The 54,667-nt window shown below is 70.2% G+C and carries 55 protein-coding genes, 2 tRNA genes and 1 riboswitch (1 of these 58 cut by a window edge); of the genes, 19 read left to right on the forward strand and 38 right to left on the reverse strand.

Going from position 1 to position 54,667, the window contains the following annotated elements:
• Positions 1-116 precede the first annotated feature (116 nt).
• The 9 genes from ACRWK7_RS06640 to ACRWK7_RS06680 form a co-directional block, all read right to left on the reverse strand.
• Positions 117-533 carry a DUF1489 family protein gene (locus ACRWK7_RS06640; protein ID WP_431855417.1) on the reverse strand — a complete coding sequence of 139 codons (417 nt, stop codon included), beginning with the start codon at positions 531-533 and terminating at the stop codon, positions 117-119.
• A gap of 65 nt (positions 534-598) precedes the next feature.
• Positions 599-937: an acyl carrier protein gene (locus tag ACRWK7_RS06645; protein WP_431855418.1), complete on the reverse strand. Its 339-nt coding sequence runs from the start codon at positions 935-937 to the stop codon at positions 599-601.
• 66 nt (positions 938-1,003) lie between these two features.
• Positions 1,004-1,909, reverse strand: coding sequence for a hydroxymethylglutaryl-CoA lyase (locus ACRWK7_RS06650; RefSeq protein ID WP_431855419.1), 906 nt, complete (start codon positions 1,907-1,909; stop codon positions 1,004-1,006).
• 219 nt (positions 1,910-2,128) lie between these two features.
• Positions 2,129-4,150: an acetyl-CoA carboxylase biotin carboxylase subunit gene (locus tag ACRWK7_RS06655; RefSeq protein ID WP_431855420.1), complete on the reverse strand. Its 2,022-nt coding sequence runs from the start codon at positions 4,148-4,150 to the stop codon at positions 2,129-2,131.
• Positions 4,151-4,232: 82 nt separating this feature from the next.
• Positions 4,233-5,123 carry a potassium channel family protein gene (locus tag ACRWK7_RS06660; RefSeq protein WP_431855421.1) on the reverse strand — a complete coding sequence of 297 codons (891 nt, stop codon included), beginning with the start codon at positions 5,121-5,123 and terminating at the stop codon, positions 4,233-4,235.
• A 158-nt stretch (positions 5,124-5,281) separates the two neighbouring features.
• Entirely contained in the window at positions 5,282-6,067 is a 786-nt protein-coding gene (locus ACRWK7_RS06665; protein ID WP_431855422.1) for an enoyl-CoA hydratase/isomerase family protein, read from the reverse strand.
• A gap of 16 nt (positions 6,068-6,083) precedes the next feature.
• Positions 6,084-7,691: a carboxyl transferase domain-containing protein gene (locus ACRWK7_RS06670; RefSeq protein WP_431855423.1), complete on the reverse strand. Its 1,608-nt coding sequence runs from the start codon at positions 7,689-7,691 to the stop codon at positions 6,084-6,086.
• 136 nt (positions 7,692-7,827) lie between these two features.
• Positions 7,828-8,430, reverse strand: coding sequence for a 2-hydroxychromene-2-carboxylate isomerase (locus ACRWK7_RS06675; RefSeq protein ID WP_431855424.1), 603 nt, complete (start codon positions 8,428-8,430; stop codon positions 7,828-7,830).
• A 118-nt stretch (positions 8,431-8,548) separates the two neighbouring features.
• Positions 8,549-9,262, reverse strand: coding sequence for a response regulator (locus tag ACRWK7_RS06680; RefSeq protein WP_431855425.1), 714 nt, complete (start codon positions 9,260-9,262; stop codon positions 8,549-8,551).
• A gap of 232 nt (positions 9,263-9,494) precedes the next feature.
• On the opposite strand from ACRWK7_RS06680, the gene ACRWK7_RS06685 reads away from it, so the two are divergent.
• Positions 9,495-9,680 carry a hypothetical protein gene (locus ACRWK7_RS06685; RefSeq protein WP_431855426.1) on the forward strand — a complete coding sequence of 62 codons (186 nt, stop codon included), beginning with the start codon at positions 9,495-9,497 and terminating at the stop codon, positions 9,678-9,680.
• A 271-nt stretch (positions 9,681-9,951) separates the two neighbouring features.
• Here ACRWK7_RS06685 and ACRWK7_RS06690 read toward each other — a convergent pair whose 3' ends face one another.
• From ACRWK7_RS06690 to ACRWK7_RS06700, 3 genes are all read right to left on the reverse strand, one after another.
• Positions 9,952-11,088 carry an acyl-CoA dehydrogenase gene (locus tag ACRWK7_RS06690; RefSeq protein ID WP_431855427.1) on the reverse strand — a complete coding sequence of 379 codons (1,137 nt, stop codon included), beginning with the start codon at positions 11,086-11,088 and terminating at the stop codon, positions 9,952-9,954.
• A gap of 21 nt (positions 11,089-11,109) precedes the next feature.
• Positions 11,110-11,493: a RidA family protein gene (locus ACRWK7_RS06695; protein WP_431855428.1), complete on the reverse strand. Its 384-nt coding sequence runs from the start codon at positions 11,491-11,493 to the stop codon at positions 11,110-11,112.
• A 66-nt stretch (positions 11,494-11,559) separates the two neighbouring features.
• The gene (locus tag ACRWK7_RS06700) at positions 11,560-12,747 is read right to left on the reverse strand and encodes an acetyl-CoA C-acetyltransferase (RefSeq protein ID WP_431855429.1); all 1,188 of its coding nucleotides are present in this window, start codon (positions 12,745-12,747) and stop codon (positions 11,560-11,562) included.
• Between the two features lie 148 nt (positions 12,748-12,895).
• Here ACRWK7_RS06700 and ACRWK7_RS06705 point away from each other — a divergent pair, with 148 nt between their 5' ends.
• Positions 12,896-14,893, forward strand: coding sequence for a DUF4139 domain-containing protein (locus ACRWK7_RS06705; RefSeq protein WP_431855430.1), 1,998 nt, complete (start codon positions 12,896-12,898; stop codon positions 14,891-14,893).
• A gap of 3 nt (positions 14,894-14,896) precedes the next feature.
• On the opposite strand, the gene ACRWK7_RS06710 is transcribed toward ACRWK7_RS06705, so the two are convergent.
• From ACRWK7_RS06710 to mgtE, 10 genes are all read right to left on the reverse strand, one after another.
• The gene (locus tag ACRWK7_RS06710) at positions 14,897-15,061 is read right to left on the reverse strand and encodes a hypothetical protein (protein WP_431855431.1); all 165 of its coding nucleotides are present in this window, start codon (positions 15,059-15,061) and stop codon (positions 14,897-14,899) included.
• 142 nt (positions 15,062-15,203) lie between these two features.
• The gene (locus ACRWK7_RS06715; protein ID WP_431855432.1) at positions 15,204-16,469 is read right to left on the reverse strand and encodes a glycosyltransferase family 4 protein; all 1,266 of its coding nucleotides are present in this window, start codon (positions 16,467-16,469) and stop codon (positions 15,204-15,206) included.
• 240 nt (positions 16,470-16,709) lie between these two features.
• Complete coding sequence (locus ACRWK7_RS06720; protein WP_431855433.1) at positions 16,710-17,390, reverse strand: NnrU family protein; 681 nt, start codon at positions 17,388-17,390, stop codon at positions 16,710-16,712.
• Between the two features lie 19 nt (positions 17,391-17,409).
• Complete coding sequence (locus tag ACRWK7_RS06725) at positions 17,410-18,582, reverse strand: isovaleryl-CoA dehydrogenase (RefSeq protein WP_431855434.1); 1,173 nt, start codon at positions 18,580-18,582, stop codon at positions 17,410-17,412.
• Positions 18,583-18,714: 132 nt separating this feature from the next.
• The gene (locus ACRWK7_RS06730; RefSeq protein WP_431855435.1) at positions 18,715-19,173 is read right to left on the reverse strand and encodes a hypothetical protein; all 459 of its coding nucleotides are present in this window, start codon (positions 19,171-19,173) and stop codon (positions 18,715-18,717) included.
• 17 nt (positions 19,174-19,190) lie between these two features.
• Complete coding sequence (locus ACRWK7_RS06735; protein ID WP_431855436.1) at positions 19,191-19,652, reverse strand: PaaI family thioesterase; 462 nt, start codon at positions 19,650-19,652, stop codon at positions 19,191-19,193.
• A gap of 49 nt (positions 19,653-19,701) precedes the next feature.
• Complete coding sequence (locus tag ACRWK7_RS06740; RefSeq protein ID WP_431855437.1) at positions 19,702-20,478, reverse strand: thiazole synthase; 777 nt, start codon at positions 20,476-20,478, stop codon at positions 19,702-19,704.
• 15 nt (positions 20,479-20,493) lie between these two features.
• Positions 20,494-20,700, reverse strand: coding sequence for a sulfur carrier protein ThiS (gene thiS, locus ACRWK7_RS06745; protein ID WP_431855438.1), 207 nt, complete (start codon positions 20,698-20,700; stop codon positions 20,494-20,496).
• Positions 20,697-21,860 (reverse strand): glycine oxidase ThiO, encoded by a 1,164-nt coding sequence (gene thiO, locus ACRWK7_RS06750; RefSeq protein WP_431855439.1) that lies wholly within the window; start codon positions 21,858-21,860, stop codon positions 20,697-20,699. Before thiO ends, thiS begins: the two co-directional genes overlap by 4 nt.
• Positions 21,851-21,949, reverse strand: a riboswitch (TPP riboswitch). It overlaps the preceding gene by 10 nt.
• A gap of 197 nt (positions 21,950-22,146) precedes the next feature.
• A complete protein-coding gene (gene mgtE / locus ACRWK7_RS06755) occupies positions 22,147-23,580 on the reverse strand; it encodes a magnesium transporter (RefSeq protein ID WP_431855440.1) in 1,434 nt (477 codons plus the stop codon).
• Between the two features lie 215 nt (positions 23,581-23,795).
• On the opposite strand from mgtE, the gene ACRWK7_RS06760 reads away from it, so the two are divergent.
• Positions 23,796-24,098 carry an STAS domain-containing protein gene (locus tag ACRWK7_RS06760; RefSeq protein WP_109118133.1) on the forward strand — a complete coding sequence of 101 codons (303 nt, stop codon included), beginning with the start codon at positions 23,796-23,798 and terminating at the stop codon, positions 24,096-24,098.
• Between the two features lie 90 nt (positions 24,099-24,188).
• On the opposite strand, the gene ACRWK7_RS06765 is transcribed toward ACRWK7_RS06760, so the two are convergent.
• Positions 24,189-24,275 (reverse strand) — tRNA-Leu (locus ACRWK7_RS06765).
• 98 nt (positions 24,276-24,373) lie between these two features.
• Between ACRWK7_RS06765 and lipB the strand changes: the two genes are divergently transcribed.
• A complete protein-coding gene (gene lipB, locus ACRWK7_RS06770) occupies positions 24,374-25,051 on the forward strand; it encodes a lipoyl(octanoyl) transferase LipB (protein WP_431855441.1) in 678 nt (225 codons plus the stop codon).
• Here the strand turns inward: lipB and ACRWK7_RS06775 are convergent.
• The 4 genes from ACRWK7_RS06775 to ACRWK7_RS06790 are packed head-to-tail and all read right to left on the reverse strand — an operon-like array spanning position 25,048 to position 27,808.
• The gene (locus ACRWK7_RS06775; protein WP_431855442.1) at positions 25,048-25,515 is read right to left on the reverse strand and encodes a hypothetical protein; all 468 of its coding nucleotides are present in this window, start codon (positions 25,513-25,515) and stop codon (positions 25,048-25,050) included. The genes lipB and ACRWK7_RS06775 overlap by 4 nt on opposite strands.
• 52 nt (positions 25,516-25,567) lie before the next feature.
• A complete protein-coding gene (locus ACRWK7_RS06780) occupies positions 25,568-25,852 on the reverse strand; it encodes an acylphosphatase (protein ID WP_431855443.1) in 285 nt (94 codons plus the stop codon).
• Positions 25,849-26,097: a 2TM domain-containing protein gene (locus tag ACRWK7_RS06785; RefSeq protein ID WP_431855561.1), complete on the reverse strand. Its 249-nt coding sequence runs from the start codon at positions 26,095-26,097 to the stop codon at positions 25,849-25,851. Before ACRWK7_RS06785 ends, ACRWK7_RS06780 begins: the two co-directional genes overlap by 4 nt.
• Positions 26,090-27,808, reverse strand: coding sequence for a long-chain-fatty-acid--CoA ligase (locus ACRWK7_RS06790; protein WP_431855444.1), 1,719 nt, complete (start codon positions 27,806-27,808; stop codon positions 26,090-26,092). Before ACRWK7_RS06790 ends, ACRWK7_RS06785 begins: the two co-directional genes overlap by 8 nt.
• A gap of 188 nt (positions 27,809-27,996) precedes the next feature.
• Between ACRWK7_RS06790 and ACRWK7_RS06795 the strand changes: the two genes are divergently transcribed.
• Positions 27,997-28,461 carry a cold-shock protein gene (locus ACRWK7_RS06795; RefSeq protein WP_431855445.1) on the forward strand — a complete coding sequence of 155 codons (465 nt, stop codon included), beginning with the start codon at positions 27,997-27,999 and terminating at the stop codon, positions 28,459-28,461.
• A gap of 118 nt (positions 28,462-28,579) precedes the next feature.
• Here the strand turns inward: ACRWK7_RS06795 and ACRWK7_RS06800 are convergent, their stop codons facing one another.
• Positions 28,580-29,644, reverse strand: coding sequence for a PLP-dependent cysteine synthase family protein (locus ACRWK7_RS06800; RefSeq protein WP_431855446.1), 1,065 nt, complete (start codon positions 29,642-29,644; stop codon positions 28,580-28,582).
• Between the two features lie 114 nt (positions 29,645-29,758).
• Between ACRWK7_RS06800 and ACRWK7_RS06805 the strand changes: the two genes are divergently transcribed.
• Entirely contained in the window at positions 29,759-30,400 is a 642-nt protein-coding gene (locus ACRWK7_RS06805) for a chemotaxis protein (protein WP_431855447.1), read from the forward strand.
• Position 30,401: 1 nt separating this feature from the next.
• Here ACRWK7_RS06805 and ACRWK7_RS06810 read toward each other — a convergent pair whose 3' ends face one another.
• The gene (locus ACRWK7_RS06810) at positions 30,402-30,830 is read right to left on the reverse strand and encodes a bacteriohemerythrin (RefSeq protein WP_431855448.1); all 429 of its coding nucleotides are present in this window, start codon (positions 30,828-30,830) and stop codon (positions 30,402-30,404) included.
• 121 nt (positions 30,831-30,951) lie between these two features.
• Entirely contained in the window at positions 30,952-33,642 is a 2,691-nt protein-coding gene (gene ppdK, locus ACRWK7_RS06815; protein WP_431855449.1) for a pyruvate, phosphate dikinase, read from the reverse strand.
• Positions 33,643-33,858: 216 nt separating this feature from the next.
• Between ppdK and ACRWK7_RS06820 the strand changes: the two genes are divergently transcribed.
• The 3 genes from ACRWK7_RS06820 to glyS all read left to right on the forward strand — a co-directional run bounded on the left by ACRWK7_RS06820 (position 33,859) and on the right by glyS (position 37,189).
• Positions 33,859-34,134, forward strand: coding sequence for a hypothetical protein (locus ACRWK7_RS06820; RefSeq protein WP_431855450.1), 276 nt, complete (start codon positions 33,859-33,861; stop codon positions 34,132-34,134).
• 85 nt (positions 34,135-34,219) lie between these two features.
• Positions 34,220-35,086: a glycine--tRNA ligase subunit alpha gene (locus ACRWK7_RS06825; protein WP_431855451.1), complete on the forward strand. Its 867-nt coding sequence runs from the start codon at positions 34,220-34,222 to the stop codon at positions 35,084-35,086.
• A gap of 15 nt (positions 35,087-35,101) precedes the next feature.
• Positions 35,102-37,189: a glycine--tRNA ligase subunit beta gene (glyS, locus tag ACRWK7_RS06830; RefSeq protein WP_431855562.1), complete on the forward strand. Its 2,088-nt coding sequence runs from the start codon at positions 35,102-35,104 to the stop codon at positions 37,187-37,189.
• A 162-nt stretch (positions 37,190-37,351) separates the two neighbouring features.
• On the opposite strand, the gene ACRWK7_RS06835 is transcribed toward glyS, so the two are convergent.
• Genes ACRWK7_RS06835 through ACRWK7_RS06845 form a run of 3 tightly spaced genes read right to left on the reverse strand, consistent with a single transcriptional unit; the run spans position 37,352 to position 39,416 of the window.
• Positions 37,352-37,783, reverse strand: a complete 432-nt coding sequence (locus ACRWK7_RS06835; protein ID WP_431855452.1) for a cyclic nucleotide-binding domain-containing protein — start codon at positions 37,781-37,783, stop codon at positions 37,352-37,354.
• 11 nt (positions 37,784-37,794) lie between these two features.
• The gene (locus ACRWK7_RS06840) at positions 37,795-38,682 is read right to left on the reverse strand and encodes a S49 family peptidase (RefSeq protein WP_431855453.1); all 888 of its coding nucleotides are present in this window, start codon (positions 38,680-38,682) and stop codon (positions 37,795-37,797) included.
• A complete protein-coding gene (locus ACRWK7_RS06845) occupies positions 38,682-39,416 on the reverse strand; it encodes a tRNA1(Val) (adenine(37)-N6)-methyltransferase (RefSeq protein ID WP_431855454.1) in 735 nt (244 codons plus the stop codon). The genes ACRWK7_RS06840 and ACRWK7_RS06845 overlap by 1 nt, the downstream gene beginning before the upstream one ends.
• 169 nt (positions 39,417-39,585) lie before the next feature.
• Between ACRWK7_RS06845 and ACRWK7_RS06850 the strand changes: the two genes are divergently transcribed.
• From ACRWK7_RS06850 to ACRWK7_RS06870, 5 genes are all read left to right on the forward strand, one after another.
• Positions 39,586-40,602 carry a polyprenyl synthetase family protein gene (locus tag ACRWK7_RS06850; RefSeq protein ID WP_431855455.1) on the forward strand — a complete coding sequence of 339 codons (1,017 nt, stop codon included), beginning with the start codon at positions 39,586-39,588 and terminating at the stop codon, positions 40,600-40,602.
• Between the two features lie 61 nt (positions 40,603-40,663).
• Positions 40,664-40,740: transfer RNA gene (locus tag ACRWK7_RS06855), tRNA-Pro, on the forward strand.
• An 81-nt stretch (positions 40,741-40,821) separates the two neighbouring features.
• Positions 40,822-42,660 carry a glycoside hydrolase family 15 protein gene (locus ACRWK7_RS06860; protein WP_431855456.1) on the forward strand — a complete coding sequence of 613 codons (1,839 nt, stop codon included), beginning with the start codon at positions 40,822-40,824 and terminating at the stop codon, positions 42,658-42,660.
• 69 nt (positions 42,661-42,729) lie between these two features.
• Positions 42,730-43,737, forward strand: coding sequence for an SDR family oxidoreductase (locus ACRWK7_RS06865; protein ID WP_431855457.1), 1,008 nt, complete (start codon positions 42,730-42,732; stop codon positions 43,735-43,737).
• A 16-nt stretch (positions 43,738-43,753) separates the two neighbouring features.
• Complete coding sequence (locus ACRWK7_RS06870; protein ID WP_431855458.1) at positions 43,754-44,116, forward strand: cereblon family protein; 363 nt, start codon at positions 43,754-43,756, stop codon at positions 44,114-44,116.
• Positions 44,117-44,179: 63 nt separating this feature from the next.
• On the opposite strand, the gene ACRWK7_RS06875 is transcribed toward ACRWK7_RS06870, so the two are convergent.
• Together ACRWK7_RS06875 and ACRWK7_RS06880 are read right to left on the reverse strand one after the other, a co-directional pair.
• Positions 44,180-44,404 (reverse strand): SMc00767 family acetate metabolism repressor, encoded by a 225-nt coding sequence (locus ACRWK7_RS06875; protein WP_109118111.1) that lies wholly within the window; start codon positions 44,402-44,404, stop codon positions 44,180-44,182.
• 143 nt (positions 44,405-44,547) lie between these two features.
• Positions 44,548-45,948 (reverse strand): FAD-linked oxidase C-terminal domain-containing protein, encoded by a 1,401-nt coding sequence (locus ACRWK7_RS06880; protein WP_431855459.1) that lies wholly within the window; start codon positions 45,946-45,948, stop codon positions 44,548-44,550.
• Between the two features lie 165 nt (positions 45,949-46,113).
• Between ACRWK7_RS06880 and ACRWK7_RS06885 the strand changes: the two genes are divergently transcribed.
• From ACRWK7_RS06885 to ACRWK7_RS06895, 3 genes are read left to right on the forward strand one after another with little or no spacing between them, the layout of a single operon-like run.
• Positions 46,114-46,944, forward strand: a complete 831-nt coding sequence (locus ACRWK7_RS06885) for an FkbM family methyltransferase (protein WP_431855460.1) — start codon at positions 46,114-46,116, stop codon at positions 46,942-46,944.
• 51 nt (positions 46,945-46,995) lie between these two features.
• Positions 46,996-47,919, forward strand: coding sequence for an AraC family ligand binding domain-containing protein (locus ACRWK7_RS06890; protein WP_431855461.1), 924 nt, complete (start codon positions 46,996-46,998; stop codon positions 47,917-47,919).
• A gap of 36 nt (positions 47,920-47,955) precedes the next feature.
• Positions 47,956-48,363: a DUF2000 family protein gene (locus tag ACRWK7_RS06895; protein ID WP_431855462.1), complete on the forward strand. Its 408-nt coding sequence runs from the start codon at positions 47,956-47,958 to the stop codon at positions 48,361-48,363.
• Positions 48,364-48,495: 132 nt separating this feature from the next.
• Here the strand turns inward: ACRWK7_RS06895 and ACRWK7_RS06900 are convergent, their stop codons facing one another.
• Complete coding sequence (locus ACRWK7_RS06900; RefSeq protein WP_431855463.1) at positions 48,496-52,110, reverse strand: hydantoinase B/oxoprolinase family protein; 3,615 nt, start codon at positions 52,108-52,110, stop codon at positions 48,496-48,498.
• Positions 52,111-52,328: 218 nt separating this feature from the next.
• On the opposite strand from ACRWK7_RS06900, the gene ACRWK7_RS06905 reads away from it, so the two are divergent.
• The gene (locus tag ACRWK7_RS06905; protein ID WP_431855464.1) at positions 52,329-52,709 is read left to right on the forward strand and encodes a response regulator; all 381 of its coding nucleotides are present in this window, start codon (positions 52,329-52,331) and stop codon (positions 52,707-52,709) included.
• A 6-nt stretch (positions 52,710-52,715) separates the two neighbouring features.
• Here the strand turns inward: ACRWK7_RS06905 and ACRWK7_RS06910 are convergent, their stop codons facing one another.
• Together ACRWK7_RS06910 and ACRWK7_RS06915 are read right to left on the reverse strand one after the other, a co-directional pair.
• Positions 52,716-53,147 carry a MarR family transcriptional regulator gene (locus ACRWK7_RS06910; RefSeq protein WP_431855465.1) on the reverse strand — a complete coding sequence of 144 codons (432 nt, stop codon included), beginning with the start codon at positions 53,145-53,147 and terminating at the stop codon, positions 52,716-52,718.
• Positions 53,148-53,275: 128 nt separating this feature from the next.
• Complete coding sequence (locus ACRWK7_RS06915) at positions 53,276-53,836, reverse strand: GNAT family N-acetyltransferase (protein ID WP_431855466.1); 561 nt, start codon at positions 53,834-53,836, stop codon at positions 53,276-53,278.
• A gap of 228 nt (positions 53,837-54,064) precedes the next feature.
• On the opposite strand from ACRWK7_RS06915, the gene ACRWK7_RS06920 reads away from it, so the two are divergent.
• Positions 54,065-54,667: the 5' portion of a TerB family tellurite resistance protein gene (locus tag ACRWK7_RS06920; protein ID WP_431855467.1), read on the forward strand. It continues 144 nt past the right edge of the window; the window shows 603 of its 747 coding nt (coding positions 1-603); the start codon lies at positions 54,065-54,067; the stop codon falls past the right edge of the window.

The following is a 54,667-nucleotide window of genomic DNA, read 5'->3' on the forward strand; positions in this document are numbered from 1 at the left end:
ACCCTCCGGGATGTCCCCGCCGGCACCGCCTCAGTGGCCGCCCCGTCGGTGGAGCGGTTTATAGGGGCGCCTCAGCCCCCCTGGCAAGCGCTTTTTTCGCTTTATGACGTTTTTTCTCAGAGCAGGCCAAGCGAGCGCAGTTCGGCGGCGAGGTGGGGCGGCAGCTCGTCGCCGGCCGCACCGGCCTCCGACAGGTCGGCGGGTGCGGCGGCCGGCTCCAGATAGCGCCAGCCCTGGAAGGGGCGCTGCGCGGTGGGGACGGTGGGAACGAGGTCGGCGGCGACGCTGATGATGCAGTAGCCCTTGCCCTCCTCGTCCACTCCGGTGTCGATGGCGACCACGCGCTGGCGCACGCAGGTCGAGCCGCGGATCACCCAGTAGAGCGAGCCGCTGCCGACGATCTCCTCGGCGCGCTTGGGAATCATGCGGGTGTAGACGGGGACGATGCCGTCGGCGGCGCGGCGCGCGTGCACCTCGCGGAGGTGGTCGATGTCGCGGATGCCGACGGCGAGCTTGATCAGGTTCAGGGGCATGGGAACTGTCGATGCTGCGGGACGCGCCGCCGAATCCGGCGCCGCCCCTGCCCTGCCCGCCCGGCTCAGGCCGGGATGGGGTTCAGCGAGCGGCAGCGCGCCTCGAACTCGTCGGTCACGAAGTCGGGCTTCTTGTAGAACCCCTTCATCCAGCTGACCAGCATGCAGAGGTCTTCCAGATGGATGGCCTCGTCCAGCGTGTCCTCGGGGAACTGCACCTCGAAGCCCTCGCGGATGAAGTCGAGTACCTGCTCCAGCTGCTCCGGCGCGAGGCCGATCTCCTCCAGCACCGCGGTGCGGGTCAGCCCCTTCTCGTCGATGCCGAAGTCGTCGCGGATCAGCTTCACGATCCAACGGAACATCTGCATCCAGTTGGTGACCCCGACAACAACTCCCTCGGACATCGGTGCGTTCTCCCCCTTAGAATGCCGGCGAGTGTCGCACGCGCGGGTTACCGAATTCTTGCGCCATCACGCCGCACGTGCAGCCAGCGCCCGCCCGGCCTTCGACGCCGTCGGCCGGCCGAGCACGCCGGAGATCCAAGCACCGGTCGCCGCCAGCGCGTCCAGGTCGATGCCCGTCTCGATGCCCAGGCCATGCAGCATATAGACGACGTCCTCGGTCGCCACGTTGCCGGACGCCCCCTTGGCGTAGGGGCAGCCGCCGAGCCCGGCCACCGCCGAATCCAGCACCGCGACGCCCAGGTCCAGGCAAGCCAGGATGTTGGCGAGCGCCTGCCCCCAGGTGTCGTGGAAATGCAGCGCCAGGCGTTCCACCGGCACGGCGCGCGCCACCGTCTCCAGCATGGCGCGGGCCTGCGCCGGGGTGCCGACGCCGATGGTGTCGCCGAGCGAGACTTCGTAGCAGCCGAGGTCGATCAGCCTGGCCGCAACCTCCGCCACCTTGGCCGGGGCGACCGCGCCCTCGTAGGGGCAGCCGAGCACGCAGCTGACGTAGCCGCGCACCTTCAGGCCCTTGGCCAGCGCCTCGGCGCAGACCGGGGCGAAGCGCTCCAGGCTCTCGGCGATGGAACAGTTGATGTTCTTCTGGGAGAAGGCTTCGGAGGCGGCGCCGAACACCGCGATCTCCTGCGCGCCCGCCGCGATGGCCGACTCCAGGCCCTTCAGGTTGGGCACCAGCACCGGGTAGGAGACGCCGGGCTTGCGGCGGATCCGCTGCAGCACCTCGGCCGAATCGGCCATCTGCGGGACCCACTTCGGGCTGACGAAGGCGCCGGCCTCGACCGCCGGCAGGCCGGCGTCGGCGAGACGCTCGATCAGCTCGACCTTGGCGTCCAGGGGGACGATGGCCGGCTCGTTCTGCAGGCCGTCGCGCGGGCCCATCTCGACGATCTTGACGCGGGCGGGATAGGGCATCGTCATCAGCTCCTGCAGGACCATGGGTCCGCGTGCGGGGAACAACATTCACACGGATTGCACGGATTTGGGCACGGATTGCACGGATTGCACGGATTTTGAGAGCCTTGCGACGCACCCGCCGACCCTCCAGCCGGTGCTGCGCATGAGAAAGAAAATCCGTGAAATCCGTGGCTCAATCCGTGAAATCCGTGTCGATCTTGCGAGCGACGCCGCGGCTCACCCCTCGGCCTCGAAGCTCACCAGCTCGTTGCCCTCCTCCACCTGGTCACCGACGGCGCAGCGGTAGGCGGTGAGGGTGCCGGCGCTCGGAGCCTTGAGGGTGTGCTCCATCTTCATGGCCTCCAGCACCAGCAGCGGCTGGCCCTTCTCGACCTTGGAGCCGGGCTCGGCCAGCAGCGCGATGATCTTGCCGGGCATGGGCGCCGCGACGCGGCCGCCGGGAACGTCCTGGTCCAGCGCGCCGGTCAGCGGCTCGACCAGAGTCAGGCGGTGGCTGCCACCGGGGTGGAAGACGGTGATGTCGCCGCCCTGGCGCACCCAGACGGCGGACAGGCGCACGCCATCGAGGTCGGCCTCCAGCGTGCCGCCGGGGTTGAACTCGCCGCCGGCCGTCACCGACTCGCCGCCCGGCAGTTCCAGCCGGTAGCCGTCGCGGCGGTAGACGACGCCGACCAGGCGGTCCTCGCCGTTCTCGCGGCCCCCACCTTCTCGAAAGATCAGGGTGTCGCGCGCCTCCTCGTTGAGCCGCCAGCCGTCGGTGCGGGCCCACGGGCTCCACGGGTCGGCGGACGCGGACGCGGTCTCGCGGGCGCTCCGCTCGCGGTCGAGCAGCACGCCGAGCGCCGCCAGCGCCAGCGCGCGCGGGCCGGCGGACGCCGGCTCGGGCAGCAGGTCGGCGCGGTGGCGCTCGATGAAGCGGGTGTCGAGGTCGGCGCCGAGGAAGGCGGGGTGGCTCGCCAGCCCCTCCAGGAAGCGCACGTTGGTGGCCAGACCGACCACCTGCGTGGCGCCGAGCGCGGCGCGCATGCGGCGCACCGCCGAGGCGCGGTCGACGTCCCAGACGATCAGCTTGGCGATCATCGGGTCGTAGTGCACCGAGATGGCGTCGCCGGCGCGCACGCCGGCATCGACGCGCACGTGCGGGCCGCAGGGCGGGAAGCCCAGGTGCTCCAGCGTGCCGGTCTGGGGCAGGAAGTCGCGGTCCGGGTCCTCGGCGTACAGGCGCGCCTCGATGGCGTGGCCCTGAATGGTCAAATCATCCTGGCCGACGGGGAGCGGCTCCCCCGACGCGACGCGGAGCTGCCATTCCACGAGGTCCTGGCCGGTGATCATCTCGGTCACCGGGTGCTCGACCTGCAGACGGGTGTTCATCTCCATGAAGTAGAAGCCGCCCTGCGCCGGGTCGTAGAGGAACTCCACCGTGCCGGCGCCGACGTAGCCGATCGCCTTGGCGGCGGCCACCGCCGCCTCGCCCATGCGGCGGCGCACCTCGGGGGGCAGGTTGGGGGCCGGCGCCTCCTCGATCACCTTCTGGTGGCGGCGCTGGATCGAGCAGTCGCGCTCGAACAGGTAGACGCAACGGCCCTGGCCGTCGGCGAAGACCTGGATCTCCACATGGCGCGGGCGCTCCAGGTACTTCTCGATCAGCACGCGGTCGTCGCCGAAGGCCGCCGCCGATTCGCGCTTGGCGCTGGCGAGCTGGGCGTCGAATTCGGCGGCGGCGGCCGCCACCTTCATGCCCTTGCCGCCGCCGCCGGCCGAGGCCTTGATCAGCACCGGCCAGCCGATGCGCTCGGCTTCCGCGCGGAGCAGCGCCGGGTCCTGGTCGGCGCCGTGGTAGCCGGGGACCAGCGGCACGCCGGCCGTCTCCATCAGTGCCTTGGCCTCGGACTTGCCGCCCATGGCGCGGATGGCGGAGGGAGGCGGACCGATGAAGACCACGCCCGCGGCGGCGCACGCCTCGGCGAAGCGCTCGTTCTCCGACAGGAAGCCGTAGCCGGGATGGATCGCCTCCGCGCCCGAGCGCCTGGCGACATCGAGGATCGCCTCGATCTTCAGGTAGCTGTCGCGCACCGGCGCCGGGCCGATGCGGTAAGCCTCGTCGGCCATCGCCACGTGCATCGCCTCGGCGTCGGCGTCGGAATAGACCGCCACCGTCTTCAGGCCCATGCGGCGCGCCGTGCGGATGACGCGGCAGGCGATCTCGCCTCGGTTGGCGATGAGAATCTTGGAAAACACGGCCCTGGTCCTCCCCGGTGCCTTCTTCTTCTGGGCGCAGCTTATCTATACGGTACCGTATTGTAAAGCGGGTGCGTGCCCGTCACAACGGATCCCGATGGTCCGCCCGGTCGTGCGGCCGGGCGTGGCCGATGATGGCGCTGAAGCCGAACAACAACAACAGCACGCCGGTGACGATCTCCACCGCGCAGACGATGCGCACCGCGCCGGTGATCGGGTAGATGTCGCCGTAGCCGACGGTGGCGAAGGTGATCAGCGAGAAGTACAGCCCTTCGGGGAAGGTCAGGTCGCGCCGCACGCCGTCGATGATGAAGTTCGGCTCGCCCATGAAGCGGTCCATGATCGTGTACAGCGACCCGAACAGGATGATGGTCAGCGAGTAGAAGGTCAGGAAGGCGAAGGCCGGCAGCACGAGGCGTGACGCCTGCTGGAAGAAGCCCTCGAACAGCAGCCCGGCGTCGAGCAGGAAGATGGCGATGTCGCGGCTGACGAACAGCACCACCAGCGCGATGGCGCCCATGGCGGCGACGAACAGCTCGGACAGAAGCTCCGGCGCCATGTCGTGGCCGGGGACCAGGAAGGTCAGCGCGCCGATGCCCCACACCGGCGCCATCCACAGGAACACCCGGTCGAGCTGCCCGCCCTCGCGCAGGCGGCGCGACTGGACGATGGAGCGGATGTCCCGCGCCCGCCACCACGCCCCGCCAAGGAAGGCCATCAGCGGCATGGCGAAGCCCACCCCCTGCGACAGCGGGCCGATGGAGTGGAAGTTGCTTTCCAGGAAGAAGACGAAGATGCAGGCGTACACGCCGATGAAGTTCGCCAGCGCCAGCGTGAAGAACTGGCTGCCCGGGAACACGTAGTGGAACACGCCCACCACGATGCCGACCGAGCCCAGCAGCACGAACGCCAGATCGCCGGAGACCGAGCGGATCGACAGCGCGATCAGGCCGAGCAGGAACGCCGTGAACATCGCCCCGCCCAGCCACGACCGGCGTGCGGCCGGGTGCGGCGCAGGGGTGGCCGAAGACGGGGAAGCCGCCTTGGCACGACGCTCGGGAACCGTCTGATCCATACGACACTATAAGCAAAAATCAGCCGGTTCTTATAGCGCCGCAAGGTCGCGGGGAGTCAGCGATTTTGCCAGCCCGGCCTGGTTTTCCCGAGGAACGCGCCGACCCCTTCCCTGCCCTCGGCGCTGGCGCGCTGGCGGGCGATGCGCTCCGCGGTGTCGCGGACCAGCGCGTCGTCGAGGGGGTGGTTGACCACGGTGCGGATCAGGTCCTTGGCGGCGCCCTGGGCGCCGGGCGCGCCCTCCATCAGCCGGACGACCATGGCCTCGGCCGCGGCGTCCAGTTCGCCCGCCGGCACCACCTCGTGCACGAGGCCGAGCCGGTGCGCCTCGGAGGCGGAGAAGCGCTCGGCGGTCAGGAAGTAGCGGCGGCAGGCGCGCTCGCCCATGGCGGCCACCACATAGGGCGAGATCACCGCCGGAATCAGGCCGAGCTTCACCTCGGTCAGCGCGAAGCTGGCGGTGTCGGCGCAGACCGCGATGTCGCAGGCGGCGACCAGCCCCACCCCGCCGCCGTAGGCCGGCCCCTGCACCACCGCCACCGTCGGCTTCGGGCAGGTGTCGAGCGTGCGCAGCATGACGGCGAGTCCCATGGCGTCGGCCACGTTCTCGTCGTGCCCGTAGCCGGCCATGCGCTGCATCCACGAGAGGTCGGCGCCGGCCGAGAAGCTCTTGCCGGTGCCGCGCAGCAGAACCAGCCGCACCGCCGGGTCGGCCCCCAGGCGCTGGAAGGCGTCGGCGAGGTCGGCGATGACCGTCTCGTTGAAGGCGTTGTGCACCTCGCCGCGGTTCATGGTGACCGTGGCGACGCCGTCGGCGCGGATGTCGGTGAGGATGTCGCTCATGGGGCTGCCCTTCCCGTCACATGCGGAACACGCCGAAATTGGTCGGCTCGACCGGCGCGTTGTAGGCGGCCGACAGGCCGAGGCCCAGCACCATGCGGGTGTCCGCCGGGTCGATGATGCCGTCGTCCCACAGCCGCGCCGAGGCGAAGTAGGGGTGGCCCTGCTCCTCGTACTGCGCGCGGATCGGCGCCTTGAAGGCGTCCTCCTCCGCCGGGTCCCAGCTCTTGCCCTGGGCCTCCAGGTTGTCGCGCTTGACCTGGGCGAGCACGCCGGCCGCCTGCTCGCCGCCCATCACCGAGATGCGGGCGTTCGGCCACATCCACAGGAAGCGGGGGGAGTAGGCGCGGCCGCACATGCCGTAGTTGCCGGCGCCGTAGCTGCCGCCGATGATCACCGTGAACTTCGGCACCTTCGTCGTGGCGACCGCGGTCACCATCTTGGCGCCGTCCTTGGCAATGCCGCCGGCCTCGTACTTGCGGCCCACCATGAAGCCGGTGATGTTCTGCAGGAAGACCAGGGGAATCCCGCGCTGGCTGCACAGCTCGACGAAGTGCGCGCCCTTCTGCGCCGATTCGGAGAACAGGATGCCGTTGTTGGCGACGATGCCCACCGGGTAGCCGAAGATCCGCGCGAAGCCGCACACCAGCGTGGTGCCGTACAGCGCCTTGAACTCGTCGAACTCCGAGCCGTCGACGACGCGGGCGATCACCTCGCGCACGTCGTAGGGCTTGCGCGGGTCGGAGGGGATGACGCCGTACAGGTCGGCGGCGGCGTAGCGCGGGTCCGCCGCCGCACGCAGCGCCGCCTGCGGCGTCTTGTTCCGGTTCAGGTTGCTGACGACCCGCCGGGCCAGCGCCAGCGCGTGCCGGTCGTTCATGGCGTAGTGGTCGGTGACGCCGGAGATTCGCGAGTGCACGTCGGCGCCGCCGAGGTCCTCGGCCGACACCACCTCGCCGGTCGCCGCCTTCACCAGCGGCGGGCCGCCCAGGAAGATGGTGCCCTGGTTGCGCACGATGATCGCTTCGTCCGACATCGCCGGCACGTAGGCGCCGCCCGCGGTGCAGGAACCCATGACGACGGCGATCTGCGCGATGCCCTGCGCCGACATGTTGGCCTGGTTGTAGAAGATGCGGCCGAAATGGTCGCGGTCGGGGAACACCTCGTCCTGGTTCGGCAGGTTGGCGCCGCCGGAATCGACGAGGTAGATGCAGGGGAGCCGGTTCTGCTGCGCGATCTCCTGCGCCCGCAGGTGCTTCTTCACCGTCATCGGGAAGTAGGTGCCGCCCTTCACCGTCGCGTCGTTGGCGACGATCACGCACTCCTGCCCGGACACCCGGCCGATGCCGGTGATGATGCCGGCCGACGCCACCTCGTCGTTGTAGAGGCCGTAGGCGGCGAGCTGCGAGAATTCCAGGAACGGCGAGCCCGGATCGAGCAGCGCCTGCACGCGGTCGCGCGGCAGCAGCTTGCCGCGCGCGGTGTGCTTGTCGCGCGCCCTGGCGCCGCCGCCCAGCTTCACGCTCGCGACCTTGTCGCGCAGATCGCCGACCAAAGCCTGCATGGCCTCGCGGTTTCGGGCGAACTCTTCCCCGCGCGTGTCGAGCGCGGACGTCAAAACGGCCATTCGTACTTCCTCCCCGCCGGCGGTGCTTCCGCGCACCCTTCTCTGCCAGGACCGGGGCAGATTGCACCATACGGTGCCGTATGGGCAAGCGGTTTCGCACGCGGAGCGACGAGAGGCGGGGGCGCCGCGGCGCCCCTCACCACCCCCCGGTCGCCAGCCAGCGGTCCACCATGTCCAGCCGGTCCCAGCCCCAGAAGGGCTCGTCGCCGACCAGCACGAAGGGGGAGCCGAAGACGCCGCGGCCGATGGCGCCGTCGGTCTCGGCGCGCAGGCGGTCCTTCACCGTCTGATCCTGCATGCCGGCCGACACGGCGGTGGGGTCGAGGCCGGTGGTGCCGGCGATCTCGGCCACCGTATCGGCGTTGCCGATGTCGCGGCCCTCGCCCCAGTGGGCGCGGTAGAGCGCGCGGGCGATCGCCTTCGCCGCCTCCGGATCCTCGGCGAAGCGCCACCAGTAGGCGCGCGACGCCGCCACCGGGTTCACCGGAGTCGACGCGGGGAAGGTGAAGGGGCAGCCCAGCAGGCGGGCTATTCGGGTGGCGTCGTGCTGCAGGTACTCGCCGCGCAGCGGCTGCTGCAGGTTGGGCTTCATGCCCGTGACCTTGAAGATCGCGCCCAGCAACACCGGGCGCCACGTCACCGTGCGGCCGTGCTTCGCCGCGAGGTCGTCGATCTGCAGGCTGGCGAAATAGCCGTAGGGCGACGCGAAGTCGAAGTAGAAATCGATGGGCGCGGCCATCCTGGGTCTCCTCCCGGAAGTGCTTTTCCGGAAAGGCTAAACCCGGCGCGGCGGTCGCGGCAACGCCCGAATGCTCATACGGACGACGCCTGACGGAAACCATCAGGCGCCTTTGATATCAGATCGCCCGCACCTTGGCGTCGAAGACGTAGCCGGCGCCGCGCTCGGTCTTGATGATGCGCGGCTCCTTGGGGTTCGCCTCGATCTTGCGGCGCAGGCGCAGGATCAGCACGTCGATGGAGCGGTCGAACACCTCCGCCCCGTCGGCGCGCGTCAGGTCGAGCAGCTGGTCGCGGCTCAGCACGCGCTGCGGGCGCTTGACGAAGGCGGCGAGCAGGCCGAACTCCGCCTTGGTCAGCTCGACCTCGCGGCCTTCCTGGTTGCGCAGGCGCTGCGCGGTGAGGTCCAGCTCCCAGTTGGCGAACTGCACGACCGCGCGCAGCTCGTCGGCGCCGCGCGCCGGGCGCGCCTCGGCCGAGACGCGGCGCAGCACCGCCTTGATGCGGGCCAGCAGCTCGCGCGGGTTGAACGGCTTGGTCAGGTAGTCGTCGGCGCCGAGTTCCAGCCCGACGATGCGGTCGACGTCCTGGTCCTTGGAGGACAGGATGATGACCGGGATCTGCGACTCGGTGCGGATCTGCCGCACCAGCCCCAGGCCGTCGCCGTCCGGCAGGCGCAGGTCGCACACCACGAGGTCGATCGGGTCGCCCTCCAGCACCTGCTTGGCGCTCGCCGTGTCGGGTGCGGTGGAGACGCGGTACCCCTCGGCCGTCAGGTAGGACGCCAGCAGCTCGCGAATCGGCTCGTCGTCATCGACCGCAAGAATGTGCATCGCGCTTTCCCCTATCGCCCCGTTTTCGGACGCCGCCGGGCCCCACAGGCTTCCCGGTTACAGGCTTGTAACACATTACCCCCCTACCGCGAAAGGGTGTGTGGGGTGAAACAGCGCCGACCCTCTGCGAAACAAAAAACGCAGAAACCTGAAATCGGCAAGACATATCGAGACGCTTTAATGCTGAACGTCGGGGGAAGGGACAGACCCGGCTGGACGAACGGGGGACGAGATGAACGGCTTCGAAGAATGCCTGCACCGCATGGCCCTGCTGGACCGCGCCGACCGCATCCTCAACGAAGTGCGCGTCTACAACCACCGGGTTCCGGTGCGCGAGGCGATCGCCCAGCACCGCGCCCTGCTCAGCGAGGCGCGCCGCCACATCGAATCGGCGCAGGCGCGCTGCCGCGCCGCCTGACGCAACGGAGATATCGGGACATGGTGCTGACCCTGCGAACCCTGGACCAGACGGAGCGCCGGTTCGAGCGCGCGCACCGCACCTCCGTGGGCGCGCGCCGGCCGGCCCATGCACGGAACGGCTCCTGCGCGGACGCGCGGATCCTCCACGCGCAGACCCATCGGGCGAAGCAGCCGGAGGGTGACCGGGCGCTTCCCCTTGCCTCCCCTCCCCCATCGCGGGGGAGGGGAATTTTTTGCGAACCGGCACCCGAATCACGGACCCCGCCGGCTCACTCCGCCGCGATCTGGCGCGAGATGATGAGCCGCTGGATGTCCGACGTGCCCTCGTAGATCGCGCACACCCGCACGTCGCGGTAGATCCGCTCCACCGGGAAATCGTTGAGATAGCCATAGCCGCCGTGCACCTGGATGGCGTCGGCGCACACGCGCTCCGCCGCCTCCGAGGCGAACAGCTTGGCCATCGCCGCCTCCTTCAGGCAGGGCAGCCCGGCGTCGCGCAGGCTGGCCGCGTGCAGGACCATCTGCCGCGCCGCCTCGACGCGGGTCGCCATGTCGGCCAGCCGGAAGGCGACCGCCTGGTGGTTGATGATGGCGGTGCCGAAGCTCTCGCGCTCCCGGGCGTACTGCAGGGCCGCCTCGTAGGCGGCGCGGGCCATGCCGACCGCCTGCGCGCCGATGCCGATTCGCCCGCCCTCCAGGTTGGCGAGCGCCACCTTGTAGCCCTCGCCCTCGCGCCCCAGCATCAGCGAGGCCGGGACGCGGCAGTCCTCGAACACGATCTGCGCCGTGTCCGAGCTGTGCTGGCCCATCTTCTCCTCGACACGGGCGACCGTGTAGCCCGGCGTGTCGGTGGGGACGATGAAGGCCGACAGGCCCTTCTTGCCGGCGCCCGGGTCGGTGACGGCGAAGACGATGGCGACCTGGGCGTTCTTGCCGGACGTGATGAACTGCTTGGAGCCGTTGAGCACGTACGAGTCGCCGTCGCGCACCGCGCGCGTCTTGATGGCGGCCGCGTCGGAGCCGGCCTGCGGCTCGGTCAGGCAGAAGCAGCCCAGCATCTCGCCGCGCGCCATCGGGCGCAGGAAGCGCTCCTTCTGCTCCGGCGTGCCGTACTTCAGGATCGGCACGCAGCCGACCGAGTTGTGCACGGCCATGATGGTGGAGATGGCGCCGTCGCCGGCCGCGATCTCCTCAATGGCCAGGGCGTAGGCGACGAAGTCGGTGCCGGCGCCGCCGTACTCCTCCGGCACCACCATGCCCATCAGGCCGAGCCCGCCCATCTCGGCCAGCTCCGCGGCGGGGAAGGCGTGGGTGCGGTCACGCTCCGCGGCGGCGGGCTTCAGGCGGTCTTGCGCGAATCGGCGCGCCATGTCGCGCACCATCTCCTGCTCTTCGGTCAGGCGCATGGTCGGTTTCCTCCAATGTTCTCAGGCGTCACGCTTGGCGGTGACTTCGATCTCGATCTTCATGCGGGGGTCGATCAGCTGGCAGACCACCGTGGTGTTGGCCGGCCGTACGTCGCCCAGATACTCGCCCAGCACCGGCGCCACGCGCGGGAAGTCCTGTGAGTCGCAGAGGTAGACGCGGACGCGCACGACGTTGGCGAAGCCCGCCCCGGCGCGCTCCAGCGCCGCCTTGATGTTGCGGAAGGTCTGGTGGGTCTGTTCCACCACGTCGTCGGAAATGGTGCCGGCGGCGTAGTCGAACCCGGTGGTGCCGGAGACGAACACCCACTTGCCGTCCACCACGGCGCGGGAATAGCCGGCGACCTTCTCGAACTCCGACCCGGAGGAGATCAGCGTGCGGGACATGGCGTTCCTCCCATTCTTGTCGTTGATCCCTCCCCCGCCTCCGGCGGGGGAGGGATTGCAAGAACCTTACACCCGCTCCACCGCCATCGCGGTGGCCTCGCCGCCGCCGATGCACAGCGAGGCGACGCCGCGCTTCAGGCCGTACTTCTCCAGCGCCGCCAGCAGCGTCACCAGGATGCGCGCACCCGATGCGCCGATCGGGTGGCCCAGCGCGGTGGCGCCGCCGTGCACGTTTACCTTGTCGTGCGGCAGGTCGAGGTCGCGCATCGCCGCCATGGCGACCACCGCGAACGCTTCGTTGACCTCGAACAGGTCGACGTCCTTGGCCGACCAGCCGGTCTTCTCCAGCACCTTCTGCATCGCGTAGACCGGGGCCGTGGTGAACAACGCCGGCGCCTGGGCGTGCGTGGCATGGCCGCGGATCGCGGCGAGGATCGGCAGGCCGCGCCGCTCGGCCTCGGAGCGCTTCAGCAGCACCAGCGCCGCCCCGCCGTCGGAGATCGACGAGGCGTTGGCCGCCGTCACCGTGCCGTCCGGGCGGAAGGCGGGCTTCAGCGTCGGGATCTTCTCCGGCGCCCCCTTCAGCGGCTGCTCGTCCTTGCCGATGACCGTATCACCCTTGCGGCCCTTCACCGTCACCGGGACGATTTCGGCCGAGAAGCTGCCGTCCTCGGTGGCGCGGCGGGCGCGGGCGAGGGATTCGATGGCGTAGGCGTCCTGCGCCTCGCGGGTGAACTGGTAGTGCTGGGCGCAGTCCTCGGCGAAGGTGCCCATCAGGCGGCCCTTGTCGTAGGCGTCCTCCAGCCCGTCCAGGAACATGTGGTCGAGGATCCGGCCATGCCCCATGCGGTAGCCGCCGCGCGCGCGGTCCAGCAGGTAGGGGGCGTTCGACATGCTCTCCATGCCGCCGGCGACGATGATATCCGCGGTGCCCGCCTTGATCAGGTCGTGCGCCAGCATCGCCGCCTTCATGCCCGAGCCGCACATCTTGTTGACGGTGGTGCAGCCGATGGCCTCCGGGATGCCGGCGCCGAGCGACGCCTGACGGGCGGGCGCCTGGCCCTGGCCGGCCGGCAGCACGCAGCCCATGATCACCTCGCCGACCTCCTCCGGGCGGACGCGGGCGCGCTCCACGGCGGCCTTGATCGCCGCGGCGCCCAACTGCGGCGCGGTCAGGCCCAGCAGGTCGCCCTGGAAACCGCCCATCGGCGTGCGCGCCGCGCCGGCGATGACGACGGGATCTTCGGTGGCCATGGTGTCCTTCCTCCTGGTATCTGATTGTTGGCCCGCTCCATCTAAGCGCAGGGCGGCGCACATTCCAACATACGCCACCGCATGGCCGCAATGTTTCCCGATTTGCCGGTATCATGGTGTGCCCTGCGACCATTGATTAGGTGCTTGCATGCTCCGCCCGACGCTCCTGGTGTTGACCGCCGTCCTGACCGCCGGCCCGGCCTGGGCCGAGGGCCTGACGCTGAAGCGCGTGCTGCTGTCCACCGGCGGCGTCGGCTATTTCGAGCACGAGGCGGAGGTGGCCGGCGACGCCGAGCTGACGCTGGAGGTGCGGCGCGACCAGGTGGACGACGTGCTGAAGAGCATCGTCGTGTACGACGACAAGGGCGGCGTCGGCACCATCGGCCTGCCCGGCGAGGAACCGCTGCGCGAACTGTTCCGCGAACTGCCCTTCGGGCCGGAGGCGCTGGAGTCGCCGACCGCCCTGCTCACCGCGCTCAAGGGGGCCGAGGTGCGCACCGCCGGATCGCGCGAGATCGCCGGCCGCCTGCTCTCGGTCACCGAGGAGACGGCGGCGCTGCCCAACGGCGGCGGCACCACGGTGCGACACCGCGTCACGCTGATGACCCCTGACGGACTGCAGCAGGTGCTGCTGGAGGACGCCGAATCGCTGCGCCTCGCCGACCCGGCCCTGCAGGCGCAGGTCGACTCGGCGCTGGCCGCGACGGCGAAGCACACCGCCCGCGACCGCCGCAGCCTGACCATCCGCAGCACCGGCGAGGGGCCGCGCACCGTCCGCGTCGGCTACGTGGTGGCAGCGCCGCTGTGGAAGGCGACCTACCGCCTGACCTTGCCGGCCGGCGAGGCCAAAGCGGGCGACCTGCAGGGCTGGGCGGTGCTGGAGAACATGAGCGGCGCCGACTGGACCGGCGTCGACCTGACCGTGGTGTCCGGCAACCCGGTGACCTTCCGGCAGGCGCTCTACACCGCCTATTACGTCAACCGGCCCGAGGTGCCGGTCGAGGTGCTGGGCCGCGTGCTGCCCCGCCCGGACGAGGGCGCGGTGACCATGCCGATGGCGGCGGCCCGCAGCGCCGAGATGGCGCCGCCGCCCCCGGCGCCCGGGGCCACGCCGGTGGCGAAGATGGCTCCGGCGCCCACGCCCCGCTCCGCCCAGCCGGCGGCAGCCGAGGGGACCGAGGCCACCACGCAGGTCCTGTTCCGCTACCCGCAGCCGGTGTCGGCGCCGAACGGCAGCTCGCTGCTGCTGCCCATCGTCGCCCGCGCGGTGCCGGCTGCACGGCTCGACCTCTACCAGCCGGCGACGCAGCCGCGCCACCCGCTGGCCGCCGTGCGGTTGGACAACGACTCCGGCACCGGCCTGCCGCCCGGCGTGCTGACGCTGTACGAGCGCGACGGCGGCACGGTGTCCTACGTCGGCGACGCCCAGCTCGCCGCGCTGCCGGCCGGGGAGCAGCGGCTGCTGAGCGTCGCGGTCGACCAGAAGGTCAGGATCGACCGCGCCGAGCAGCCGAGCCAGACGCTGTCGCGCGCCTCCATCGTCGATGGCGTCCTGCACCTGACGGTCACCGAGCGGCAGACCACCACCTACACCGTGGCCGGCGCCGCCCGCGAGCCACGCACGGTGATCGTCGAGCACCCGCGGCGCCCCGGCTGGACGCTGGTCGAGCCGGCGGGGGCGCGCGAAGCGACGCCCACCGCCTACCGCCTGCCGGTCGAGGTGCCGGCCGGCGCCACCGTCACGCTCACCGCGGTCGCCGAGCAGCCGCGGCAGGAGCAGGTCGCGCTGACCGGCTTGTCGTCCGACCGCATCGCCGCCTACGCCGCCTCGTCCGAGCTGCCGCCCGCGCTGCGCGAGGCGTTGGGCCGCGTGGCCGCCCTGCGCACCGCGGTCGCCGAACGCGAACGCCGCGTCGGCGCGGTGGAGCGGGAGCGCGACGAGGTGATCAAGGATCAGGCGCGCCTGCGCGAGAACCTCGGCCCGCTGCCGCCGAACAGCGACCTCGCCCGCCGCACCGCGGCCAAGATGGGCGAGGCGGAGACGCAGCTGGAACGCCTCGCCAAGGATCTCGCCACCGCCCGCAAGGACGTGGACGAGGCGCGGCGGACGCTGGCCGACGCGGTGCGGGGGATGAGGGTCCAGTAGGCGCTACAGCAGGAAATCCAGGATGGACAGCGCGAAGAAGAACGACACGAAGAAGATCGCCAGCGCGATCACCATGTTGCTGACGATCTTCTCCATCCGCTCCTGACGGCGCTCCGCCTCCCGCGACGAAGGAAAGTCGGCGTCTCCGCGAATCAGCCTGAGAAGCATGGATGGCCGCCCTTTGTTGGTGTTGTCGAGCACCATCCATGCTTAGCCGCCCACTGTAACGGCACCATGTCCGCCGGCCGGGTGTTGCGTAACAGAGTGTAACGCCGGCGGCATGACGTGGTGGTCTGCAGCCGGTGCCCGGTCAGGCCCCCAGCATGGCGGCAATGCCCTGGACCCACGGCCCCATCGCGTGATGGCGGGCGACATGGTCGTAGGCGGCGGCGGCAATGCGGTGGCGCTCCTCCGGGTTGGCGGCCAGCCGCTCCAGCGCGTCGCCGAGGCGCTCGGCAATCGGCGGCTGCCACGTCAACGCGCTCGAATAATCGTCCCTCATCCAGCCGGTCTCCGGATCGGGTTGATAGATCTGCGCCAAGCGCCCGGGAACCACGATTCCGGTTTCGCCGTCGACCACGTATTCATCATACCCCGGCGCGTCGCTGCAGATCAGGACGGCCCCGAACTTCAGGGCCCGCAATGCCGAATAGCTGTGCAGGCCGGCTGCCGGAAGCGCAAACACATCGGCATCCAGAAGAAGCTCGTAGAGCTTGGCGTCGTCGATCGGTTCTTCGATCCAGACGACATTCCGCATATTGAGGTTCTGGAACAACTCGAATGGTGGTCTCTTGGAGACGATGGTCAGCGTCGCATCGGGAGCACTTTCCAGCAGCCGTTGGAAGGCCAACAGCAACTCCACGCCCCCGCGCAGAAAGAAGTTGCCGACACGGGCGTGCGCGGAGTTGGTGAACAGGATGTTCAACCCGCGCCGCTGCGGGATTCCTTGTATTTTTTGGACGATCCGCTCCTCGAAATCCACCGGAGCAGTCACACCGAGCGGCACATACTGTGTTTTCTCTGCGATCTTGTCGCTTGCGAAACTCTTCACAAGAGCGTCACGGCTGCCCTTCAGGTGAGTGAAAACGCCCCTGCAGGCGTCCGATTCCAAAGTTCGTTTTACAAGCCCAAACGCCGCCTGCTCCCTCAAATTGACGTCGCGGGTTTCCCCCATGCTCAAATATGGACAAAACAACGTGGTCAATGACTCAAAGTGAAGAACGAACGGAATGGTGCTCAGATGAACCGGCGCGGTGTGGTGGAAAACGACGTCAACCTTTCCAGCATACGACTCAATCCGCATTTGATCGGCCGGATTTCTGGAGAACATCAAACCATTGACCCATTTCGTAACATCGGCGTTTCCCGCCGCAGCCAACCCGCCGAAAAGCAGAGTCTCCCTGATATACTCGAACGTAACGCGCTTAACCTCCTCATCCCCAAAGGTGGAGGAGTCATCCGGCACAACGAATTCCATGCCATCCGGACAGGCATCAACAAAACTTGCGAGAAGAGGATGGTATCCATTGATAAGTTTATAAGATTCCAACTTCCAAGGGAGCAAAACCTTCAGCATGCCTGCACCATGATTTTTATACGGACTCGTCCAAAACGCCCGGGCTGCCTGCCCGGGCAGATCGCGCGCCTGCAGTCCGCACCATGGAACAGTATGCGACGCCCGGTTCGACACGGTTGACGTCATAAGTACCGGAAATGCATCGGTGGGTCACGGCAAACGTACTGAGCGCCCCCGCCCACGGTCCCGCGATGTCTCACACTGGTCCGTTTCGGCGTCCGCCGGCCGCACCGCTCCGCGTCACACCGGCAGCGGCGACACGCCGAACACCCACTTGTGGGCGTGCAGGAAGGCGGCGTACAGCACCAGCGCCGCCGCCAGCCGCACCCAGCCGATCTCCGACCAGACGAAGCGCTGGCGGCCGGCCAGGATGGCGGCGAAGGGAACGTTGGAGGTCGCGGCGGCGTAACGGTCCCACGCCGGCCCCAGCCGCCGGGCGAGCTTGACGTCGATCAGGACCGATCCGGCCAGGGCCAGCACGGTCAGCGTGCCGAACAGAACCAGCGCGGCGCTGTCGCCGTTCGGCACCATGTGCGCCAGCGCCCACAGACCGACGCCCCAGAGGAACGGGTTGCGGGTCACGCGCAGGATGCCGCGCGCGGCGTCCGGCCGCTCCAGCCCGGCGGTCTGCCCGACCGCCGTCGGGTTCGGCGTCGAGAAGCCGGCGACCAGCAGCAGCAGCGACACCGGCACCACCAGCAGCGGCACCCAGGCCTGCCAGGGGTGCGTCGGCCACAGCGGCGTGGTGGAAGCGCCGGCGTAGGCCGAGCCCAGCCACCAGAACGCCGCGGCGGAGACGAGGGAGTAGAGGCCGAGGTACGGCCGCTCGCCGATCCGCCCGACCAGCGCGGCCCGCAACGGCGTCGAGGAGATGCCGAAATGCGTGGCCAGCAGGAAGGCGGCGGCGATCAGCGAGCCCATGCCCTACCCCCTCATCGGATTACGCCGTCTCCTTGAACAGCTCGCGGCCGATCAGCATGCGGCGGATCTCGCTGGTGCCGGCGCCGATCTCGTAGAGTTTGGCGTCGCGCAGCAGGCGTCCCGTCGGATATTCGTTGATGTAGCCGTTGCCGCCAAGCACCTGGATCGCCTCCAGCGCCATCCAGGTCGCCTTCTCGGCGGAATAGAGGATGGCGGCGGCGGCGTCCTTGCGGGTGGTCTCGCCGCGGTCGCAGGCCTTGGCCACCGCGTACACGTATGCCTTGGCGGCGTTCATGATGGTGTACATGTCGGCGATCTTGCCCTGCATGAGCTGGAACTCGCCGATCGGCTGGCCGAACTGCTTGCGGTCGTGGATATAGGGAATCACGATGTCCATGCACGCCTGCATGATGCCGAGCGGGCCGCCCGACAGCACCGCGCGCTCGTAATCCAGGCCGGACATCAGCACGTTGACGCCGCGCCCGATGCCGCCCAGCACGTTCTCCTCCGGCACCTCGCAGTCCTCGAACACCAGCTCGCCGGTGTTGGAGCCGCGCATGCCCAGCTTGTCCAGCTTCTGCGCCACCGAGAAGCCCTTGAAGCCCTTCTCGATGAGGAAGGCGGTGATGCCGCGCGGGCCGGCGTTGAGGTCGGTCTTGGCGTAGACCACCAGGGTGTCGGCGTCCGGGCCGTTGGTGATCCACATCTTGGTGCCGTTGAGGACGTAGCGGTCGCCCTTCCTGTCGGCGCGCAGGCGCATGGACACCACGTCGGAGCCGGCGCCCGGCTCGGACATGGCGAGCGCCCCGACATGCTCGCCGGAGATCAGCTTGGGCAGGTACTTGCGCTTCTGCTCCTCGGTGCCGTTCTTGCGGATCTGGTTGACGCAGAGGTTGGAGTGCGCGCCGTAGCTGAGGCCCACCGAGGCCGAGGCGCGGGAGATCTCCTCCATCGCCACCACGTGCTCCAGGTAGCCCATGCCGGCGCCGCCGTACTCCTCCTCGACGGTGACGCCGAGGATGCCGAGGTCGCCCATCTTGCGCCAGAGGTCGGCCGGGAAGTCGTTCTCGCGGTCGATGTCGGCCGCGCGGGGCGCGATCTCGTCCGCCGCGAAGCTGCGCACGGAATCGCGCAGCATGTCCGCCGTCTCGCCAAGGTCGAAGTTCAGCGACGGCAGCTGGTTGGACAGCATGGGTTCCTCCCGGGGAATGTCGTTCGTTGCCCTAACATAGCGGGTGGAACGGCGCTTGGGAAGATACGGTGGCGTATGGAAGCGTGGAAAAGCCCCTCCCCGCGAGGGGGAAGGGGCTTTCGGCCAATCCGCTCACATCGTCGCGCTGGAGCAGTGCTCCCAGGCGCTGCCGTGCAGGCCGAAGAACTGGGCGACCTTCTTGGCGCCCTGCGTCTCGATGACGACGCGGAAGCGCTCGCCGGTGCAGGCGCCGGCCGGCTGCGTCTTGTAGGGCAGCGCCACGTGCTTGGACTTCAGGCAGCCGTCGGAGACCTTCGGGCCCTTGTCGGCGCCGTCGATCTTGTTGCCCTTGATCGCCATGAAGTAATTCTTGGCGGCACCGCCCTGCACCTCGGCCTTGATCTCGATCTTGCCGGACTTGGTGGGCTTCAGGCCGGCGTCCTGCACGCCGTCGGGCGAGCCCGCCGGGATCGCGCGGAAGGAGATCGCCTGACAGGCCGCCGGCTCCTTCGCCTGCGCGGGCCCGGCCATCAACGCCGCCCCGGCCATCAGGGCCACGGCACACAGACCCGCAACGCTCGAACGCTTCATGGTCCCCTCTCGCTGGTTTACTGGTTGGAGTCGACGATGGCGATGCAGGTCTGCTGCATCAGCGCCACGTCCACCTCGCGCCCACCGTCCAGCATCGACACGTCGATGGAAGTGACGGTGAGCGTGCGGCCGGACTTCACGACGCGCGCCCGCGCGATCATCTCATCGCCCTTGGCCGGCGACATCAAGTTGATCTTGAACTCGACCGCCAGCACCTCCGACTTCGGCGGCATCAGCGTGTAGGCCGCCCAGCCGCCGGCGTTGTCGGCCAGCATCGCCACGATGCCCGCCTGGAAGAAGCCGTGCTGCTGCGTCAGCTCCTCGCGGAACGGCAGGCGCATCTCGCAGAAGCCGGGCTCCAGCGCGGTGATGGAGATGCCCACCGTCCGGGCGATGGGCTGCTTCTCGAACGCCGCCAGACAGCGGGCCTTCCAGTCGGGGTCGCGGGGCTTGAACGAAACTTCCTTGGGCTGCGCCACGGTCGGGTATCTCGCGGTTGCGGAAAGACCCGCCTAAACTGGCGCGAAGTCACGAACCGATCAAGCCGAGTTGCGGACTGGACGCCTCCGCGCCGAAACGCCGCGGGATTCGGCCGGCCAGCCGGGCGTTCCAGCCGGCCGCCACCGCGTCGCGCATCGCCGCCGCCATGCGCACCGGGTCGCGCGCCTTGGACACCGCGGTGTTGAGCAGCACGGCGGAACAGCCCAGCTCCATCGCCAGCGCCGCGTCGGACGCCGTGCCGATGCCGGCGTCGAGGATCACCGGCACCGGGCTGCGGGCGCAGATCACCTCGATGGCGTGCGGGTTGCGGATGCCTAGGCCGGAACCGATGGGCGCGCCCAGCGGCATCACCGCCGCCGCGCCGGCGTCGGCCAGCTTGCGGCAGGTCACCGGATCGTCGGTGCAGTAGGGCAGCACGGTGAAGCCGTCGGCCACCAGTTCGGCCGTGGCCTTCAGCAGCTCCTCGGAGTCGGGATAGAGCAACTCGCGGTCGCCGATGACCTCCAGCTTGACCCAGTCCAGGCCCAGCGCCTCGCGGGCGAGCTGGGCGGTCAGCACCGCCTCCTTCGCGGTCAGGCAGCCGGCGGTGTTGGGCAGCAGCGTCACCCGGCCGCCCAGCACGTCGATCAGGCTCTCGCCGTAGCCGTCCAGGCTGATGCGGCGGATGGCGGCGGTCGCCACCTCGGTGCCGGAGGCGGCCAGCGCGTCCAGCATGGCCTTCTGGTTGGGGTAGCCCCCCGTGCCGAGGAACAGGCGCGAGCGGAAGCGGCGCCCGCCGATGGTGAGCGTGTCGTCAGTCGTCATGTCGAAGTCTCCCGCTCAGCCGCCCTGGAAGGGACGGACGATGTCCAGATCGTCGCCGGGGCGCAGCGGCGTCTCCGCCCACTGCGCCCGGCGCACCACGGCGCCGTTGAGGGCCACGGCGACGGCCGGGGTGTCCGGCCCGATGCCGCGCGTGGCCAGGAGGTCGGCGACGGAGGCCGCATCCAGCGGCTCCGCCGTGCCGTTCACGCGGATGGTGGTCATGCCGCCTCCCGGAACCGCCCGATGCCGAACCCGGCGATTACCGGATCGGTCTCGCCGGTGAGGATCAGGCGGGCGATCGCGTCGGCGGTCACCGGCGCCAGCAGGATGCCGTTGCGGTGGTGGCCGGTCGCGTAGACCAGCCCTTCCACCTCGCCGGTTCCCAGGATCGGCGCGTCGTCGCGGCTGCCGGGGCGGAAGCCGGTCCACATCTCGTCGATGGGCAGCTCGGCGACGCCGGGCACCGCCCGCCACACGCCTTCGAGCAGCGAGAAGATTCCGCCGGCGGTCAGGTCCTCGTTGAAGCCGCGCTCCTCGCTGGTGGCGCCGATCACCAGACGGCCGTCCAGGCGCGGGATCAGGTAGGTGGTGGGCGTCCACACCACGTGGCGCAGCAGCGGCGCCGCCGGGTCCATGCGCAGGGCCAGCATCTGCCCCTTGATCGGCCGGACCGGCGGGCGGCCCGCGGCGGGCAAGCCCTCGACGCCGCGCGACCACGCCCCGGCGGCCAGCACCACCACGTCCGCCGGGTGCAGCGTGTCACCCACCCACACGCCGGCCGCCCGGCCGCCGCGCAGCTCGATGCGGGTCACCGCCGCGTGTTCGTGCACCCGGCCGCCGGCCTTCAGCACGGCGGCGTGCAGGGCGCGGCTGAGCGCCCGGTTCTCGACCTGATGGTCCTCCGGGCTGAACAGCGCCCCGGCCACGCCCGGCTGCAGGTAGGGCTCGCGCCGGCGGGCCTCGGCGCCGTTCAGCAGCTCGATCGGCAGATCCAGGCCGCGCTGGAACTCGTGCAGGAAGCGCAGGCGGGCCATGTCGTCGGCGGTGTGGCCGATGTACAGCGTGCCCTCGGTGCGCAGCTCGACCGACAGGCCGGTGGCGGCCTCCAGCTCGGCCGCGAAGGCGGGCCAGCGCCGCTGGCTCTCCCGATTGAGGGGGAGCATCCACTCCTCCCCCGGTTCGGTCTCGATGCAGGCGGCGAGCATGCCGCCGGAGGCGTGCGTGGCGCCGCGTCCGGCTTCGCCCTGGTCGAAGACATCGACCCGGGCGCCGGCCGACGCCAGCCGCCAGGCGATGCCCAGGCCGATGGCGCCGGCGCCGATCACGGCGACGGACGGGGACTTAGAGGACGATGGATGGATTGCGGGCGCAGAATCGCTCATAGGCGGCTCCCTTCGCTGGCATTACCCAGACAGGTTCGATGGGTTTGATCTCAGCCGCGCACCACGCGCAGCACCCCATGCCGAGCCCACATGCTGACGGGCCGCCGCAACCAAAGCAAGAAGTTTTTGGAGCGCGTAGCGCGACTGGGCCGTTGAGGCCTCTCGCACAAACCCGCAAGGTTTGTGCTGGCGGCAGGCGGATCCGATGGATCCGCCGGGAGCCCCGCGGCCACATGGCCGCGAAGGCAAGGGGCCGGACGGCCCCGCCCGCCGTTTGAGGGAACAATTACAGCAGAAAAACGGTCGCCAGCGCCAGGAAGGCGAAGAAGCCGACCACGTCGGTGACGGTGGTGAGGAACACCGTGCTCGACACCGCCGGGTCGACGCCCAGCTTCTCCAGGCCCAGCGGGATCATCACGCCGAACAGGCCGGCGACGAACAGGTTGATGATCATGGCGCAGGCGATGACGACGCCGATGGTGGGCTCGAACCACACCCAGGCGATGGCGCCGACCAGCACGGCGAAGACCACGCCGTTGATCAGAGCCACCACCAGCTCCTTGCCGAAGACGCGCCAGACGTTGGCGGGCGACAGCTCGCGCGTCGCCAGCGCGCGCACCACCACGGTCAGCGTCTGGGTGCCGGCGTTGCCGCCCATGGAGGCGACGATGGGCGCCAGCACCGCGAGCGCCACGACCTTCTCGATCGCCCCCTCGAACAGCGAGATGACGCCCGACGCGATGAAGGCGGTGACCAGGTTGACCAGCAGCCACCACAGGCGCGACCTGGAGATCTCGCGAATCGGCGTGTAGACGCCGGTGTCGCCGGCGCCGCCGAGCTTGAGGATGTCGTCCTCCGCCTCCTCGTCGATGATGTGCACCACGTCGTCCACGGTGATGACGCCGCGCAGGCGCCCGGCCTGGTCGACCACCGGGGCGGAGACCAGGGCGTACTGGCGGAAGAGGTTCGCCACCTCCTCCTGCTCCATGGTGACGGGGATGGTGTGCAGGTCCTCGGTGGCGATGTCGGCGATGCGCACCGAGCGCTTCTGCCGCATCACCCGTGAGAGCGGCACCGCGCCGACCACCCGGTGCAGCGGGTCCACCACGAAGAGGTCGTAGAAGTCCTCCGGCAGGTCGTCGCCCGAGGCGCGCAGGAAGTCCAGCGTCTTGCCAACCGTCCAGAACTGCGGCACCGCCACGAGGTCGCGCTGCATCAGGCGGCCGGCGGTGTATTCCTCGTAGGTCAGGTTCTCCTGCACCAGCGCGCGGTCTTCGGCGGGCAGGTTGTCGAGGATCGCCTTGCGGGTCTCCTCGTCCATGTCCTCGATGAGGTCGACGGCGTCGTCGGTGTCCAGCTCGGCCACCGCGGCGGCGAGCTCCTTCGGCTCGAACAGCTCCATGACCTGCTCGCGCAGGTCCTCGTTGAGGTGCGACAGCACCTCGCCGTCGAAGTTCGGGCGCAGGATGTCGATGAGGGCTTCGCGCTCGTCCGGGCCGACCTGCTCGATCAGGTCGGCGACATCGGCGGCGTGCAGATCCTCGACCTCGGCGCGCACCTCGTCGGCGCGGCCGTCGCGCAGCAGGTCGCCGATCTCCTCCACGAAGTCGGGATCGACGCCGTAGGCGCGCTCCTCGTCCTCCTCGCGGAAGGGGTGGCGCGGCTCTTCCGGCTGATGCGGCGGCGGCTGGTGCGGGTCACGGTTTTCGGCCACGTCCATCGTCCGCTCCCGCTTCGGCAGCACCGGGGTGCACGCTTAGGTCTTGTCGAGGAGCCCCGGCGGCCCGGCTTGGCGCGGCCGACGGGGCTCGCACGGAATATAGGCGGGGCGCGCCTTTGTCCAGCGTGTCGGGCGGGACCACGCGTGAACTTTGTGTAATCCGCCGCATACCTGCGTAATATGGGCGCAGCAACAGCGGGTCAGGGTTTCGCGCGATGGAGTACGCCTTCACCGAAGTGGACGGGCAGGATGGCATCCTGCTGTCGGGACGCTTCACCTACGACGACAGCCGCAAGTTCCACGAGATGCTGGCGCACTGGGACTTCACGGCGAAGCCGGAGGTGCCGCTCGACCTGCGCTACCTGACCTTCCTGGATTCGACGGCGATCGGCATGCTGTTCGTGCTGGCCAACCGCTGCCGCGAGCGGCAGGGCAGCGTCACCGTGGTGAACGCCCAGCCCTACATCGTGCAGACCATGCGCCGGGTGTCGCTGGACCAGTACGTGTTCATCCGCTGAACAGAGCCTGGGGCCAGCCTCCGGATACGAAAAAGCCCGCTCGGCCATCGGCCAGCGGGCTTTTCGTTTAACCCCCGGAAGAACCGGAGATGGTGCGGTCGAGAAGACTCGAACTTCCACGGCATTTCTGCCACAGCGACCTCAACGCTGCGCGTCTACCAATTCCGCCACGACCGCATCCCTGGTAGGCATCCGATGCTTGCACCGGAGTGGGCGGGGGAATACCAGATCCCGATGGCGGGATCAAGCCGCGCATTTCATCAAACGCAAAGAAAGTGGTCAGCCCACCCATGAACCCCATCGAATGGCGCATCAGCGACGAGCCCATGCCCTACGAGGAGGCCATCGCCGAGATGGAGGCCCGCGTCGAGGCGATCCGCGCCGGCACGGCGCCGGAACTGGTCTGGCTGCTGGAACACCCGCCGCTCTACACCGCCGGCACCAGCGCCCGCGACGAGGACCTGCTGGAGCCCGACCGCTTCCCGGTGCACCGCACCGGCCGCGGCGGGCAGTTCACCTACCACGGGCCGGGGCAGCGGGTGGCCTACGTGATGCTGGACCTGAAGGCGCGCGGGGCGGACGTGCGGGCCTACGTCCACGATCTGGAGGAGTGGCTGATTCGCACCCTCGCCTCCTTCAACATCAAGGGCGAACGCCGCGAGGGCCGGGTCGGCATCTGGGTCGACAAGGGGCCGTACGGCGGGCTGAAGGGCCAGGAGGACAAGATCGCCGCCATCGGCGTGCGGGTGCGCCGCTGGGTGACCTTCCACGGCGTGGCGCTGAACGTCGAGCCGGACCTGTCGCACTTCGCCGGCATCGTGCCGTGCGGGATCAGCCAGTACGGGGTGACCTCCATGGTGGCGCTCGGCCATCTGGTGACCATGGAGGACGTCGATTCGGCGCTGATGGCGACGTGGGAGGAGGTGTTCGGGAAGGCTGACGCCGAGGGTTAGCGGGCCGCCTCGGGCTTGCCAGCGGAGATCCGCGGGTCGTCGTTCGGCATCTTCAGCACGCCGCACTGGGTGCTGTCGCCGTTGCGGAACAGATAGATCATCTTGGGATCGGCCAGCTTGCCGGGGTCGTCCAGGTTCAGCCCGTGCCCGAAGGCCACGCCCAGGATCTCCCCCTTGTAGGCGGCGCGGAAGCGCATCGGCAGCTTCTCGGTGAACTTCCGCAGGGCGCAGGCGTCGCTGAGCTTCTTGTCGAAGACGCCGGCCTTGCGCCAGTCCATGTCGCTCTTGATGGTCAGCCACTGCGGCGGCAGCGGGAACCTCACCACCGGCGGCGACAGCGGCAGGTCGTAGCCGCCGGGCGGCGGTGGCCTGAGATGCTGCGGGTCGGTGCGGTCCACGGACGCGGCGCCCGCGGGCGCTGCCGCGGCCAGCATCAGAACGGCAAGCGGAACCAGGATCCTCATGCGGCGCACCTTAGCCCGACATGGCTAACGAGTCGCTAACCAGACGCGAGCGTCACTGCGTCGCCCGCTGCTCGAAGGGGCCGCCGCCGGGATCCGGCGCCGGCTCGACCGCCACGTCGCGGACGGCGGCGGCCGGCGGGCCCTCGCGGCAGGCGGCCAGCATGGCGTCCACCCGGTCGGCCGGGCCGGCGAACAGCGCCTCCACCGTGCCGTCGGCGCGGTTGCGCACCCAGCCGTTGAGGCCCAGCGCGCTCGCCCGCTCCACCGTCCAGCCGCGGTACCACACACCCTGCACGCGGCCGGAGATGCGCGCCAGGACTGCCTTGCGCCCGCTCATGCGCCCGCCCCCGGCTTCCTGCCGATCATGCCCATGGCGTAGGCGGCGTGCAGGGCCAGCGGCGCGCCCCAGCCGACCAGCGGCAGCACGAACCACGCGCGGCCGGGATCGAGCACCGCGTTGACCGGCACCAGCACCACCATCACCGCGAAATAGGCGATGAGGTGGTTCAGGAAGCCGCGCAGCCGTCGGCGCTTCTCGGCGTCCGCCGGATCCGGCGCCGATTCGGGCGGCGTCTCAGCCATGGTCGACACGCTCTCCTCCGGCACGCTTCGCCTTCTCCTCCTCCAGCAGCGCCTTGCGGTTCAGCTTGCCGATCATCGTCTTCGGCAACTCGCCGCGGAACTCGACGATCTTCGGCATCTCGATGGGCGACAGCTTGTCCTTCAGGAAGGCGCACAGCTCCTCCCGGGTCAAGTCCTCGCCGTCGAGCAGGCGGACGTACGCCTTCACCGTCTGGCCGCGGTACTCGTCGGGCACGCCGGCCACCACGCACTCGGCCACCGCCGGGTGCAGGTAGATCGCCTCCTCGACGTTGCGCGGGTAGACGTTGAAGCCGCTGCACAGGATCATGTCCTTGATGCGGTCGACGATGAAGACGTAGCCGTCCTCGTCCATGGTGCCGACGTCGCCGGTGTGCAGGCGGCCGTCCTGCAGCGTCTCGGCGGTCTCCTGCGGCTTGTTCCAGTAGCCCTTCATCACCTGCGGGCCGCGGATGCACACCTCGCCCTTCTCGCCCGGCGGCAGCACGCGGCGCGGTTCCTCCAGGCTGACGATCTCGATCACCGTGCCGGGGAGCGGCAGGCCGATGGAGCCCGGCTTGTTGACGCCGCGCAGCGGGTTGCCGGTGGCGACCGGCGAGGACTCGGACAGTCCGTAGCCCTCCACCAGGATGCAGCCGGTGTTGCGCTCGAACGCCTCCTTCACCTCGACCGGCAGCGGCGCGCCGCCGGAGAAGCAGAAGCGGATCGACGAGACGTCGAACTTGCCCAGGTCCTTGTGGTGGTTGATCGCCGTGTAGATGGTCGGCACCGCGGGGAACAGCGTCGGCTTCTTGTCGTGGATGGTCTGCATGACCTGGTCGAGGTCGAAGCGCGGCAGCAGGATGATTTCGGCGCCGAACCGGATGCTCAGGTTCATCACCACGGTCATGGCGAAGACGTGGAAGAACGGCAGCACGCCCAGCATGCGCTCCTTCCCCGACTCGGCCCCGACGAACCACAGCGAGCACTGCTCGGCGTTGGCGGTGAGGTTGGCGTGCGTCAGCATCGCCCCCTTCGGCACGCCGGTGGTGCCGCCGGTGTACTGCAGCACCGCCACGTCCTCGGCCGGGTCGATGGACACCGATGCCGGGCGGCCGTCGTTGGCGGTCAGCCGGGCGAAGGGAATGGTGGTGGCGTCCTTGCGCAGCGTCGCCAGCTCCTTGCGCTTGACGACGGGGAACAGCCAGTTCTTGGGAAAGGGCAGGATCTCCGCCATCGGGCAGACGACGACGCGCGTCAGCCCGGTCTCGTCCAGCATCCGCGCCATCTTGTCGTAGAGCACGGCGAGGTCGAGCGTCACCATGGTCTCGACGCCGCTGTCGTCGATCTGGTGCTTCAGCTCGCGCTCGGCGTAGAGCGGGTTGAAGTTCACCACCGTGCCGCCGGCCTTCAGGATGCCGAAGTAGCAGATGACGTAATAGGGCGTGTTGGGCAGGAACAGACCGACGCGCACCCCCTTGCGCACGCCCATCTCCTGGAAGCCCTTGGCGGCGCGGTCGACCAGGGCGCCGATCTCGCGGTAGGTGCTGCGCTTGCCCAGGAAGTCCAGGCAGGGACGGTCGGCGAAGCGGCGCGCCGCCTCATCCATCAATTCGTGCAGCGGACGACGGGGCAGCGCCGCGTGGTAGTCCACGTCCGCCGGATAGGCGCGCTCCCAAGGATTGCCGGACAGAGCCTCGGCGGCTTCATCCATGACTGACCTCCCCTGTTTCGTGTCGCCCGTTCTGCGCCGGGCTTGCCACTCCCGCAGATGGGCGGCGGCCGGCGGGAAAGCAACCCGCCGGCCCCGCCCCTCGGCAGTCCCAGGATAACCGAGGAAAGACACTGGCGGGACGAATTCGAGTGTGGCTAAATCCCTTCTTCGGGTAGGGGGACAGGACCTTGCACGAGGGCATCCAGGTCAACGCTGTGGTCAAATGGTTCGACCCGGCCAAGGGCTTCGGCTTCGTGGCGCCGCTGGACGGCTCGCCCGCTGCGTTCCTGCACGTCTCGGTGCTGACCCGCGCCGGCCTCTACGACATCCCCGAGGGAACCGAGATCGTCTGCCGCGTCGTCCCCGGCGGCAAAGGGCCGCAGGTCAGCGACCTGGTCGAGGTGCGCGGCGCCGCGCCACAGCCGCCCGCCGCACCCGGCGACGAGGCCGAGGCCGCCGGCACGGTGAAGTGGTTCAAGCCGGACAAGGGTTTCGGCTTCGTGGTCGCCGACGACGGCGGTCGCGACGTGTTCGTGCACAAGAGCCTGCTGCGCCGCTGCAGCGTCGGCCTGCTGCCGCCTGGCCAGCGCGTGCTGATGCATGTGCGCGATGGCGTGAAGGGGCGCGAGGCGACGTGGATCATCCTGCTTTGAGGAGGGTTTTGCCCCCTCCCCATCCCTCCCCCGCGTTGCGGTGGAGGGGGCTGCCGACGAGGCGGCGGAGTTCCCTCTCCCGCGAAGCGGCGGAGGGCTAGGGAGGGGGCAAGGTTCCTCACCACTCGCCGACGCTGAAGAACCGCTCCAGCCGCCCCGTCCACGGCGCCAGATCGTAGCCCTGCGCCGCCAGCCAGGCGTCGTCGTGGTAGGTGTTGCGGTAGCGCTCGCCCGAATCGCAGAGCAACGTCACCACCGAGCCGCCGCGGCCGGTCCGCCGCATCTCTGCCATCAGCTCGGCGCAGCCCCACAGGTTGGTCCCGGTGGAGCCGCCGACCGCGCGGCCGATCATCCGCGACAGCACGCGCATGGCGGCGAAGCTGGCGGCGTCCGGCACGTCGATCACGTGGTCGATCACCTCCGGCACGAAGGAGGGCTCGACGCGCGGCCGGCCGATGCCCTCGATGGCAGAGCCCCGGCTGCGGGTGACCGTGCGGTCGCGCGTGCGCCAGGACTCGGCGAACACCGAGTTCTCGGTATCGACGACGCACAGCCGGGTGGCGTGCCGGCGGTAGCGCAGGTAGCGCCCGATGGTCGCCGAGGTGCCGCCGGTGCCGGCGCCGCAGACGACCCACTCCGGCACCGGATGCTCCTCCTGCGCCAGCTGCTGGAAGACCGATTCGGCAATGTTGTTGTTGCCGCGCCAGTCGGTGGCGCGCTCCGCGTAGGTGAACTGGTCCATGAAGTGGCCGCCGACCTCGGCCGCCAGCCGCCGGCTCTCGGCGACCACCGTGGTCGGGTCGTCCACGAAATGGCAGTGGCCGCCGTAGAACTCGATCTGCGCCACCTTTTCGCACGAGGTGCCGCGCGGCATCACGGCGATGAAGCGCAGGCCGAGCAGGCGCGCGAAGTACGCCTCCGACACCGCGGTCGAGCCGGAGGACGCCTCGATCACCGTCGTCCCCTCCCCCACCCAGCCGTTGCACAGCGCGTAGAGGAACAGGGAGCGGGCCAGCCGGTGCTTCAGGCTGCCGGTGGCGTGCGTCGACTCGTCCTTGAGGTACAGCGTGATGTCCGGCAGGGCCGGCACATCCAGGCGGATCAGGTGGGTGTCGGCCGAGCGGTTGAAGTCCGCCTCGATCTTCCGGATCGCCTCGTACGTCCAGTCGCGGCCATTGCTCATGTGCCCTGCTGCCCTTCCATGTTCGCGGAGACAACGTTTAGCCGCTGATTGTGGACAGCGTTAGCACTTTCCTAAGCGATCCTGTCTAGCGTCGGACGCACAGGAGGAGCCGTGATGGCAGGGCACGCGGGCAACGTGGCGCACGACCGGCGGGGCGCCGGCGCCGAGGGCGTGCGCGCCGACGGCTCCTACTACGATCCCGAGTTCAAGACCTACGTCGTGCCGGTGGTGCTGGGCCATCACCGGATCTCGTCGCGCGCCGACGACATGCTGGTGACGACGCTGGGCTCCTGCATCGCCGCCTGCCTGCACGATCCCGTCGCGCGCGTCGGCGGCATGAACCACTTCCTGCTGCCCGGCGCCCCGGCCGAGGGGGGCATCGGCATCGCCACCCGCTACGGCGGCGTCGCCATGGAGCGGCTGATCAACGACCTGCTGGCGCGCGGCGCGCGGAAGGAGCGTCTGGAGGTCAAGCTGTTCGGCGGCGCCCGGGTGATCGACAGCAGCATGGACGTCGGCGTCGCCAACGCCGCCTTCGCCCTGGATTTCGTCGAGCGCGAGGGGCTGCGGCTGACCGGCCGCGACCTGGGCGGCGCCACCGGCCGGCGCATCCACTTCTTCCCCACCACCGGCAAGGCGATGCGCCGCCTGCTGCGCCCGGAGACCGAGCGCGAGACCGTGTCGCAGGAGCTGGACTACCTGCGCACCCTCAGGCAGGCGCCGCTGGAGGGCGACGTGGAGCTGTGGCGGCGGTAGCCTACGACGCCTTGCGCTGCCGGAACCGGTCGCGCAGGTAGACGCCGAGACGCATGTCGTCCTCCTGGATGTGGTCGAGCAGCCAGCGGCCGACGAAGTCCAGGATGCTCGGGCCGGCGCCGTCCTCCGGCTGGGCGTTCAGCAGCGCCTCGAACTGGGTGAGCTGCCGGAGCAGCATCGCGTGCACCTCGGCGTGCCGGCGGAGCTCCGGGTAGGCGCACTCGCGCATCAGGTGCTCTTCGTGATCGAAGTGCCGGCAGACGTGCTCGGTCAGCGCGTCGAGCGCGGCGCGCTGGAAGGCGTGGTCGCCGCGCCGCGCCGGGTCGATCAGGCGCGCGAAGTCCTGCACCAGGGCCGCGTGCTCGCGGTCGAGCTCCGGCACGCCGATGGACCACGCGTCCTTCCAGGCGAGCAGCGTCGCGTCCGGCATCCCGGCCCCAAAAGATCGTTAGCGATGGAACCAGTGTATCAGCGGCCCCGCCCTGCCGCGACGCAAAAAGAGAAAGCCTCTCCCGGCGGACCGGAAGAGGCTTTCGTCGTCACGGCAAGGATCAGTCGCGCTTGACGGTGTCCGAGCTGAGCGCCGCCTGCGCCGCCGCCAGACGCGCGATCGGCACGCGGTAGGGCGAGCAGGAGACGTAGTCGAGACCGACCGACTCGCAGAACGCGATGGAGGCCGGGTCGCCGCCGTGCTCGCCGCAGATGCCGAGCTTGATCTTCGCCCGGGTCTTGCGGCCGCGCTCGGCGGCGATGCGGACCAGTTCGCCCACGCCCTCGGGGTCGAGGGTGGCGAACGGGTCGTGCTCCATGATGCCGGCGCGCTCGTAGTCGGGCAGGAAGCTGCCGGCGTCGTCGCGGCTGATGCCGTAGGTGGTCTGCGTCAGGTCGTTGGTGCCGAAGCTGAAGAACTCCGCCGTCTCGGCGATCTCACCGGCGAGCAGCGCCGCGCGCGGCAGCTCGATCATGGTGCCGACCATGTACTCGAAGGTCTGGCCGGTGGCCGCCATGGTCTCCTTGGCGACGCGGTCGACCATGGTCTTCAGGATGTCCAGCTCCTTCTTGGTGCTGATCAGCGGGATCATGATCTCCGGCATGACGGTCTGGCCGGACTTGGCCACTTCCGCCACCGCGCCGAAGATGGCGCGGGCCTGCATCTCGTAGATCTCCGGGAAGGCGATGCCGAGGCGGCAGCCGCGCAGGCCCAGCATCGGGTTGGTCTCGTGCAGCTGCACCGAGCGCTGCTGGACGCGCAGCAGGTCGGTGCCGGCGGCCTTGGCGACCTCGGCCATGTCGGCCTCGGTGGTCGGCAGGAACTCGTGCAGCGGCGGGTCGAGCAGGCGGATGGTGACCGGCAGGCCGGCCATGATCTCGAACAGCTCGATGAAGTCCTGCTTCTGGTACGGCTCCAGCTTGGCCAGCGCGGCGCGGCGGCCCTTCTCGCTGTCGGCCAGGATCATCTCGCGCACCGCCAGGATGCGCTGCGGGTCGAAGAACATGTGCTCGGTGCGCGACAGGCCGATGCCCTCGGCGCCGAACTTGCGCGCGGTGCGGGCGTCCAGCGGCGTCTCCGCGTTGGTGCGGATCTTCATCCGGCGGATCTCGTCGGCCCAGCCCATCAGCGTGGCGAAGTCGCCGCTGAGCTCCGGCTGGATCGTCGGCACCTCGCCCAGCATCACCTCGCCGGTCGAGCCGTCGATGGTGAGGATGTCGCCTTCCTTCACGACGATGTCGCGGACCATGATGGTCTTGGTCTTGTAATCGACGCGCAGCTCGCCGGCGCCCGACACGCAGGCGCGGCCCATGCCGCGGGCGACCACGGCGGCGTGGCTGGTCATGCCGCCGCGGGTGGTCAGGATGCCCCTGGCGGCGTGCATGCCGTGGATGTCCTCGGGACTGGTCTCGACGCGGCACAGGATGACCGCGTCGCCCAGGCCGGCCTGGCTCTCCGCCTCGTCGGCGGTGAACACCACCTTGCCCGACGCCGCGCCCGGCGAGGCCGGCAGGCCCTTGGCGATCACCTTGCGCTCCGCCTTGGGATCCAGGGTCGGGTGCAGCAGCTGGTCGAGCGAGGCCGGGTCGATGCGCTTGACCGCCTCCTTCTTGTCGATCAGCCCCTCGCTGGCCATGTCCACGGCGATCTTCAGCGCGGCCGGCGCGGTGCGCTTGCCGTTGCGGGTCTGCAGCATGAACAGCTTGTTCTGCTGCACCGTGAACTCGATGTCCTGCATGTCGCGGTAGTGCTTTTCCAGCCGCAGGCGGACGTCGTTGAGCTGCTGGAAGACCTCCGGCATCACCTCTTCCATGGCCGGCAGGTCGGACTTGTTGGCGTGCTTGCCGGCGATGGTCAGGTGCTGCGGCGTGCGGATGCCGGCCACCACGTCCTCGCCCTGGGCGTTGACCAGGTACTCGCCGTAGAAGGCGTTCTCGCCGGTGGACGGGTTGCGGGTAAAGGCGACGCCGGTGGCGCAGTCCTGGCCCATGTTGCCGAACACCATGGACTGCACGTTCACCGCGGTGCCCCAGTCGGCCGGGATGTCGTGCAGCTTGCGGTAGGTGATGGCGCGGGCGTTCATCCACGAGCCGAACACCGCGCCGATGGCGCCCCACAGCTGCTCCTGCGGGTCCTGCGGGAACGGCTTGCCCAGCTCGCGCTCGACCATCGCCTTGTAGTCGGCGATCACCGCCTCCCAGTCGTCGGCGGTCAGGTCGGTGTCGAAGGCCTTGTTGCGGTCGCGCTTGTGGCTGTCGAGGATGTCCTCGAAGTGGTGGTGGTCAACGTCCAGCACCACGTTGCCGTACATCTGGATGAAGCGGCGGTAGCTGTCGAAGGCGAAGCGCGCGTCGCCCGAGCGCTTGACCAGCCCCTGCACCGTGACGTCGTTGAGGCCGAGGTTGAGGACCGTGTCCATCATGCCCGGCATCGAGGCCCGCGCGCCCGAGCGCACGGAGACCAGCAGCGGGTTGGCGGCGTCGCCGAACTTGGCGCCCATGGCCTGCTCGACCGCGGCCAGCGCGGCGGCGACCTGATCCTTCAGCTCGGCCGGATAGGTGCGGCCGTTGGCATAGAAATAGGTGCAGAGTTCAGTGGTGATGGTGAAGCCCGGCGGCACCGGCAGGCCGAGGTTGGCCATCTCCGCCAGATTGGCGCCCTTGCCTCCGAGCAGGTTCTTCATGTCCGCCCGGCCTTCGGTCTTGCCCGCACCGAAGCTGTAGACCCACTGATTCACGCCTTGGCTCGCCATGACTGGTTCCGTCCCCTGTTGGTCGTCTGTCCGCCGACACATGCTTTGAAGGCGGAGTGGTAGCACCGCTTACGCTCCCTTCTAGTCTGCCGTGGATGCGGAACACAAGGCCAACCGGTGGGCTGCACCGTATGGGCGGTGCGCGCGCCGCTCATGAACCGCATAGAGTAAGGATCCCCGCTTGACCCTCCGCCGCCGGCCCCGCATCCTGCGGCCATGCTGTCGTTCTCGAAACTCCTCCTCCTCGCGCTGGTGATCGGCGCCGTGTGGTACGGCTGGCGCTGGTTCCAGCGCGTGGACGCCGTGCGCCGCGACCAGCTGCGCCGCCAGGCCGCCCCGCAGCCGCAACCGCGCCGCGACTCGCCCGCCGCGTCCGCCGGCCCCACCGCCATGGACGCCGAGGACATGGAGAAGTGCCCTGAGTGCGGGGCCTGGGTGGCACCGCGCTCCGCCACCTCGTGCGGACGGGCCGGATGCCCGTATGGGCGCTGAGGATTAAGCCCGGTCGCGGCTTGATTTGCCGGAGTCCCCCGCGTATCGTGCCCGGCGCTTTCAACCGACCTGCAAGTGACCGCCCATGGCGTCCTCAAAGAGCCTGTCGTTCCAGGCCCTCATCCTGAAGCTGCACCAGTTCTGGTCCGAACAGGGCTGCGTGATCCTCCAGCCCTACGACATGGAAGTCGGGGCCGGCACCTTCCATCCGGCGACGACGCTGCGGGCGCTGGGCCCGCAGCCGTGGAAGGCGGCCTACGTGCAGCCCTCCCGCCGCCCCAAGGACGGCCGCTACGGCGAGAACCCGAACCGCCTGCAGCACTATTACCAGTACCAGGTGATCCTCAAGCCCTCGCCCGCCAACGCGCAGGAGCTGTACCTGAAGAGCCTGGAGGTGCTGGGCATCGATCCCAAGCTGCACGACATCCGCTTCGTCGAGGACGACTGGGAGAGCCCGACCCTGGGCGCCTGGGGCCTGGGCTGGGAGGTGTGGTGCGACGGCATGGAGGTCACGCAGTACACGTACTTCCAGCAGGTCGGCGGCATCGAGTGCGATCCCGTGGCGGTGGAGCTAACCTACGGCCTGGAGCGTCTCGCCATGTACGTGCAGGGCGTGGAGAACGTCTACGACCTCGACTTCAACGGCGAGGGCGTGAAGTACGGCGACGTCTTCAAGCGCGCCGAGATCGAGTACTCCGCGCACAATTTCGAGCACGCCAACACCGGCATGCTGCTCCAGCACTTCAAGGACGCCGAGGCCGAGTGCCAGGCGCTGGTCGCCAAGGGCGTGGCGCTGCCCGCCTACGACCAGTGCATCAAGGCGTCGCACCTGTTCAACCTGCTGGACGCGCGCGGCGTGATCTCCGTCGTCGAGCGCGCCGCCTACATCGGCCGCGTGCGCGCGCTGGCGAAAGCCTGCTGCGAGGCGTGGATCGCCGGGGGGGCCCAATAAATGCCCAACGACAAAATGCCCGAATTGCTGATCGAGTTCTTTTCCGAGGAAATCCCCGCCCGCATGCAGGCGCGCGCGGCCGACGACCTCAAGCGCCTCGTCACCGAGAAGCTGGCCGCGTCGGGCCTGAGCTTCGCGAAGGCCGAGGCGCACTCGACGCCGCGCCGTCTGGCGCTGGTGGTGGACGGGCTGCCGGAGCGCACCGCCGACGTCAAGGAAGAGAAGAAGGGCCCGCGCGTCGGCTCGCCCGAGCAGGCGGTGCAGGGTTTCCTGAAGTCCGCCGGCCTGACCAGCCTCGACCAGTGCGAGCAGCGCGACACCGGCAAGGGCGTGTTCTACTTCGCCGTCGCCGAGAAGAAGGGCCGCGACACGGCGGAGGTGCTCGCCGAGATCATCCCCGCGGTGATGGCCGAGCTGCCCTGGCCGAAGTCCATGCGCTGGTCGAGCGGCGACGTGCGCTGGGTGCGCCCACTGCACTCGATCCTCGCCGTGTTCGGCGGACAGACGCTGGCCGGGTCGTTCAACCTGGGTGAGCGCCAGGGCTCGCTGGCCTTCGGCAACACCACCCGCGGCCACCGCTTCCTGTCGCCCGAGCCGTTCGCCGTCGAGGGCTTCGCCGACTACCGGGAGAAGCTGCGCGCCGCGCACGTCATCCTCGACCGGGAGGAGCGCAAGGCGAAGGTCAAGGCCGACGCCGAGGCGCTGGCCGCCGCGCAGGGCCTGACCCTGTCGCCCGACGACGGGCTGCTGGAGGAGGTCGCCGGCCTCGTGGAATGGCCGGTGATGCTGATGGGCAGCATCGACGAGGCGTTCATGGACGTACCGGCCGAGGTACTGATCACCTCCATGCGCACGCACCAGAAGTACTTCGCCGTGCTGGACAAGGGTGGCCGGATGGCGCCGCGCTTCATCGTCGCCGCCAACATGGCGACGGCCGACGGCGGCAAGGCGGTGGTCGCCGGCAACGAGCGCGTGCTGCGCGCCCGCCTGTCCGACGCCAAGTTCTTCTGGGACCAGGACCGCAAGACGAAGCTCGAGGAGCGCGTCCCCAAGCTCGCCAACATCACCTTCCACGCCAAGCTCGGCACGGTGTCCGAGAAGGTGAACCGGGTGCAGGTTCTGGCGGCCGAGATCGCCCGCGCGACCGGCGCGGACGCCGACGCCGCCACGCGCGCCGCCTTCCTCGCCAAGGCCGATCTGGTCACCGAGGTGGTCGGCGAGTTCCCCGAGGTCCAGGGCATCATGGGCCGCTACTATGCGCTTGGCGAGGGCGAGAGCGCCGCGGTGGCCGAAGCCATCGCCGAGCACTACAAGCCGCTCGGCCCCAACGATTCCTGCCCGAAGGCCCCGGTGTCGGTAGCGGTGGCGCTGGCCGACAAGCTGGACACGCTGGTCGGCTTCTTCGCCATCGACGAGAAGCCCACGGGGTCGAAGGACCCCTACGCCCTGCGCCGCGCCGCGCTGGGCATCATCCGGCTGGTGCTGGAGAACGGGCTGCGCCTGAACCTGACCCAGGTGTTCCAGGCGGCGCACGGCCTGTACCGGGTCGGCGGCTTCGCCGCGTCGGACGCGGTGGCGGGCGACCTGCTGGCCTTCTTCGCCGACCGCCTGAAGGTGGTGCTGCGCGACCAGGGCGTGCGGCACGACCTGGTGGACGCGGTGTTCTCGCTCGGCGGCGAGGACGATCTCGTCCGCCTGCTGGCCCGCGTGAAGGCGTTGCAGGAGTTCGTCGGCTCCGAGGACGGCGCCAACCTGCTCACCGCCTACAAGCGCGCCTCCAACATCGTGCGCATCGAAGAGAAGAAGGACGGCAAGGCCTACGACCAGCCGGTCGACGCCGCGCTGCTGACGCTCACCGAGGAGAAGGACCTCTACGGCGCCCTCACGGACGCCGCGGCGACGGCCAAGCCGCTGCTGGACAAGGAGGACTTCACCGGCACCATGGGCGTGCTGGCCCGCCTGCGCGGCCCGGTGGACGCCTTCTTCGACAAGGTGACGGTGAACGCCGAACAGGCCGACCTGCGCGCCAACCGCCTGCGTCTGCTCAGCCAGATCCGCGCGACGCTGAACGCAGTGGCGGACTTCTCGCGGATCGAGGGGTAGGTCTCCGCATCGGGCCCCCACCCCAACCACCGGTCGCCCGCAAGTCGGGCGACCGCGCTCCACCTACGATCGCCTTTGGCGCTCGTTGCCTTCGGCACCGGCTCCACGCCCCCACTGCGCTGGGGAGGGCGCTGATTCCTCCCCCCGCGCAGTGGGGGGAGGTTAGGAGGGGGGAGCGTCGGAGAGGCTTTCCTCGGCCTCTTTATCACCGGCATTCCCCTGCCCTTTATGCGCGGCCTCAAGCTGCGCGCCGAGGCCGCGGGCGGAGTCCAGGATCACCTTGATCAGCTTGGTCAGGATCGGGTCGGCCTTGCGCAGCGCCTCGCGCACGTGGTCGCCCTGGATCTGCACCAGCACCGTGTCCTCCAGCGCCGAGGCGCTGGCCATGCGCGGCTTGCCGTCGAAGATCGCCATCTCGCCGAAGACGCCGCCCTGCGGCACGATTCCGAGTTCCACCCGGTCGTCGGGCTGACCGCGCCAGATCTGCACCCGGCCGCTCTGCACCAGGAACATGACGTTGCCGGGCTCGCCCTCGCGAAAGATCACGTGGTCCTTGTGGATGACGCGGCGGCTCAACACCTGGGGGTTGCTCATCCCCTGCTCTCCTACAGTCCGTAGCGCGCCCACAGCGCGCGTTCCTCCACGGCGCCCAGCGCCGCGTCCGCCAGTTCGGCCGCCCAGGGACGGGACTGGCTGCGCATCGGAAGGCGGCGCCACCACGGCCGGTGCTCGTGCATCACGTGGAACCGCACCTTCTCGCCGAAGCGCGCCCGCAGGACGCCGCGCGCGTCGCCGATGCCGTCGATCAGTCCGTACTCCAGCGCCCGCCGGCCGGTCCAGAAGGCGCCGGTGAACAGCTCCTCGTCCGGCCCGGTCAGCCGGGTTCCGCGCCGTGCGCGGACCATCGCCTTGAAGCTCTCGTGCACCTCGGCCTGGATGGCCTTGAGGTGGGCCACGCCGTCCTCGCGCTCCGGCGCGAAGGGGTCGAGCAGCACCTTCTTGTCGCCGGACGTGTAGACGCGCCGCTCGATTCCGTGCCGCTCGATGAAGTCATGCAAGCCGAAGCCGGCCGACACCACGCCGATCGAGCCGACGATCGAGCTTTCGTCGGCGAAGATCTCGTCGGCCGCGCAGGCCAGCCAATAGCCGCCGGACGCCGCCACGTCCTCGCAGAAGGCCAGCACCGGCACCTTCTTCTCCTCGGCGAGGTCGCGGATTCGCTTGGCGATCAGCGCCGACTGCACCGGCGAGCCGCCGGGCGAGTTGACCAGCAGCGCCACCGCCGCCTGCCCCTTGCGGGCGAAGGCGCGCTCCAGCAACGGCGCCAGGGCTTCCAGGGACAGGCCGGGGCGCAGCGGACCGGCCGCCCCGATGGCGCCGGACAGGCGCACGGCGGACACCACCGGCCCGCGCTCGCGCCACGGGCCGAAGGGGAGTTTGGAGAGGAAGGATCGGATCATCGCCGCAAGAGATGGGTATGCCAGCGTGTCCATCAAAGGCTCAGCGCCGCGCCGTCGCGCAGCACCGCCTCCGCCGCCGCGGTGAAGCGGCCGTCCGCCTCGTGCAGCACCAGCCCGGCGGCCAGCGTGGTCGGCGCCTTGCTGCCGCGCTGCGCGCTCACCAGCACGCGTTTCGCCGCCTCCCCGGCCTTCGGCCACAGCGGGAACAGCGTGGTCGAGCCGAAGCGGCCGTGCAGCAGCGCCAGGATCTCGTCCACCCGGTCGGCGCGGTGCACCAGCGTCAGCCAGCCGCGCATCTTCACCATGGTGGCGGCGAAGGCGATCCAGTGCGCCAGCGTCGCCTCCCCCTCCACGTTGGCGGCGGCCTTCCAGGGGTCGGGCGGCAGCGTGGCGGCGTCGGCCTTCAGGTAGGGCGGGTTCATCATCACCCGGTCGAAGGAACCGGGCGCCACCATCAGCGGCGGGTTCAGCAGGTCGCCGACCACCACCCAGGCGCGGGCCTGCAGCCCGTTCCGCTCGATGTTGTGGCTGGCGTAGGCCGCGACCTCCGGGTGCTTCTCCAGCCCGACGATGCGGCAGGCCGGCGCCCGCACGGCGAGGCAGAGCGAGGCCGCCCCGGTCCCGGCGCCGACGTCGAGCACGCGGTTCCCCAGCTCGGCCGCGGTGGCGGCGGCAAGCAGCACGGGGTCGATGGCGGCGCGGTAGCCCTCGGGCGGCTGCGCGATGCGCACGCGCCCGCCGAGCAGGCTGTCTTCACCGTCCGTCACGGCGCCCCCCTTCCGTCCCTTGGACGAGTGACAAAGGCTGGAACTCGGTGGTACGCAGGCGGTTCTGCATGGCGCTCCGGGTGCTGTGGGCAAGCGGACTTGACCGAACAGGGTATGCCGTTATGCTCGCTGCCGGGAATCGCCACGTCAATCACGATTGGAGCCGGCCTTGGCGGTCGTCACGAACCTCGATCCGAAACGGCGCAAGTCCACCCCGCTCGATGAGCTGACCAGCCTGGTGTCCCAGGACCTGGACTCGGTGAACGAGCTGATCCTGGCGAACATGCATTCGTCGGTGGAGATGATCCCGCAGCTGGCGGGCTACATCATCGCCGCCGGCGGCAAGCGCCTGCGCCCGGTGCTGACGCTGGCCGCCGCGCAGATATGCGGCTACCGGGGCGACAACCACAAGATGCTGGCCGCCGTGGTGGAGTTCATCCACACCGCCACGCTGCTGCACGACGACGTGGTGGACGAGAGCGACCTGCGCCGCGGTCTCGCCTCGGCCAACGCGGTGTTCGGCAACAAGGCCAGCGTGCTGGTCGGCGACTTCCTGTTCTCCCGCGCCTTCGAGCTGATGGTCGGGGTCGGTTCGCTGGACGTGCTGCGCATCCTGTCCAAGGCCTCGGCCGTCATCGCCGAGGGCGAGGTCCTGCAGCTGCAAACCTCCAACGACACCGAGACCAGCGAGCAGGCCTACCTCGAGGTCATCAAGGCCAAGACGGCGGAGCTGTTCGCCGCCGCCTGCCGCGTCGGCGCCGTGGTGGCGTCCCGCCCGCAGGCGGAGGAGATGGCGCTCTACGACTACGGCATGAACCTGGGCATCGCCTTCCAGCTGGTGGACGACGTGCTCGACTACTCGGCCAAGCAGGCGAAGCTGGGCAAGACGGTCGGCGACGACTTCCGCGAGGGCAAGATCACCCTGCCCATCGTGCTCGCCTTCCGCCGCGGCAACGACGAGGAGCGCGCCTTCTGGCGCCGCACCATGGAGGAGCTGGACCAGCAGGACGGCGACCTGGAGCGCGCGCAGCAGCTGATGGTCAAGCACAGCGCGCTGAAGGACACCGTGGAGCGCGCGCGCCACTACGGCGCCATCGCGCGCGACGCGCTGGGCCTGTTCCCGGACAGCGCCGTGAAGCGCGCCCTGCTCGACGTGATCGATTTCGTCATCGACCGCGATTATTGAGCTTGCAGGGCGGGATCGGAGCCGTTATATACCCGCTCCACCGGCGGCGACGCCGGTCAGACGGAGAGTAGCTCAGCCTGGTAGAGCACTGCTTTCGGGAGGCAGGGGCCGGAGGTTCGAATCCTCTCTCTCCGACCATACGAAGGGGCCGACGCAGCGATGCGTCGGCCCTTTTCGCTTTTGCGGAACTCTTGCGCCCGTGCCGCCGTTGGCTCGGGCATGGAACGCCGCATCGAGGACTATGCGCTCATCGGCAACACGCACACCGCGGCGCTGATCGGGCGCGACGGCTCGGTGGACTGGCTGTGCCTGCCGCGATTCGATTCGGACGCCTGCTTCGCCGCGTTGCTGGGCGACGCCGACAACGGCCACTGGCGCATCGCGCCGGAGGGCGAGATCAAGGCCGTCCGCCGCCACTACCTCCCCGGCACGCTGGTGCTCGAGACCGAGTTCGAAACCGCCGGGGGCACCGTCGCCCTCCTCGACTTCATGCCGCCGCAGCCCGACCGCGACGAGGACCGCGCCGACCTCGTGCGAATCGTCGAAGGGCGGCGAGGCCGGGTCGACCTCTCCATGGATCTGGTGCTGCGCTTCGGCTACGGCGCCATCGTGCCCTGGGTGCGCCGCACCGACGACGGGCTGAGCGCCATCGCCGGCCCGGAGGCCGTCGCGTTGCGCACGCCGGTGCCGCTGCACGGCGAGGCCTTCCACACCCGCGCCGCCTTCACCGTCGCCGCCGGCGAGCGGACGCCGTTCACGCTGATCTGGCACCGCTCGCACCTGCCCGCTGCGCCCACCGAGGATGCCGACGCCCTGCTGGCGGAGACCGAGGCGTGGTGGCGGGCCTGGAGCGGCCAGTGCCAGTACGACGGGCCATGGCGGGAGGCGGTGGAGCGCTCGCTGATCACGCTGAAAGGGCTGACCTACGGCCCGACCGGCGGCATCGCCGCGGCGGCCACCACCTCGCTGCCGGAGAAGATCGGCGGCGAGCGGAACTGGGACTACCGCTTCTGCTGGCTGCGCGATTCGGCGTTCACGCTCTACGCCCTGCTCAGCGCCGGCTACCGCGAGGAGGCGGAGGCGTGGCGGCACTGGCTGGTGCGCGCGGTCGCCGGCATGCCCGCGCAGCTGCAGATCATGTACGGGCTGGCCGGCGAGCGGCGGCTGGACGAGTGGGAGGTGCCCTGGCTGGCCGGGTTCGAGGGCAGCCGGCCGGTGCGCATCGGCAACGGCGCGCACGGGCAGTGCCAGCTCGACGTCTTCGGCGAGGTGCTGGACAGCCTGCACATCGCCCGGCGCAGCGGCATCACCCGCGACGACGACGGCTGGCGCGTCCAGCGCGCGCTGGTCAAGCACCTGGAGACCATCTGGCACACCGCCGACCACGGCCTGTGGGAGATGCGCGGCCCGCCACGCCACTTCACCCACTCCAAGGTCATGGCCTGGGTCGCCTTCGACCGGGCGGTGCAGGCGGTGGAGCAGTGCGGCGTGGACGGCCCGGTGGAGCGCTGGCGCGAGCTGGCCCGGCGCATCCACGCCGAGGTCTGCGAGAAGGGCTTCGACGCCAAGCGCAACAGCTTCGTCCAGTACTACGGCGCCAAGCACACCGACGCGGCGCTGCTGCTGATCCCGCAGGTGGGCTTCCTGCCGCCCGAGGATCCGCGCGTCGTGGGCACCGTCGAAGCGGTCGAGCGCGAGCTGTCGATGGATGGCGGGCTGCTGCGGCGCTACCCGACCGAGCCGGAGCTGGACGGTCTGCCGCCCGGCGAGGGCTGCTTCGTGGCCTGCGCCTTCTGGCTGGTCGATGCCAAGGTGATGCTGGGCCGCCACGAGGAGGCGCGCGAGCTGTTCGAACGCCTGCTGGAGCTGCGCAACGACGTCGGCCTGCTGGCCGAGGAGTACGACCCGGTGGCGCGCCGCCAGCTCGGCAACGTGCCGCAGGCCTTCTCGCACGTGGCGCTGGTCAACTCCGCCCACAACCTCGCCCGCGCCGCCGGCCCCGCCCGCAAGCGCGCCCAGGCGCCGGGCGGGCACGAGGCGCAGCGCTCCGGGGATTGACCCGGCGAGGGCACCGAAACGCGCCTGCGCCGTTGACGGTATCGAGCCCCAGCAGCCGGAGACCGCCCGATGCCCACGCCCTCCCCCGTCGTCGTCATCACCGGCGCCTCGGCCGGCGTCGGCCGCGCCACCGCGCACGCCTTCGCCCGCCAGGGCGCGCGCATCGGCCTGCTGGCCCGCGACGGCGCGGCGCTGCACGCCACCGAGCGCGAGGTCGAGCGGTTGGGCGGCGAGGCCGTCGCGCTGCCCGTCGATGTCTCCGAGTTCGAGGCGGTGGACGCCGCCGCCGCCGCGGTGGAGGAGACGCTCGGCCCCGTCGACGTCTGGGTCAACAACGCCATGACCACCGTCTTCTCGCCGGTCCGCGCGCTGGAGCCGCACGAGCTGCACCGGGTGACGCAGGTCTGCTACTTCGGCTGCGTGCACGGCACCATGGCGGCGCTGCGCCGCATGCTGCCGCGCGACCGCGGCACCATCGTGCAGGTCGGCTCGGCGCTGGCGTTCCGCGGCATCCCCTTGCAGGCCGCCTACTGCGGCGCCAAGCACGCCATCGTCGGCTTCACCGATTCGCTGCGGGCCGAGCTGATCCACGACGGCAGCAACGTCCGCCTCACCGCCGTGCACCTGCCGGCGATGAACACCCCGCAGTTCGACTGGGCGCGGGTGCGCTTCGCCCGCCGGCCGAAGCCGGTCGGCCCGATCATGCAGCCGGAGCGTGCCGCCGAGGCCATCCTGCACGCCGCCGCGCACGCCCCGCGCGAGCTGTGGGTCGGCGGATCGACGGTGCAGACGATCCTCGGCCAGATGGTGGCGCCCGGCCTGATGGACCGTGTCGTCGCCCGCATGGCCTACGAACAGCAGCTCCGCCCCGACCCGTTGCCGGCGGGCTACCGCGACAACCTGTATGAGCCCGTGCACGCCCCGCACGCCACGCACGGGGCCTTCGACGCCGAGGCCAGCCCGCGCGCCCCGGTGCTGCGCGAGGCCACCGTGCGCGGCCTGGCGGCGACCGGCGGGCTGATGCTGGCGGCCGGGCTGGCCTGGGGCGTGGCGGCGCTGGCGCGGCGCGGCGCCTGAGCGCTAGGATGAGGCCATGCCCAAGGATCTTCCCGACAGCGCGGCCGACAGCGCCGCCAGGGACGCCGAGCGCGTCTACCGCTGCGCCGCCTGTGCGCACGAGGTGACCCGCGGGCGTTGGGAGATGGCGGTGGACGGCGCGCACGAGCGGGCGTTCTTCAACCCGTCCGGCCGGGTCTTCCGCGTGCTGTGCTTCAAGGAGGCTCCGGGCGCCGTCGGCGTCGGGCCGGCCACGACGGAGTTCACGTGGTTCCGCGGCTTCGCGTGGCGCTTCGCCGTGTGCCGGGGCTGCGGCGCGCACCTGGGCTGGCGCTACGAGGGAGAAGGCGCCGTGTTCTTCGGGCTGATCAAGCCGTCGCTGGCGGCCGGGTCCGAGTAGACACACGAACGGCCCGCCGGGGTGCAGCCGGCGGGCCGTCGGGTCGGCTCGGGCGCCGAAAACTTACTTGGTGCGGATCACCGGGGTGAGCTGGTCGCCCCAGTTGCCCGTCTCGTTGTGGTAGCGGGCGGTGCGCATCAACTCGACCGTGATGCCGGCCTCGACGCACTTGACGACCGCCTCGTTCAGGCGGTGCAGGCTGTTGGCGACGATGCGGACGGCGCTCTCCTGCTCGGCGGTCAGCTCGCTGCGGTCGTCCGGAGCGTCCTGGAAGCCCTTGGTAGGCATGCGGCTTATCCTTCCCCTAAGTTTCTGGCGGCGCTGGGCCTGGTATGCCGCACCGCAGCGCGGCTGGCCTTCCCTCAAAGCTTTAACACAACCCACGCCCGGAACAAGGGGCGGAGTGGCACACCCGGCCGCCCCATCCGGTCCTACCCGACGCGCACCACCTTGCCCGGGTTCATGATGTTCAGCGGGTCGAGCGCCGTCTTGACGTCGCCCATGACGCCGTAGGCCTCGCCCGCCTCCTGCGCCAGGAAGCCCATCTTGCCGTAGCCGACGCCGTGCTCGCCGGTGCAGGTGCCGCCCATGCGCAGCGCCCGCTCGACGAGGCGGTCGTTGAGGCGGGTGGCCTCGGCCATGTCCTCGGGCTTGTCGGGATCGACCAGGAAGACGAGGTGGAAGTTGCCGTCGCCGACATGGCCGACGACCGGCGACACCAGGAAGGAGGCCGCGAGATCCTCCTTGGTCTCCAGGATGGCGTCGGCGAGGCGCGAGATCGGCACGCACACGTCGGTCGGCCACCCCTTGGCTCCCGGCCGCAGGCCCAGCGCCGCGTAGTAGGCGTCGTGCCGCGCCTGCCACAGCCGGGAGCGGTCCTCCGGCCGCGTCGCCCATTCGAAGTCGAGGCCGCCGTTCTCCCTGGCGATGGCGCCCACCATCTCCGCCTGCTCCTCGACGCCGCGGGTGGTGCCGTGGAACTCAAAGAACAGCGTCGGCTTCACCGCCATGTCGAACTTCGAATAGCGGTTGATCGCCTCCATCTGCAGCTCGTCGAGGAACTCGACGCGGGCCACCGGGATGCCGGACTGGATGGTGGCGATCACCGTGTCCACGGCGCCGCGCACGCTCTCGAACGGGCAGACCGCGGCGGAGATCGCCTCGGGGATGCCGTAGAGGCGCAGCGTCACCTCGGTGATGATGCCGAGCGTGCCCTCAGAGCCGACGAACAGCCGCGTCAGGTCGTAACCGGCGGCCGACTTGCGGGCCCGCCCGCCGGTCCTAATGATCCGCCCGTCGGCCAGCACCACGGTGAGGCCCAGCACGTTCTCGCGCATGGTGCCGTAGCGCACGGCGTTGGTGCCGCTCGCCCGCGTCGCCGCCATGCCGCCCAGCGAGGCGTCGGCGCCGGGGTCGATGGGGAAGAACAGGCCGGTGTCGCGCAGGTGCTCGTTCAGCTGCTTGCGGGTCACGCCGGCCTGGACGGTGACGTCCAGGTCCTCGGGGGAGACGCGCAGGATCTCCTTCATGTTCGACACGTCGATGGTGACGCCGCCCTTCAGCGCCGCCACGCCGCCCTCCAGCGAGGTGCCGGTGCCGAAGGGGATGATCGGCAGGCGGTGCCTGGCGCACACCTTGACGATGGCGCTGACCTCCTCGGTCGAGTTGGCGAAGGCCACCGCGTCGGGCGGCATGACCGGGTGGTAGGATTCGTCCTTGCCGTGGTGCTCGCGGACCGGGCCGGAGGTGCTCAGCCGGTCGCCCAGCAGCGTGCGCAACTCGGCCAGCGCTCCCTCGTTCAGGGCGACGCGCGGGGCGGTGACGACGGCCATGGGACTTCCCTCCACTCTTCTTCGGCATTGCTTGGCGGCCTGACGGCTCCAGCAAGCTAAGCCCGGCGGAGGACGCTGACAAGCGGCGCCGGGGATTTCCGCATGCGCCGGTTTCGGCACCGTGCTAGCATTCGGTGTAACACTTTGCAATCCATGGACTTTCCAATGCTGCCGCACGTCGACGTCGTCGAAACGGAGATCGGCCGATACCTGCTGTTCGCCGGCGACGACCTGATCTCGGCCGTGCTCCGCGCCTACGGCAACTGGGATCCGGTGACCGTCGCCACCGCCGAGATGCTGCTGGACATGGATGGGCGCGGCGGCACCATCATCGATGGCGGGGCGAACCTCGGCGCGTTCTCCATTCCCATCGCCAAGCTGGCGGGCGGGCGCTATCAGGTGTTGAGCTTCGAGGTCCAGCGGATCGTCTACTACCAGCTCTGCGGCAACGTGGTCCTGAACGGGGTCGACACCGTCTACCCGTTCAATTTCGGCCTCTCCGACCGCGAGGGGCACATTCGCATCCCGAAGCCGGACTACACCACCGACGGCAACATCGGCGCGCTCAGCATCGATCCCGCCGTGCGCGCGGTGCGCCGGCAAGCCGGCATCGGCGCGCCGACCGACGCCCCCCAGGCGGAAACCCAGCTGGCCGAACTGATCACCCTGGATTCCCTTGATCTCACCGACGTGCGGCTGATCAAGCTGGACGTCGAAGGGGTGGAGCTGAGCGTGCTGCGCGGCGCCGACCGGACCCTGCGGGACTGCGGCTATCCGCCGATCCTGTTCGAGATCTGGGACATGAACAAGCTGCCGGGCCTGCGCGCCGCGCAGGAGGAGCTGTTCGCCCATGTGGGCGCGCTGGGATACGCCATCACGGTGCTGGGCGACCTGGCCCTGGCACAGCATCGGCGCACGCAGCCGGTGCACCTCGGATTCGCCTTCGACGCCAACGGTGCTCTGGGGGTGACGCGGACTCCGGCTCCCGAGCTCTGAGGTCGGTCCGCCGCGCCACGGCGCCGAGGCGCGGCGGGAGGCCTCGGAAACATGGCCGACTCCCCGGCGCCGCGGCGCGCGTCTATGTTGCTGGGCATGGACACGGCCTCCACCCCGCGCAACTGGGTCGATGTGACCCGCGACGCCGCGACCGGCGTGGAGACGATCCGCGCCCATTTCTCGGGCCACGCCTACGACCCGCACTATCACGAAGAGGCGCTGGTCGGCGTCACCGAGCAGGGCCTGCAGGAATTCTCCTGCCGGCGCCGCCTGCACCGCAGCACGCCGGGACGCGTCATCCTGATCGAGCCGGGCGAGGTGCACGACGGCCACGCGCCGGCGGCCGAGGGCTTCACCTACGTGATGCTCTACCTGCCGACCGGCTGGCTGGCGGAGACGCGCCGGCTGGTCGCCGCCGGCGACCGCGGCACCGGCGAGGTCGGCTTCCCGGCGACACTGGCCGACGACGCCCGGCTGGCCGAAGCGATCGGGCGCGCCTTCGCGGTGCTGCGCGCGCCGGAGATGCCGCGCCTCGCCCGCGACGCCGCGCTGGACGCCATGGTCGCAGCGCTGGAGCCGCAGCTGGCCGACGGCCGACCGACCGGGGCCGGGGCGCGCCGGGCGCCCAGGGCGGCGCGCCGGGCGCGCGAGATGCTGCACGCGCTGATGGCCGAGGACCCGGGGCTGGACGCGCTGGCCGAGGCGTGCGGGGCGCCCGACCGTTTCCAGCTCGCCCGCGCCTTCCGCGCCGCCTACGGGCTGCCGCCGCACGCCTATCTGGTGCAGCTGCGCCTGACCGCGGCGCGGCGCCTGCTGTCGAGCGGCAACGCGCCGGCGTCCGTGGCCGCCACCGTGGGCTTCGCCGACCAGAGCCACCTGGGGCGCTGGTTCCGCCGCGCCTACGGCCTCACCCCGGCCGCCTACCGCCGTCTGTGCACGAACGTTCCAGACCGGGGCGCCGCCGCCGCGCCATGATGCCGGCGTTCCTCAACGGCAGGGCTGCGAGCAACGATGTTCACCACCAAGATCGCGCTGATCGTGCGCGAGGATCTGGCCGTCTGGCAGAAGCTGAACGTGACCGCCTTCCTGGCGAGCGGCATCGCCGTCTCCGCCCCCGACGCCATCGGCGAGTCCTACGAGGACGCCGCCGGCCGGCGCTACGCCCGGATGCTCGGTCAGCCGGTGCTGATCTTCGCCGGGGACCGCGCCCGGCTGCAGGCGGCGCACCGCGGCGCCCTGGAGCGCGACCTGACGGTGGCGGCCTATGTGGCGGCGATGTTCGCCACCGGCCACGATGCCGCCAACCGCGCCGTCTTCCGCGAGGCGGACCCGGCCGACATGGACCTCGTCGGGCTGGCGGTGCGCGGCGACCGCAAGGCGGTCGACAAGGTGGTCAAGGGGCTGGCGCTGCATGGGTGAGGGGAGGTGCATGCACTGGGCCCCCATCCCAACCTTCCCCCACTTCGCGGGGGAAGGAGCCAGTCCCCTCCCCCGCGAAGTGGGGGAGGGTTAGGGTGGGGGCCCGAAGCGCAAACGTCCCCGCTGACGCCGTCACTCCTTCGTCCCATACCCTCCCCCGCCCGGCGTCTCGATGACGAAGACGTCGCCGGCCTCCATCAGCGCCTTGTCGGTGGGGCCGAGCTCCTCGACCCGGTGGTCGGTGCGCTGCACCCAGGTGCGGCCGGGCTTGGCCGGCTCGCCGCCCTTCAGGCCGAAGGGCGGGATGCGGCGGCGGTTGGAGAGGATGGCGGCGGTCATCGGCTCCAGGAAGCGCACCTTGCGCACCACGCCGTCGCCGCCCCGCCACTGGCCGGCCCCGCCGGAGCCGGGGCGGATGCGGAAGCTCTCCACCAGCACCGGGAAGCGCCACTCCAGCACCTCCGGGTCGGTGAGGCGGGAGTTGGTCATGTGCGTGTGCACCGCCGACGTGCCGTGGAAGCCCGGCCCGGCGCCGGAGCCGCCGCAGATCGTCTCGTAGTACTGGTGCCGGGCGTTGCCGAAGGTGAAGTTGTTCATCGTCCCCTGCGCCGAGGCCATGACGCCCAGCGCACCGTACAGCGCGTCGGTGATGCACTGCGAGGTCTCGACGTTGCCGGCCACCACCGCGGCGGGATGGCCGGGGGACAGCATGCTCCCCTGGGGGATGACGATCTCGATGGGCTTCAGGCAGCCCTCGTTCATCGGGATCTCGTCGTCCACCAGGGTGCGGAAGACGTAGAGCACCGCCGCCCGGCACACCGCGCTGGGGGCGTTGAAGTTGCTGGCCAGCTGCGCGCTGGTGCCGGTGAAGTCCACCCTGGCCGAGCGCGTCGCGTGGTCGATGGCGATCGCCACCCGGATCACCGCGCCGTTGTCCAGCACCAGGGCGAAGCGTCCGTCGGTCAGCACGCCGATGGCGCGGCGCACCTGTTCCTCGGCGTTGTCCTGGACGTGGCGCATGTAGGCGCGCACCGTCTCCAGCCCGAACTGGCCGCAGACGCGGCGCAGCTCCTGCACGCCCTTCTCGTTGGCGGCGATCTGCGCCTTGAGGTCGCCGAGGTTCTGCTGGACGTTGCGCACCGGGTGCGGGCCGGAGGTCAGGAGTTCGACCGCCTCCGCCTCGCGGAACGCCCCGCCCTCGACCAGCAGGAAGTTGTCGATCAGCACGCCCTCCTGGTCGATGGTCGTGCTGTCCGGCGGCATGGAACCGGGGGTGGCGCCGCCGATGTCGGCGTGGTGGCCGCGGCTGGCGACGTAGAACAGAACCTCCTCACCCTTCTGGTCGAACACCGGCGTGATGACGGTGATGTCCGGCAGGTGGGTGCCGCCGTGGTAGGGGTCGTTCAGCATGTAGACGTCGCCGGGCGTCATGGCGCCCTTACGGCCTTCGATGACCGCGCGCACGCTCTCGCCCATCGATCCCAGGTGCACCGGCATGTGCGGCGCGTTGGCGATCAGCCCGCCGCCGGCGTCGAACAAGGCGCAGGAGAAGTCCAGCCGCTCCTTTATGTTCACCGAGTAGGCGGTCTTTTCCAGCGTGAAGCCCATCTGCTCGGCGATGGACATGAAGAGGTTGTTGAAGACCTCCAGCATCACCGGGTCGGCCGCGGTGCCGATGGCGGTGCGGGCCGGCAGCGCCTCGACCCGGGTGAGGACGAGGTGGTTCTTGCGCGTCACCTCGGCCATCCAGCCGGGCTCGATCACCGTGGTGGCGATCGTCTCGCGGATCACCGCCGGGCCGAAGATGCGGTTGCCCGGCATCAGCGCGTCGCGGTCGAAGACCGGCGCTTCGCGCGAGCGGCCGCCGGTGTGGACCGTCAGGTTGCCGAGCCGGCGCGGCAGCGCGCTGGTGGGCGGCGGGGGGAGGTCGGCGTCGTCCGCCGCCTCGGTGCGGCCGGCCGCCTCGACCGAGACGGCCTCGACCACCAGCGGCTTGCCGTCCATCATGAAGCCGTAGCGCTGGCGGTGCGCCGCCTCGAACGCCGCCTGCATGGCCTCCAGCGGGCCGAAGGCGACGGGCAGCGGGGTGTCGGAGCCCTCGACCTTGACCAGAGCCTTGCGGAGGATGGCGGTGCGGGACTCCTCGACGCCCTGGCGGGCCAGCTCGGCCCGGCCCTCGGCCTCCAGCGCGTCCAGCGCCTTGGAGAGCGCCGGGATCAGCGCGGCGTCCAGGCGCGCCTCCACCGCGCGCTCGCGGATCGCCACGGTGTCGGCCAGCCCGATGCCGTAGGCGGACAGCACGCCGGCGTGCGGGTGCAGGAAGACCCGCGTCATGCCCAGCGCGTCGGCCACCAGGCAGACGTGCTGCCCGGCCGCGCCGCCGAAGCCGTTGAGGGTGTACTTGGTGACGTCGTAGCCGCGCTGGACCGAGATCTTCTTGATGGCGTTCGCCATGTTGTCCACGGCGATGGTCAGGAAGCCCTCGGCCACCTGCTCCGGCGAGAGGTCGCGGCCGGTCTTGTCGCGGACCTCGGCGGCGAGCGCCGTGAACTTCGCCCGCACCACCTCGGCGTCGAGCGGCTGGTCGGCGTTGGGTCCGAAGACGCGCGGGAAGAAGTCGGGGTGCAGCTTGCCGACCATGACGTTGCAGTCGGTCACCGTCAGCGGCCCGCCGCGGCGGTAGCAGGCCGGGCCGGGGTTGGCCCCGGCGCTCTCCGGCCCGACGCGGAAGCGGGTGCCGTCGAACACGCAGACCGAGCCGCCGCCCGCCGCCACCGTATGGATGTGCATCATGGGCGCGCGCATGCGCACGCCGGCCACCACCGTCTCGAAGGCGCGCTCGTACTCCCCGGCGTAGTGCGTCACGTCGGTGGAGGTGCCGCCCATGTCGAAGCCGATGACCTTGTCGAAGCCGGCCATGCGCGCGGTGCGCACGGCGCCGACCACGCCGCCGGCCGGGCCGGACAGGATGGCGTCCTTGCCATGGAAGAAGCGCGCGTCGGTCAGGCCGCCGTTCGACTGCATGAACATCAGCCGCACGCCGTTCAGCTCGCCCGCGACCTGCTGCACGTAGCGGTGCAGGATCGGCGACAGGTAGGCGTCGACCACCGTGGTGTCGCCGCGCCCGACGATCTTCATCAGCGGGCTGACCTCGTGGCTCACCGACACCTGGGTGAAGCCCAGCGAGCGGGCGAGCGCCGCCACCTGCCGCTCGTGGTCGGGGAAGCGGTAGCCGTGCATCAGCACCACCGCGCAGGCGCGGAAGCCCTCGGCGTAAGCCTGCTCCAGCGCCAGGCGCACCGGGCGCAGCTCGACCGGGCGGATCACCTGGCCGTCGGCGCGCAGCCGCTCCGGCACCTCGATGACGCGGTCGTACAGCAGCTCGGGCAGGACGATGCGGCGGGCGAAGATGTGCGGGCGCGCCTGGTAGCCGATGCGCAGCTGGTCGGCAAAGCCCTCGGTGATCAGCAGCAGGGTCTTCTCGCCCTTGCGCTCCAGCAGCGCGTTGGTGGCGACGGTGGTGCCCATCTTCACCGCCTCGACCCGCTTGGCCGGGATCGGCTCGTCCGGGGCGAGGCCCAGGAGGTCGCGGATGCCCTGCACGGCAGCGTCGCGGTAGCGCTCCGGATTCTCGGACAGCAGCTTGTGCGTCAGCACCGCGCCGTCCGGACGGCGCGCCACGATGTCGGTGAAGGTGCCGCCGCGGTCGATCCAGAACTGCCAACGACCCGCGCTTCCCGTGTCCATACCCGCTCCTCCCGGTGTGCGGCACGGAGTGTGGCGATTGCCGGGCCCAGGTCAACCCGCCAGCGCGCGCAACCCTCGGTATCGCGTCGAAACGGCGCACCCGGGCGCTGCGGACGAGTCCTTACCTTTGTCTCCGGATATTCTGTCGCATGGCGGCTCCCGGGGCGCCATGTTAACGTTTTTTCTGCGGAAACACTTTGCGGGAGGACACCGGAACCATGCGAGTCCTCATCGTCGACGACGACGCCGGGTTGCGTGACATTCTGCGCGACCGGCTCCTGCCGCGCGCCGACGCCGTCGACCTCGCCGCCGATGCGGCGACCGCCGAGGCGATGGCCGGGCGCGGCTACGACGCGCTGCTGATCGACATCATCCTGCCGGACTGCGACGGGGCGACGCTGATTCGCCGGCTGCGGAAGGCCGGGGTGCGGTCGCGCATCGTCGCCATGTCCGGCGGCGGCCCCGGCCGCTCCGCCCTGGAGGCGCTGGCGAGCGCCGAGGCGCTGGGCGCCGACGCGGTGCTGTTCAAGCCGTTCGACACCCCCCGCCTGCTCGACGCCGTGTTCGGCGCGGCGCGGCCGGCCGCGGCGGCGGAGTAAGACGCCCTACCGGTTGCCCCGCGAGGGCGCCGGCATGGCCGCCAGGAGCTGCGAGACGACGCCGGCAAAGTCGCGCCGCACCTCATCGGCCAAGCCGTTGATGGGGTTGCACAGCAGCGCCAGAGGGTCGCCCTCCAGCACCACCATCCCCTGTTCGGTGACCGAGACCTCCTGCCGGCGGCCGTCCTCGGCCGACACCATGCGGGCCAGCAGGCCCTTGCGCACCAGGGCGCGCACCGTGTCGTTGGCGCTAGCCCGGCTGACGCCCTGAAAGCGGGCGAGCGACACCGCCGTCTTGCTGTCGGTCAGGTCGCGGGCGAAGAAGCGCAAGGCCGCCCATTGCGCCGGGTTCAGGCCGCCGGTGAAGGCTTCCACATGGTAGCGGCGGAACAGCGCGTCCAGCAGTTCCGCCGTGGCTCTCGCCGAAGATGCCGTCATCGCGCCGGTCCGCACACCTCTATTGGGGTATAGATGACGATACCGGCTCGGACATGATTGTTCAACAATCAGAAAGCAAATGTCCCGGTCATAGACACATCAGCAAGTAATAATGTGCAGGGCACAGATCATGCGGCCTGCCCGACCACGCCCCCCTGCCATTGGTCGAGGACCGCGCCGACCGCGCCGGCCCCGGCCTCGAACGCCTCCAGCGCCAGCGAGAACTGGTTGGGCGGCGGCAGGCCGATGGCGACGGCGAGTTCGCCGCCGTTCAGCTCCAGCGCGCCGCCGAACCGCCGGGCAAGCCGCCGGATGCGCCGGTTGTCGCCCAGCGCCAGCATGTGCACCCTGGCGATGCCGCGATTGCGGGCGATGGTGAGGGCGCGGCGGACCAGCGCGGTGCCCACCCCCTGCCCCTGGAATGGCGTCTCGACACTGACCGCCAGCTCGGCCTCATGCGGCCAGATCAGGCGGTCGGTGCACAGCTCGACCGCGCCGCGCAGTTCGCCCTGGTGAAAGGCGCCGACCACCGTCGTCCGCCCCCAGTCGAGGGTGGCGCAGTGCCGCTCGATCACCGCGTCCGACACGGTGCCGGCGAAGCGGGCGTAGCGGTCCTTGCGCTCCAGGCGCAGTAGATGGCCGGGATAGCGGTGACGTTGCTGCGGAAGCAGCGTGCGATAGACTGGCATGGGCTCCTGCTCACGTAGCCAACTCGATGACACACGTTCCGGAGCGTCCGTCCCTGCGATGCGGCCACGGTCGGTGCCGCGGCTCTCGTTTTATATTGCAGTGCAACATGGGGAGGGCGCCGGAAGTTCCAATCGAAAGGGTGGGATGCAGCCCTGCGTGTGACGCAAGCGCCACAGTTGGCGCGGCGGCGGAGCGCCGTTATGCTCCGACACCAAGGGAGCAACACCATGAGCATCTGGGGCAAGATCCTGGGCGGAGCCGCAGGCTTCGCCATCGGCGGGCCGCTGGGCGCGCTGCTGGGCGCGGTGGCCGGGCACGCGGTCGACCACATCGCGCGCTGCGGGCCAGAGGACACCGAGCCGAAGGACGGCACCAAGTCCATCGTCTTCACCATCGGCGTCGTCGTGCTGGCGGCCAAGCTGGCCAAGGTGGACGGCCTGGTCCGCCGCGTCGAGGTCGAAGCGTTCAAGCGCACCTTCGAGGTGCCGTCGGACGAGTTGAAGAACGTCGGCCGGGTCTTCGACTTGGCGCGCCGTGATTCGCAGGGCTTCGAGGTCTACGCCCGGCAGATCGCCGGCCTGTTCAAGCCGGGCGACCCGGTGCTGGAGGAGTTGCTGGAAAGCCTGTTGCGCATCGCCGAGGCCGACGGCGAGGTGCACGACGCGGAATTGGGCTACCTGCGCGACGTGGCGGGGATCTTCGGCTTCGACGAGCCCGAGATCCGGCGCATCCTGGCCGAGCACTGCGCGCTGTGCGGCCGGCCGGATGCCGACCCTTACGCGGTGCTGGGCGTGGCGCGCGACGCCGACGACGCGGCGGTCAAGGCCGCC

It is taken from the genome of Azospirillum sp., assembly GCF_050789165.1.

Bases quoted from the DNA above. Each gene is read 5' to 3' on its own strand.
- ACRWK7_RS06640 (WP_431855417.1), bottom strand. From the start codon at position 533: ATGCCCCTGAACCTGATCAAGCTCGCCGTCGGCATCCGCGACATCGAC.
- ACRWK7_RS06645 (WP_431855418.1), bottom strand. From the start codon at position 937: ATGTCCGAGGGAGTTGTTGTCGGGGTCACCAACTGGATGCAGATGTTC.
- ACRWK7_RS06650 (WP_431855419.1), bottom strand. From the start codon at position 1,909: ATGCCCTATCCCGCCCGCGTCAAGATCGTCGAGATGGGCCCGCGCGAC.
- ACRWK7_RS06660 (WP_431855421.1), bottom strand. From the start codon at position 5,123: ATGTTCACGGCGTTCCTGCTCGGCCTGATCGCGCTGTCGATCCGCTCG.
- ACRWK7_RS06665 (WP_431855422.1), bottom strand. From the start codon at position 6,067: ATGAGCGACATCCTCACCGACATCCGCGCCGACGGCGTCGCCACGGTC.
- ACRWK7_RS06670 (WP_431855423.1), bottom strand. From the start codon at position 7,691: ATGGCCGTTTTGACGTCCGCGCTCGACACGCGCGGGGAAGAGTTCGCC.
- ACRWK7_RS06675 (WP_431855424.1), bottom strand. From the start codon at position 8,430: ATGGCCGCGCCCATCGATTTCTACTTCGACTTCGCGTCGCCCTACGGC.
- ACRWK7_RS06680 (WP_431855425.1), bottom strand. From the start codon at position 9,262: ATGCACATTCTTGCGGTCGATGACGACGAGCCGATTCGCGAGCTGCTG.
- ACRWK7_RS06685 (WP_431855426.1), top strand. From the start codon at position 9,495: ATGAACGGCTTCGAAGAATGCCTGCACCGCATGGCCCTGCTGGACCGC.
- ACRWK7_RS06690 (WP_431855427.1), bottom strand. From the start codon at position 11,088: ATGCGCCTGACCGAAGAGCAGGAGATGGTGCGCGACATGGCGCGCCGA.
- ACRWK7_RS06695 (WP_431855428.1), bottom strand. From the start codon at position 11,493: ATGTCCCGCACGCTGATCTCCTCCGGGTCGGAGTTCGAGAAGGTCGCC.
- ACRWK7_RS06700 (WP_431855429.1), bottom strand. From the start codon at position 12,747: ATGGCCACCGAAGATCCCGTCGTCATCGCCGGCGCGGCGCGCACGCCG.
- ACRWK7_RS06705 (WP_431855430.1), top strand. From the start codon at position 12,896: ATGCTCCGCCCGACGCTCCTGGTGTTGACCGCCGTCCTGACCGCCGGC.
- ACRWK7_RS06710 (WP_431855431.1), bottom strand. From the start codon at position 15,061: ATGCTTCTCAGGCTGATTCGCGGAGACGCCGACTTTCCTTCGTCGCGG.
- ACRWK7_RS06715 (WP_431855432.1), bottom strand. From the start codon at position 16,469: ATGCTGAAGGTTTTGCTCCCTTGGAAGTTGGAATCTTATAAACTTATC.
- ACRWK7_RS06720 (WP_431855433.1), bottom strand. From the start codon at position 17,390: ATGGGCTCGCTGATCGCCGCCGCCTTCCTGCTGGCCACGCATTTCGGC.
- ACRWK7_RS06725 (WP_431855434.1), bottom strand. From the start codon at position 18,582: ATGCTGTCCAACCAGCTGCCGTCGCTGAACTTCGACCTTGGCGAGACG.
- ACRWK7_RS06730 (WP_431855435.1), bottom strand. From the start codon at position 19,173: ATGAAGCGTTCGAGCGTTGCGGGTCTGTGTGCCGTGGCCCTGATGGCC.
- ACRWK7_RS06740 (WP_431855437.1), bottom strand. From the start codon at position 20,478: ATGACGACTGACGACACGCTCACCATCGGCGGGCGCCGCTTCCGCTCG.
- thiS (WP_431855438.1), bottom strand. From the start codon at position 20,700: ATGACCACCATCCGCGTGAACGGCACGGCGGAGCCGCTGGATGCGGCC.
- thiO (WP_431855439.1), bottom strand. From the start codon at position 21,860: ATGAGCGATTCTGCGCCCGCAATCCATCCATCGTCCTCTAAGTCCCCG.
- mgtE (WP_431855440.1), bottom strand. From the start codon at position 23,580: ATGGACGTGGCCGAAAACCGTGACCCGCACCAGCCGCCGCCGCATCAG.
- ACRWK7_RS06760 (WP_109118133.1), top strand. From the start codon at position 23,796: ATGGAGTACGCCTTCACCGAAGTGGACGGGCAGGATGGCATCCTGCTG.
- ACRWK7_RS06775 (WP_431855442.1), bottom strand. From the start codon at position 25,515: ATGAGGATCCTGGTTCCGCTTGCCGTTCTGATGCTGGCCGCGGCAGCG.
- ACRWK7_RS06780 (WP_431855443.1), bottom strand. From the start codon at position 25,852: ATGAGCGGGCGCAAGGCAGTCCTGGCGCGCATCTCCGGCCGCGTGCAG.
- ACRWK7_RS06785 (WP_431855561.1), bottom strand. From the start codon at position 26,097: ATGGCTGAGACGCCGCCCGAATCGGCGCCGGATCCGGCGGACGCCGAG.
- ACRWK7_RS06790 (WP_431855444.1), bottom strand. From the start codon at position 27,808: ATGGATGAAGCCGCCGAGGCTCTGTCCGGCAATCCTTGGGAGCGCGCC.
- ACRWK7_RS06800 (WP_431855446.1), bottom strand. From the start codon at position 29,644: ATGAGCAATGGCCGCGACTGGACGTACGAGGCGATCCGGAAGATCGAG.
- ACRWK7_RS06805 (WP_431855447.1), top strand. From the start codon at position 29,759: ATGGCAGGGCACGCGGGCAACGTGGCGCACGACCGGCGGGGCGCCGGC.
- ACRWK7_RS06810 (WP_431855448.1), bottom strand. From the start codon at position 30,830: ATGCCGGACGCGACGCTGCTCGCCTGGAAGGACGCGTGGTCCATCGGC.
- ppdK (WP_431855449.1), bottom strand. From the start codon at position 33,642: ATGGCGAGCCAAGGCGTGAATCAGTGGGTCTACAGCTTCGGTGCGGGC.
- ACRWK7_RS06820 (WP_431855450.1), top strand. From the start codon at position 33,859: ATGCTGTCGTTCTCGAAACTCCTCCTCCTCGCGCTGGTGATCGGCGCC.
- ACRWK7_RS06825 (WP_431855451.1), top strand. From the start codon at position 34,220: ATGGCGTCCTCAAAGAGCCTGTCGTTCCAGGCCCTCATCCTGAAGCTG.
- glyS (WP_431855562.1), top strand. From the start codon at position 35,102: ATGCCCGAATTGCTGATCGAGTTCTTTTCCGAGGAAATCCCCGCCCGC.
- ACRWK7_RS06835 (WP_431855452.1), bottom strand. From the start codon at position 37,783: ATGAGCAACCCCCAGGTGTTGAGCCGCCGCGTCATCCACAAGGACCAC.
- ACRWK7_RS06840 (WP_431855453.1), bottom strand. From the start codon at position 38,682: ATGGACACGCTGGCATACCCATCTCTTGCGGCGATGATCCGATCCTTC.
- ACRWK7_RS06860 (WP_431855456.1), top strand. From the start codon at position 40,822: ATGGAACGCCGCATCGAGGACTATGCGCTCATCGGCAACACGCACACC.
- ACRWK7_RS06865 (WP_431855457.1), top strand. From the start codon at position 42,730: ATGCCCACGCCCTCCCCCGTCGTCGTCATCACCGGCGCCTCGGCCGGC.
- ACRWK7_RS06870 (WP_431855458.1), top strand. From the start codon at position 43,754: ATGCCCAAGGATCTTCCCGACAGCGCGGCCGACAGCGCCGCCAGGGAC.
- ACRWK7_RS06875 (WP_109118111.1), bottom strand. From the start codon at position 44,404: ATGCCTACCAAGGGCTTCCAGGACGCTCCGGACGACCGCAGCGAGCTG.
- ACRWK7_RS06880 (WP_431855459.1), bottom strand. From the start codon at position 45,948: ATGGCCGTCGTCACCGCCCCGCGCGTCGCCCTGAACGAGGGAGCGCTG.
- ACRWK7_RS06885 (WP_431855460.1), top strand. From the start codon at position 46,114: ATGCTGCCGCACGTCGACGTCGTCGAAACGGAGATCGGCCGATACCTG.
- ACRWK7_RS06890 (WP_431855461.1), top strand. From the start codon at position 46,996: ATGGCCGACTCCCCGGCGCCGCGGCGCGCGTCTATGTTGCTGGGCATG.
- ACRWK7_RS06895 (WP_431855462.1), top strand. From the start codon at position 47,956: ATGTTCACCACCAAGATCGCGCTGATCGTGCGCGAGGATCTGGCCGTC.
- ACRWK7_RS06900 (WP_431855463.1), bottom strand. From the start codon at position 52,110: ATGGACACGGGAAGCGCGGGTCGTTGGCAGTTCTGGATCGACCGCGGC.
- ACRWK7_RS06905 (WP_431855464.1), top strand. From the start codon at position 52,329: ATGCGAGTCCTCATCGTCGACGACGACGCCGGGTTGCGTGACATTCTG.
- ACRWK7_RS06910 (WP_431855465.1), bottom strand. From the start codon at position 53,147: ATGACGGCATCTTCGGCGAGAGCCACGGCGGAACTGCTGGACGCGCTG.
- ACRWK7_RS06915 (WP_431855466.1), bottom strand. From the start codon at position 53,836: ATGCCAGTCTATCGCACGCTGCTTCCGCAGCAACGTCACCGCTATCCC.